This window comes from Neobacillus sp. FW104-15D2 (assembly GCF_058790155.1).
The window spans coordinates 1-57,671 of the sequence record NZ_JBYTCJ010000031.1; the positions used below are offsets into that span (position 1 = coordinate 1).

The window sequence follows — 57,671 nt, forward strand, 5'->3', positions numbered from 1 at the left end:
TGATTTCCTCGGGTTTACACACTATTGTGGGATAAGTAAACACGGGAAGTTCCGAGTAAAGAGGAAAACCAGCAGGAAGAAAGTCCAAGGCAAACTAAAAGAAACCAAAGAATGGCTGAAGAATAACAGGAATAAAGATATTCATACCATTATGGATAGATTTAAACGCTCACTGATAGGTTACTACAACTATTACTGCATCACAGATAATACCCAGACTGTCAATAACTTCAAAGAGAAAATCGAGTATTTACTATTTAAATGGCTAAACAGAAGAAGTCAAAGGAAGTCCTTTACTTGGGATAAATTCAGGCTCTTTCTTAATAAATATCCACTTCCTTCACCTAGAATCAAAGTGAATATTTATGATTTAAGAAAAGACATTAACTACATTCTGTGAATGATGACTTGGAGGAGCCGTGTGCGTTAATAGCGCAAGCACGGTTCTGTGAGGGGGGAGGAGCACAATCTACCGAAAGGTAGAAAGGCTCCCTTCTACTCGACTTGTTAAAGAAGGAATATATATGAAATTGGTAGAATAAGTAAATTGGATATAAATCTTAACGTCTAAATATTACTAAGAGGAGGTTAAAAAATATGAAACAATTGGGGACACTATACTTTTTCTGTGGAAAAATGGGAGCTGGAAAATCAACTAAATCAAAACAATTGGCGATAGATAAACAGGCGGTACTGTTGTCTGAGGATGAATGGCTTTCATCTCTTTATCCTAATCAGATCGCATCATTTGATGACTATCTCAAATTCTCAGTGCAACTCAAACCGTTGGTGAAAAAGCATGTCCAAAACATAATAAGTGTCGGTACAGATGTCGTGATGGATTTTCCAGGCAACACTCAAAAACAGCGAAAGTGGTTGTTGGGGATCGCGTCAGAGGTCAATGCAAGCCATCAACTAATTTTCCTTAATCTAAATAACGAGCAATGCTTACGTCAAATTGCACAAAGGCGTAAAGAACAACCTGAAAGAGCAGCTTTTGACACGGAAGCAGTGTTTATTCATGTTACTAGTTTTTTTGAAGCACCAGAGGCATTCGAGTGTTTAAATATTTTAGAGTTTAGCGGAAAAGAATAACAAAAGTTCAATTATTCTTCTGTATTGAGTACCTTTTGTTCTGGGAGGTGCTCTATATTATACTAAATGAAATGTGAGTAAGAAAAGTTTCAATGTATATACGTTAAAATCGAAGTAACTTTCTTTTAACCTGGGGGAAACTCATTTACAAGAATTAAGGACTATTACATCTGAAACAACAGAACCTAGCTTAATGTTCGCTCCTTCTAACACCTTTTGAATTCGATTGTGCTGCCTAGCACGTTCTTCGATAATACTTCTACGATACCTTACTAGTTCACGCAGCTCACGTTGATTACGGTCAGGAATATAACTGGCCTTGAGCAGTCCATGACGAAGTAGTTTGGCAATCCATTCTGCATCTTTTACATCGGTCTTGCGACCTGGAACAGTCTTCATGTGTTGGGCATTGACAACTAAAAACTCAATTTCCTCAGCTTCTAGTAGATTTACAATAGGCTTCCAATAAACACTGGTGCTTTCCATCGCGACGTGTGTGCAGCCATGTGATTTAATCCAAGGAAGGTCGATGAACTATGGTGCGTTAGAGCCCATCCGTTAGTCTGACTCCAACGACCACGGTGCACCACTGACTGTCGCTCCCTTACGGGAAGCACACATGGTAGATTAATCCCATTCTGGTTGCTGCACCAGCCTCTAATTATTTTAGAGCCGTTGAAAGGATGTTTTCAATGGATATAGTCATTGAAAGAGCATGCGGTATGGATGTTCATAAGGACAACATTACTGCTCTCCCAGCCGTAGAATCAGTATTGACGGATTGAATCCATTTTCATTCTCTGTGGTGAAGCGAGATTTTTTGCGATTCATGGATGGCTAACGGGGCTTATGTTAAAGATGGGGTGGCTGCGGATATCCCTTTTCTTATTGCGCTAACGGGCAGGTTACTTGAAGTAGGGGTTTTAATTCATATTGAAGGATATATAATTTAATTCCTATTTAAAAAGGGGTTTTTATTTATGATGAAATTTTTAGAATGGCTTGGCTTCTTTATTTGTTTAGCCTCTTCCATAAGCAACGGTATAATTCGGAGTTATACCTTATCTGATACTTTTTGGTCAAAAGTTACCTTTGTTGGGATGTTTATTGGCGGAATTATTGCTTTTATTCCTTTCTTATATAGAAAATTGGGAAACAAAGCAAAAAGCAAAAATTTATAAAAAAACATATAATTTGAAAGCAATATTGTGAAATAATGTACTTAAACTATCGGGTGCTTTAGTTGAATAATCCCCGCAACATCGTAAGTATGCAAAGAATGAAGGATAGCCGTTTCCGGTTTTTTTTATTTCCCGTCTAATTAAATTTGAAAAGTTGTAACAACAGCTCCGGTCAAGTCCAGTTTGAAACGGTACACTTAACTTAGATAGTAGGAATTATATAGAAGAGTATCAAACCAATGAAGGGTTTGTTTTAGCTGTACGCGGCAGAAGAATGTACAACCTGAAAAGCGATCCGGAAAACGTTGAATTTGTTGTTCTTTTAATTGTAGTTGCTTCCTTATGAACAGATTTATACATAAAGAGACCGATAAGATATCGGTCTCTTTATGTATAAATCTTTGTATAGGTACGTGAATTTTAACTCCATTCCGGTCAGGCGTAGGCTGCCTGCTCTTTTTAACGTAAATCGGCGGAATCATCATTCCGAACGCAGCTTGGATTGGAAAATTGTTTTAATAAAAAAAGCCCTGAATCATCAGGTTTTTTTACATGCATTTATCGAGTGTTACTTTTAAAATATTTGTCGAAAGATTACGAATATTTTTTATTGCGGGCTGTTTCACGAAGCGTTATGATGGAGGCGAGATAGAATATTAAAAATTTTTAGACTATATAAAAATTATTTTGCATAAAAGGAGGAGGACTCATGGAAAATGTGAAGCTGGACAGTGAATTTTTGCATTCCGTCATGCAGTGCATTGCCGAACAATTCGGCAAAAATTGCGAGGTGGTGCTTCACGATTGGACAAAAGGATATGAAAGCACCATCGTCGCCATTGAAAACGGTCATATCACCGGAAGAAGAGTAGGGGATTGTGGAAGCAACCTGGGGCTGGAAGTGATGCGGGGCACAACCGGAAATGGGAACCGCTACAATTACATCACCCAAACCAAAGACGGAAAAATTCTCCGGTCCTCTACGGTTTATCTTAGGGATGATAAAGGAAAAAACATCGGCGCTCTTTGCATGAATCTGGATATTTCCGATTTTTTAATGGCGGAGAAGACACTCCGGACCATCACCATGCATAAATTCGATCAGGAAGTAAAAGAAGTATTCGTGAACGATGTCAATGAATTGCTCGATTTTTTATTGCAGGAATGCCAGCAGGAAATTGACAAGCCTGTTTCACATATGACAAAGGAAGAAAAGACAAGAGCCATTCAGTTTCTCGATCAAAAAGGGGCGTTCCTGGTGAAAAAAGCAGGGGACCGGGTGTGCCAATTTTTCGACATCTCCAAATTTACGCTTTATCAAATCCTCGATGAAGTTCGTGCGGTGAAAAGCGAAGGAGGCATGTAATATGATTCAGACACTAGATACGCCTGCTGTGATAGTCGATTTGGATATTGTGGAACGAAATATCAACAACATGGCTGATCTCGTCAAAAAAGCCGGTTTGAAACACCGCCCTCACATTAAAACACATAAATCTGCCTTTTTAGCCAGCATGCAGAAACATGCTGGAGCAAAAGGCATTACGTGCGCCAAGCTTGGGGAAGCGGAAGTGTTTGCCGAAGAAGGGTTCGAAGACATCCTTTTGGCATTTCCTGTCATCGGGGAGAGGAACCTGACGCGATTTGAAGCTCTTATGAAGCAAATCGACATCAAAACAGTCGCAGACAGCCGCGAAGTGGCGGAAGGGTTATCTGCCGTGGGGGAGAGAATCGGCAAAAAAGTGTCGGTTTACATTGAAGTGGACGGAGGCATTCAGCGCTGCGGACGTCAGCCCGGCGAGGATACCATTTTATTCGCAAAGTCGATTGCGGATCTTCCTGGCATCGAAATCATGGGAGTCCTTTCCTACGCCGGTCAGATATATGGCTTGAATGATCAAGAAAAGATACGTGAGATGGCAGAAGAAGAGGCACAGACGCTCGCGGGTACCGCCAAAGCTCTCCGGGAAGCAGGATTTGATATCCGCGAAGTGAGCGGCGGCTCGTCAATCTCATCCAAATTTGCAGGCAGTATGCACGGCATAACAGAAGTGCGCGCCGGAAATTACATCTTTCATGACCAGGCGCAACTGGCAACAGGACTAGCCACAGTCGATGAATGCGCGCTTCGTGTGATCGTGACCGTCGTGAGTGCTTCCGCACCAGGACGTGCCGTCATTGATGCTGGTTCCAAAACTCTCACATCCGATACCGCTGCTTTTGCAAAGGGTCACGGATATGTAGTGGAACATCCGGAAATCGAAATCTACAAATTGAATGAAGAGCACGGGTATCTCCGTTTCCCGAAATCCCTGAAGCTTTCCATCGGTCAGAAATTGACGGTGATCCCGAACCATTCGTGCATGATTCCGAATCTTTGCGACGAACTAATTGCCGTACGCGGTGAAAAAGTGGTTACAACTTTCCCGGTCAGTGCCCGGGGGAAGAATAAATAAAAGGAGAGATTCGCATGAAAAAAGAAATCAAAACCCCTTTAGCACCGATGCCGGTGGCATCATATTCACAAGGAATTAAAGTAGGAAATACCGTTTACGTAGCAGGACAGGGTCCACTGAATGTTCAGACAGGTATCGTACCACAAGGTATGGCTGACCAAACGAGACAAGTGCTGACCAATATCCAAACCATTTTAGAAGCTGGCGGAGCAGGGATGAAGGATGTCGTAAAAGTAACCGCGCATCTTCAGGATTTGGCTGACTTTGAGGAATACAACAAAGTGTACGAGGAATTTTTCCCGGCTCCTCATCCGGTCCGCACCACGGTTCAAAGCGGTCTTGCCAACATTCTTGTCGAAATGGATGTCATTGCTGAAATCGAGTGATAAAGATGGGTATGGATGTCGTAACCTTTGGGGAAACAATGGTTCTGTTTGTTCTATCATCAAACGGACCCCTCCGTTTTAGGCGGCGATTGTGACGTGATCAAAGAAAGAGCGGCATGGTTTGTCAAAACCGTTCAAGAGGCGAGGAAATAAACGACTTATAATGAATCAATTCATATGAAACTATTCCAATACAAAAAGGTAGGCGAAACGAAAATGAAATTATTCCCGTTCAATGTGTTAACCAAAAAGAAAGTGTTTTCACTAATTCTGGCAGGCGGTTTGACAGCTTCCCTTGCCGCATGCGGAGGGGCGCCAACCAATTCAACTACTGGTTCATCGACCAAAACAGCAACCAAAACATCAGAACTCGACTGGAACAAAACGAGTGACCCGTCCTTGAAGGGGCAGACGGTTACGATCCTTTGGGTAAACACGCCTGGACCTGACAGCTCTAAGTCGCAGCTGCTAAAAGAATTCACGAAAGAAACGGGAATAAAGGTCGTAGAACAGGGCGTGGATTATAACTCCTTGTATTCCAAAATCACGACCGCTGCGATGTCCGGTTCGTCTGATGTCGACTTATTCGATATGGACACCATCTGGTCTGGTCAATTCTACAAAGCAAAGATTACCGAAGACTTAACCAATGTGGTCCCAAAATCATTCCAAAATCTTTACACGGATTCGGCTTTGACTTCTGTTATCTATGAAGGACACCTAATGGCATTGCCACAATATTCTTCGACGACTCACTTCTACTACAACAAAGACATGTTGGCAAAAGCGGGTATTTTGGCTCCTCCAAAAACGTGGGATGAGTTTACAAATGATGCCCAAAAATTGAAAGCAAAAGGAATCTACGCATTAGGCGGAGCATGGAAACAGGCAGAGAACCTGAGCATCAGCTTCATCACGTTTGATTCCGCTTTCGGAGGAAAGCTTCTAGACGAAAAGGGTAAACCAACATTCAATGATGAGACAGGCGTAAAGGCGCTGCAATTCATGGTTGATATGTATAAGAAAGGATACGTTGCTCCAGGAAGCGTCCAATGGTCTGGATCAGATGAAAAAACCGCATTTGCGGCTGGTCAATTTGCCATGACTGCGAGCTTCGAAGGGCTTTATCCGATGTTGAACGACCAGACGCAGTCGAAAGTGGTGAACCAGACAGATGTAACGTTAATCCCTGGCAATGGCAAGGATGTGGTTTCCACTTCTGTAACAGGAACGGAGGGTCTCGGCATTTCCACACACAGTAAACATAAGGAAGCTGCGCTCGCGCTCATCAAATGGATGGAAGGAAAGCAGTATCAGTTAAAAGAATATACAGGCAACGGAGACTTCCCAGCGACAAAAGAATTGTATGACAGCCCAGATTTCCAAGCCGCCGATACAAGCAAAATGGCAAAGAAACTATCTGAACAGTACAAATACGCGGTCAATCGACCTAGCGTACCAGGATATGTCGAATGGGCGGATACCTTAGCCGCTGAATTGCATAAAGCGCTGCTCGGTCAAGAAACGCCTAAACAAGCTTTGGATACATCTGCTCAAAAGATGAAGGATATCTTGGCAAACAATTAATTCTTGAAGCGGGCGGTTCGATTTTGAACCGCTTTGCTTTTTTTAGGGAGGAACGTCTATGCTTCAGCGGATTTCGAAAGCAAAAAAGCGTGATTGGTTATTTGCCTTTTTGCTCATTCTTCCGGCAGTTGTCATTCTTTGCAAGATTTTTATTTACCCCATCTATGAAACGGTCATCTGGGGTTTTTATCATTATAATTTGATGGATGGCAGCGACACGAAATTTACGGGGCTCGCAAATTATACAGATATTTTCCATTCATCCGACTTTTGGCTTGCCTTCAAACGGACCTGGCTGTTCACCTTGGTTTCTGTCGCGGTTGAACTGGTTTTCGGTTTCTTCTGCGCGCTTCTTCTGAATGAAAAATTTAGAGGGCAATTGTTTTTCCGATCACTCATCATTATCCCGTGGGCGCTTTTAACCCTTGTAAACGGACTCTTGTGGGATTGGATCTATCAGCCTGGATACGGGGCTTTCAGCGTGATTTTGCATAAATTGCACCTTCTTGGTCCTCACCAGAATCCCGTTTGGCTCGCGACATCCGATAACGTGATCTTGTTTGCGGTCATTGCCGACATTTGGAAAATGACGCCGTTTATGACACTCATGCTGCTGGCAGGGTTCCAGTCCATTCCTGAAAGCTTGTATGAGGCGGCGATGCTTGACGGTGCAGGATTTTGGAAAAAAATACGCTATGTGACGATCCCTCAACTCATGCCGACGATCTTGATTGCGACGATTCTTCGGATCGTGGGAGCTTTCAAAGTGTATGATGTTTTGACGGTATTTACCGGGGATGCGACCACATCCGTTTCCTATCTAACCTACAATTATGGATTCCGGTATTTTTACCTCGGGAAGGCATCGGCAATGGCATTGGTCCAAACCTTCTTCGTCCTTATATTAGCCGTTATTTATATTGTGCTCTTGAAGCGCAATACAGAAAAACAATAAAGGGGTAAAAATATGAATAAATGGTATAAAGCAAAGAACAATAATTTGATTCCCCCATTTTACTTATGGATCGGTCTTTTTCTTTTTGCCTGTTTTACCTTGATCCCATTTCTTTATCTATTTCTATCTTCCATCTCCCAAACAAGGGATTTGATCAGCGGGAATTTGCTCCCGTCTCATGTGACATGGAGCAATTTTAGTTCACTGTTCCGGAATGGTTCCGGGGATTTTATTCCGGCGCTGAAAAATAGTGTGATTGTCGGTGTCATGACGGCGATTTTTACCCTTGTGATTTCGATTTTGGCATCATACGCCTTTGCGAGGGTTAGTTTTCCGTTTCGAATGACTGCTTTATTCATTATCTTAATCATGCAGATATTGCCCGCCATGAGCATTATTGTGCCGGTTTACATGATGATGCGTAACGGAATCGATTTGGGATTTTTTACGACACCGCCGCTTCTCGATACACCATGGGCATTGATTATTATCTACACGACGATTTCCCTTCCTTTTGCGATTTGGCTTTTGACCGGATACTTTCAAGCGATTCCGAAGGAATTAGAAGAATCGTCGATGGTGGATGGATGCAATAAATTTCAGACAATGGTGAAAGTCATCCTGCCACTTGCGATGCCAGGCATTGCCGCTACCGGTATTTTTGTGCTTTTAAATGCATGGGATGAATTTACCTTTGCCAGTGCCTTGACCGAGACGACCGCCTCGAAGACGCTCCCTGTCATTATCCGCGAATTTATCGGCAAGAACAGTTTGGATTGGGGTCCGATGACGGCGGGAGGATTCATCGCATCTCTCGCGCCGGTCATCATCTCCCTCTTCTTTTACCGGCATATTGTGGGCGGACTGACCGCGGGAGGAGTGAAGGAATAATGCGCTATATCATGGGAGTTGACGGGGGCGGCACAAAAACGCTCTCCGTCATTGTCGATGAGAACGGAACATTCATCTCATCCGGAAAATCGCTCGGAAGCAACCATCAATCCGTTGGAATCGAAACAGCATCGGAGCGGATCAGCGCCTCCATAAGCGAAGCGCTAACAAGGGCAGGACTCACACACTCCGATATCTTGTTTTGCCAGTACGGTCTTGCCGGGGCGGATCGGGATATCGACTTTTCGATCCTTCGCCCGGCGCTTGCAGCGTTGCCATTTAATAGGTGGGAAGTCGTATGCGACACCCTTGAGGGGCTGCGCGCCGGAACAAACGACAATGTCGGGGTTGTGCTCATCTGCGGAACCGGAACCAATGCGGTCGGACGGAATCAATCCGGTGAGACGGTTCAGGTTGGAGGAATCGGCGGGTATCTTTACGGGGATGCAGCAGGGGGAAGCTTCCTTGCGACGGAAACCTTTCGCGCCGCCGTACGCTCCTGGGACGGAAGGATCGAGGAATCTATCCTACCTGCAGCGATCGCTGACTATTTTGGGCAGCCTTCATTTGAAGCGCTGGTGAATGATTTCCTGGACCGAGACGTCAGGAAAGTACCAAACGATTTATCGGTCGTTTTACACCAATTAGCAGAAAAACGCGATAACGTCGCTATTCACATTCTCCAAACATGCGGGCGTGAGCTTGGTCTATCGGCACGAGCAGTCGTTCGGAGGCTCAGAAATTTTCCGGAGAAAATCCCGGTTGTCGCTGTTGGTTCGGTTTTTCAAAAAGGAAAAAATAAGCATTTGCTCGCATCACTAAAAGCATGCATGAAAGAGGAGTTCCCGGGAATGTACCTTAAGGTTCCGGAAATCGAACCTGTTTTTGGTAGCGTCATGCTCGGGATGGACGCGTTAGGCATCTCGGTAACAGAAGACATGCACGATCATTTTAAAAGAATTGGAGAGGGTATATCATGAGAGGTATAAAAATGGCAGTCATCGGCGGAGGTTCTTCCTACACACCGGAATTGGTGGAAGGGATCATCAAGCGGCATCATGAATTTCCGGTAAACGAGTTGTACCTCGTAGATATCGAAGAAGGACGGACCAAGCTTGAAATCAATGGCGCCTTGGCAAAAAGAATGGTCGGAAAAGCGAATGTGCCAATTCATATCACCACAACCCTGGACCGGAGGGAAGCGATCAAGGATGCTGATTTTGTTTCGACACAGCTTCGCGTGGGGATGCTCGATGCTCGTTCAAGGGATGAGAAAATCCCCTTAAAATATGGTCTGATTGGACAGGAAACGACCGGTGCCGGGGGATTCGCGAAGGCACTACGTACTATTCCGGTAATCTTGGGGATTTGCCGCGATATGGAGGAACTTGCCCCAAATGCCTTCTTGATCAACTTCACGAATCCAGCTGGGTTAGTAACAGAAGCGGTATTAAAGCACAGCAAGATTAAGACCGTAGGGCTGTGCAATCTGCCGATCGGTAACCGTATGAAGTTTGCTAAAATGCTTGATGTGGACGTCAGCCGGATTGAAGTCGAAATGATTGGAATCAATCATTTGACCTGGACGACCAAAGTATGGCTGGACGGGAAGGATGTCACCGAAAACGTAACGGACACCCTCATTAACAGCAAAGGACAATCCGTGAAAAATATCCCGAACTTTCCTTGGGACGGTGACTTTGTCCGTTCGCTTGGGGCGCTTCCTTGCGATTATCACCGTTATTATTATCTGCGCGAAAAAATGCTTGAAGATCAGCTGAAGCAACTCGCCGAAGGCAGAACCCGTGCGGATGACGTGAAAAAAGTCGAAGCGGAGTTATTCGGACTGTACAAGGACCCGAATCTGTCCGTGAAACCGAAGCAGCTCGAGCAGAGGGGCGGCGCCTATTATTCGGAGGCGGCATTAAACCTCATGAGTTCCATCTACAATAACAAGCGGGACATCCAGACAATAAATGTACGGAACAACGGCGTGATTCCATGCCTGCCGGATGATGTGAGCGTGGAAGTGAACTGCGTGATTGGGTCGGAAGGCGGAATTCCGGTTCAACTTATGACAAAACTTTCTCCGCAGATCAGAGGGCTTCTACAAGTTGTGAAAGCCTACGAGGAACTGGCAGTCGAAGCGGCAGTAACGGGTAGCTACCATGCTGCACTGCAAGCATTAACAATTCATCCTTTGGTAGGGTCGGCTAACATTGCCAAGAAGGTATTGGATGAAATCCTGTCGGCAAATGAAGCTTATCTTCCATTATTTGCCCGTATAGGTGAAAAAGCGACATGTTAGATCTCATCATCAAAAGCGGAAAAATCGTCGATGGGACAGGGAACCCATGGTTTTATGGGGATGTCGCCGTCAAGGACGGCAGGATTGTTCAAGTCGGTAAGGTAGACCAGGAAGCGCGCAAAGTAGTGGACGCGAAGCATCAGGTTGTCGCACCTGGATTCATCGATGGTCACTGCCATTCCGATTTAATGATCCTGAAGCACCCGGAGAGCGAAATAAAGCTCCAGCAAGGCGTGACCACAGAAGTGGTGGGAAATTGCGGAATCGCACCCGCGCCGATCTTTGGGAGGACAAGCGGGCTTCTTCATGACTATGTCCAGCCGATCCTGGGGAATTTTGAATCCCGCTTCAACTGGAATACGGTTGGCGAATACCTGGATTTTGTCCAAGGGTCATCCCCGTCCGGGAATATCGCGACTTACGTGGCGCATGGTGCGCTCCGAATTGCCGTCATGGGATTTGAAAACCGTCCGGCAACCAAGGAGGAATTAGAGCGGATGAAAGAATTGCTCGAAGAAGGACTGAAAGCGGGAGCCATCGGATTATCGCTCGGTCTTATGTATGTTCCCGGAAGCTACTCATCAAAAGAAGAAATCGCGGAACTCTGCAGCGTTCTTCCGAAATATGATGGATTACTTTCAGCCCATGTCCGCGGGGAAGGGAAAAGCCTGATCCCTTCCTTAAAAGAAGTCATCTGGATTGCGGAAAAAAGCGGGGTAGCTTTTCAGTCCAGCCATCTCAAATCAGCCGGTAAACGGTACTGGGGGCAAGTCGAGCAGGCAATGGAAATGATCGAGGACTCGAGAGCGAAAGGTCATGACATTACAGCAGATGTCTATCCTTATACCGCAGGCTCCACATCCCTGACGACCGTCCTTCCTCCGTGGGTGCTTGAAGGCGGAATCGGCGCCACCCTTGAGCGGCTGAAAGACAAACAGGTTCGGAAGAGAGTCGTAGAAGAACTCGGGGAAGAACAGGATTCGTGGGATAATTTGGTTTGTTCAACGGGCTGGCAGGCGGTTGTGATTTCCGCATTGGTATCTGAAAAAAACAAACACCTCGAGTCCAAAAGCATCCTTGAAATAAGCGAAATGAGGGGAATCGATCCGAGGGAGTGCGCCCTTGATTTATTGCTCGAAGAGGACGGGAAGATTTCCATCGTTTATTTTCATATGGCAGACCGCGATGTCGAAAAAGTCATCAAGTGGGACCATTCACTGTTCGTTTCCGACAGTCTCACCTGTGAAACGGGAAAACCGCATCCACGCTTATTCGGAACGTTTCCGAGGATTTTCTCGACCTATGTGCGGGAAAAAAGACTCCTCTCCCTTGAAGATGCGGTCCGGAAAATGACCTCATTCCCTGCGAGACGGTTTAAACTCGGAAAACGCGGACTGCTTCTTCGGGATTATAATGCGGATATCGTGGTCTTTAACCCGGATTCTATATATGATACAGCTACCTATCAGGACCCGATGCAATACCCTGACGGGATCAGCCACGTATTCGTGAACGGGGAAAAAACCATCCAATCCAAAACGCATACCCATGCATGCAGGGGTGAAATGGTTAGAGCATTGAAAAACACGACTTTTTGATGTCGATTTTTTTATGTTTTGTTAATTATCTCCTATTTTCATAAACCTCTTCACTTCAACACTAACCCAAGATGTGAAGTGTTGTACTTAAAGTAACGGGTAGCATATGTTAGTAAAGGAGTTGCTGTGGCAACTCCTTTTAGGTTATTCAGTTAAAGGGACAGATAAGTTTAAGTAGATATTAAATATAAAAAAAACCACTCTGAGTGTTCTGTGATGGAGAGTGAGGGAAACGTTAGGATATAAAAAAGACACTGGGGGAGCCAGTGTTGAAGAACTTACCATTTTAAATACTAAACGTATCATTGTATTTAAAGTTTGTCTGTGAAAATTTCGTGAAACTGATTTCTTCAACGAACGTGGCAGGTTAATTCAATAAGAAAAACTATATATTTTTATCGCATAAGACCCCTACTACCTATTACCGAGGTTTATTATGAGAGGTAGAGAATATGTTTAGATTACGTAGAAAATGTTTTTATATGAATATAGGATGATGAGGAAAATATTTAAACCATTTTAGAAATAAATTTTAAATAATCCGCCAATAACCCCTACGGTTTAGGAGGAAATAATGTGAAAAATATTCCCAAAAGTGTTAAATGGCTTATTAATGTTTCCTTGAAAGCGTATGGTTTCTATTTAACTATTGTTGCATTTATCTTTTTTATAATTTTTGTTTATGCCTTGATAGATTTTTTTCGTTAATGAACAGTACGCCAATACTGCTGATTATTTCAGCACCTTTGCTTATTGTGCTAACGGGGCAGTTTAGTTGAACAAGAACCATTATTATAACAGGGTTTGCTCGGTTCACGACAAATCAATTCCGTATCACCACACTATAAAAAACCTGTATACCAAAGGGGATACAGGTTTTAGCAGATTAAAAACTAATGGTTTCAATCAGCTTTTTATTTAATTTATTTCGATTTACCTCATAGCCAATTCCAAAACCTTTAGGAACCTTTATGATTCCATCCACCATGGTTACCTCTGGATCAATGATGTCCTCGTCCCAATAGTGCTGTGATGGAGCGGTATCACCTGGAATTGTGAAATTAGGTAATGTGGTGATTTGGATATTCAGCGCTCGGCCAATACCAGTTTCAAGCATACCTCCGCACCATACTGGAATGTTGTTGCTTTGGCATAAATCATGGATTCTAATGGCTTCTTGTAAGCCGCCGACACGACCGATTTTAATATTCACAATCTTGCCGCTGCCTAGTTCAATGGCTTTCTTAGCGGTTTCAAAGCTATACACACTTTCATCTAGACATATAGGTGTTTGAAGACCTTTTTGAAGAAATGCATGGTCGATGATATCATCATGTGCCAATGGCTGTTCAATCATAATCAGGTTAAACTCATCAAGCTTTTTCAAGTGGTTCATATCGTTTAAGGTGTATGCAGAGTTGGCATCGGCCATTAAAGGCACATCAGGAAACTTTTCGCGTACGGCCATGATATATTGAACATCAGCGCCCGGTTTTATTTTAACCTTTATTTTTTTGAAGCCTTCATTTAAAAACTGCTCTACCTTATTGACTAAATGGTCAGGAGTGGGTTGGATGCCGATACTTTTTCCTACTTGGATTCGATCTTTTACTCCGCCGATCAATTTGTATAAAGGTTTTTCATTTTTCTTTGCAAAAACATCCCATATGGCTGTTTCAATTGCAGACTTTGCCATATTGTTTCGTTTTACAAACCGAAACATATCAAACACTTCATTAGGGTGTGCGATATTTTTTTTCAGAATGGTTCGAATCAAAAACTTCTTCAGCATATGCACGGCTGTATAAGTCGTTTCTTCGTTATAATCAGGCTCATTGAAGGTAACGGTTTCTCCCCAGCCAGTGAGGCCCGATTCATCCACGACTTCTACAATGCAGACTTCCTTCGACCTCATGGTCCCAAAACTGGTGGTAAACGGAGTTTTTAGTGCTACATCAATAATGTGAAGGTTTACTTTCTCAATCCGTATGGGCTGCATCCCCTAATCCTCCATGCTGTGAAGTTTGATAATTTCGGTAAAAATGTTGATTCCGTTAAATAATGAATCAATATCAAAATGCATGTTAGGGTGGTGTAAGCCTGGTGCTAGATCACATCCTAATCCAATCATGGTTGCTTTTAAGTTCGGTACATTGACTTTATAAAAATGAAAGTCATCTCCTCCCGGGGTAACGATTGGCGGAACTAATTTGTCGTGTCCTAGCACATTCACAATGGCTTTAGCCGCAAACTGTTGTGCTCCTTCACTAGATTCAGCAGCAACAATTCCATAATCATCTGTTACTACAATTTCTGTTTGATATAGTTCTCTTGCATTGTGAATAATATCAAGCACACGCTTGTGCAATACATCCATCAGTTCGTTGCTTTGAGCTCTCATATCGATAGCTAAAGAAGCTTTGCCAGGAATGATATTGGTATTTCTTCCACCTGAGATAAACCGTGTTACTTTTGCAGAGTGCGGAATATTCGGGTCAAAATACAAAGAATGGATTGCATTAATAATGAAGGTACCAATTTCAATGGCGTTTTGTGTTAAATGTGGTCTTGCTCCGTGAGCATCTTGGCTATTAATCTCAAATTGGACTGACCGTGTCGCACTGTGTACGATAGAGGGTGCCGCATATCCACTCCGTAATTCTTGTATTGGGCGAAGATGGATGCCATATAAGTACTCCACATCATCAACTGCACCTTTTTCTACTAATTTCATTGCGCCTGCTCCAACTTCTTCTGCTGGTTGGAAAATAAAGCGGACACCCACTCGTTTTTTTAGCTCTTCATTTTGTTGAATATTCCATAAAACTCCTAATACGGTTGTCATATGCGCGTCATGTCCGCAGGAATGGTTTGCCTGCATTTTTCCATTTACCTCTTGATACAAGGCATCCATATCGGCACGAATCGCAATAATCGGACGTTCACCGCTAAAGTTTCCAATATCACCAATAACTCCTGTGCAGTCATCAAATGAAACTACGCGGTGACAGCCCGCATCTATTAGCAATTGTTTAGTATATTTAGTAGTTTCCTTCTCTTCCCAGCTAAGCTCTGGATTTTGATGCAGATGATTGAAAGTTTCATAGATCTTCTCTTTAAAGACTTTTGTTAAAGTTTGAGTTTGAGTTTCCACTTCACCCATCCCTTTCTTTATTTAATGTAATACCTGCTGACAGGGTTCACTGCTTCTAACTTTTCAACTTTTTGAGCCATATGGAGCAAAATCGTATTTAAAAGGGAAAAGGTCACGGGTCCTTTTTCCAAAATAGACTTCTGTGCAACTTGAATCGATAAAACGTAATCTCCTAAGTGACTTATAGGGGAGAGTGCAGAATCCGTAATAATGATGACGGTGTTCCCGTTTGCTTTTGCTTCTTCTGCAATTCTGATCGACTCCAAGGCATATCGGTAATAAGAGAAGATAACGACGCAATACTCTTTTCCTTTATGCTTAATACCTGTGTCTGTATCAGGACGATGCAATGACACTTTATTTAATAAACCATCAAGAGTATAGGAAAACCAATGTGCATATGAAAAAGACTGATAGTATCCTACTATTTTAATTTCCGTTGCCGAAAGAAGTTTATCAACAATTTGTTCTGCAATTCCCCAATCGATATTGGAAGTTGCTTGTTGAATATTTTCAGCATCTACCTTCATAATGCTTTCGAATGAATTGTTCTTTATGCTAATATCGGAATCCCGTTTTAAGGAGAGCATGGAATGCTGAACATCCAATTGCAATTCGCGATACCCGTGATATCCAATTGCTTTGCAAAATCGAATGACCATCGTTTCACTCGTATCCAGTGTTTCTGCACTTTTTTTGGCAGAATAGGTGGCAAAGATAATAGGATTCGATATTAGTGCTTCTGCAATCTTTTTTAAACCTTTTGTCAGATTGGGATAACTCTCTTTTGTTCTTTCGTAATAATTCATATAACACCTACTTAACAAATGATCAATGTGGCCCCCAGCCAATTGCAACTCCGATAGCAAGGATGATTAAACCTATTACAAACCACATACCGATTAATGGGAGTACAAATCGTACCCATTTACCATAAGGGATGCCGCTTGCCGCTAACACACCCATTAAAACACCGGATGTTGGGTTAAAACAGTTGACTACACCTTCACCAACCATAACCGCTTGGATGGCAACCTGCCTAGTTATATGCATTAGATCGGCAAGTGGTGTAAGAATTGGTACTAATACTACCGCCTCTCCGCTTCCGGATGAAATAAAGAAGTGTAATAAGGCACTTAATAGATACATTCCAATAGCACCGAAGAATGGGTTTAGGCCGTGTAACAAATTTGCTAGGGAGTTTACGATGGTATCTAATAGATTCCCTTCTGTTAATACTACAGAAATGGATCTTGCCATTCCTACAATTAACGCGCCGTATACAAGATTTTGACAGCCACCTACAAAGGTTCTGGCAATCTCATTAATTTTTAAACCGCCGATAACACCCGCTAGAATGGCGATTAAAATAAATGCTGCTGACATTTGATTGTCAGCCCAACCTAGTTTAAAGGCTCCATATACATATATGATTAGTAATAAAGTAGTGACGCCCAAAATAAGTTTTTGTTTGCCAGTGAATGGTGTTTTTTCTGCTTTATCAGAAGCTTCAGCAATACTTTTGTCTGGGAACCAATCGTCGCCTAACAAACTTTTGTTAGTCTTTTTTAATTTTTTTGTGTAGAAATATAAATAAGCAATGGTGACGGATATAAAGGCAAGATAGTTTATAATCCGGAGTCCCATTCCCGAAAACATTGGAAGTTCTGCCATCTTCTGCGAAACTCCTAATGGAGTAGGGGATAGGAATTGTGAGTTAAATCCGGCATATGTGCCTAGGTAGATGACAGCAGCACCAACCAGCGCATCCCATTTGAGTGCTCTCGCAACAAGTATCCCAAGTGGAATAAAGCCGATAACGGAGTTCACTACAATACCTGTGGTTCCTAAGATAGAAAATAAGAATCCAACAGCAGCGATAAATATTAATTGTTTGGTTTTAAATTTGTCAACAACTGAATGAATAAGACCGTTAACGGCACCTGTTTTTTCAAGAACGGCAATGGTACCGCCAGTAAACATGACTAGAAAGATAATAGAAGCTGAGGCAGCCATTCCTTCAGGGATAGCTGATAAAAATTGAACAAAGCTGACCGGTGTTTGGGCAATATGATGATAACTGCCTGGTATAACAACCGTGATATCACCTTTTAAAACTCTCTTAAATGCTCCTGCTGGGACCACGTATGAAGCAATGGCTGCGACAAGTGCTATGGTCAACATAAGCACATATGCATCTGGACGTTGAAAACCCTTCTTCTGCTTTCCTTCAAACGCTGGTTCTGGTCGTGGATTTGTTTGCATCTTGTTCCTCCTTATTGTCTTTAAAAAAGTAGTGATGTAAAAATATTTAAACTATTCTAAAATTAAAAATAATTATATTAAATGATTTCCTTTATTTCAATATAAAATGAATGAAAAACTTTATTTTTTTGAAAATGATTAGGAGATTAGAGTATTTAATTGGGAATTTGGAAAAGGGTAATCTAGGTAGCGGATAAGACTAAAAGGTATTTGTAAGAGAAATATGAATGGCGTTGAAGGTCGTGAAGGATATGAGAAATTAGATAACTTTTCTATTAAACTTAAGAGGAGGTTAGTTGAACAAGAAGGCGGATTCAGATGCTAAGAAAAAAGACTAGGACTATGATAGCCTTTTTCTTATTCGACTAACGTGGCAGGTTAGTAGAACAAGGAAAAATGTTTACAAGACGTTAAACTCATAATTCATAAAGAAAATTATATAGGAGAGGGACAATTTTGCTTACCAACTTGTATTTTGTACGACACGCTCATTCAACATATACACCTGATGAATTTAGAAGACCCTTATCAGAAAAAGGTGTTGCTGACGCAAAAAAAATTACTCAAATTCTGGAAAAAGAAAATATGGATTGTGTGATTTCGAGCCCTTTCAAAAGGGCAGTTCAAACAGTCGAAGGAGTTGCAAATATTTTTGGTAAAGAAGTAATAATTGATAAATGTTTTAGGGAACGGAAATTGTCTGGAAGTCCTGTCGAGAATTTTGATTTAGCTGTCACAAAAGTTTGGGAAGAACCTACTTTTACTTGGAAAGGAGGAGAATCCAATATTATTGCTCAGAAACGGGGAGTGAAAGCAACTTTTGAGGTATTAAAAAGGTATGAAGGTAACAACATTGCAATAGGAATGCACGGTAATATAATGGTTTTAATAATGAATTACTTTGATAATAAATATGATTTTGGTTTTTGGAAAGAACTTGATATGCCAGATATTTATAAATTAACTTTTGATGGGACGACGCTAAAAGAAGTAAATCGAGTTTGGACTAAGTCATAATTTAATGGTAAATCCAATTTGCTAATATCAGGAATTAAGGAATTAATAACATTATTAGTAGGATATTTAATTTGATTGTGAATACATACACTTCAAGTAAAGGGGGCTCATGTGAAGTAAGAGAGGTGCTGCGACAGCTTTTTTCTTATCAGCTAAAGGAGCAGCATTCCTGCAATGAAAGAAAATGGAGTTTGAATAAAAAAATAACCTCTTGGTAGAATGAGAGAGTCCCAAGCCCGACAGCGAAAAGGACAAAACTCACATACCATAGGTTAGTGGGTGACAGCACTTTTTCCTCATAAATTCCAATTTTTATCCTTTCATGTGATAATTCCCCAACTATTACACGTTTACCGGAACGAAAACTACTATGAAAATCTAAGAAAACAGCAGAAAATGTGAGATTTTCTTTTCTTTATTGAGGGAGCTTAGTTGAATATATTTTTTCACAGAGACGCATTTTTAACAGACTTCAGTTGTATATATTGGTAGATGGTAAGGAAAAAGAGGGGGGAATATTATTAAAATTTATGTTTTTTTTGCCTTGATTGTAGCTGTTACTCTATGTTCCTATGCGGGATTTTCATATAAAAAGGCAGATACCAAAATAGTACAGCCTAAAATATCAGATAAACAGGCACACGATATTAGGGAATTGGCATGGAACTACATTCCCAAGGATGAAATGCCCCATATAGTAGGTAGTTGGAAAGATGCAACAATTATTAAACGAAAATTAGAACACTTTAATAAGAAAGAAGTTTATATTGTTAGTTTTCCTACCAATGAAAATCCCACCATTGGTGATTATGTTATCTATATGGATTTCAACACAAAGAGATATTTAGGGATAGGGATAAGGGACTAAATAACAAGGTTGTTGTTCAATTAACGGGTGGGTTGTTCCAGGAAGGATTTAATGTATATATGGAGAAAAATAATATAGAATATGCTTTAATTGGAAGGAGACAATATGAAATTTAAAGAGGTACATGAAATTTTTTGTATCTGGGTTGAACTATTGTAACATAATCGAAAAGTTCGACTCCAATAAGGAAAACAACAAAAGTATGTACCATTCTTAAAGTCAGTGGAAAGGAACAGTGTATATATTCAATTACATTTATTCGACAATATGCAATAGTGAAAGAAAAAATAATTTGTAAACTAAAATAAATAAGCTATTGACACCAAAGAAAAAAAATATTAATATTATCTCATATTCGAGATATCTTAATTCGAGATTTCTTGAGGAGGTGAAAATTAATGGAGAGGAAATGCAATAACTTGCCCTTTCTGATATTAATGCAAACATCTAAAGCCATTCATGATCGAATAAAGGAAGAAATGACAAACAATAAGCTTAGTATTACGGAATTTTCCGTTTTAGAGGTACTTTATCAAAAAGGAAAACAAACAATTCAACAAATTGGAAATTGCATATTGGTCTCAAGTGGTTCGATGACCTATGTTATAGATAAACTAGAACAAAGAGGTTTATTAAGCCGTCATGCCTGTCCAGATGATCGCCGGGTGATACATGTGACATTAACTGATGATGGTAATGAATTGATGAACGAAATTATGCCGAAATATCATGAGTTTGTTCATCAAATGTTTGACTCATTAGATTCTGATGAAGCAGAGACATTGGTGCAGCTTTTGAAAAAAGTAAGGAAAAAAGTTTAACCTTTCATTTTTTAATACATTATCTCGAATTCGAGATAAATAACATTTAGGAGGATTTTCAGATGATAAATATTGGTTTATTAATCATACGTTTGGTAATTGGTTTACTATTTGTGGGTCATGGTGCTCAAAAATTGTTTGGTTGGTTTAGTGGTTATGGGTTAAAAGGTACCGGTGGTTGGTTTGAATCCATTGGAATGAAACCAGGCGTAACCGTGGCTCTTTTTGCAGGATTGGCAGAACTTATTGGGGGGATTTTGTTTGCATTAGGACTTTTAACCCCACTTGCAGCAATTTTGATCGCAGGAACCATGATAATGGCTATCATAAAAGTACATGCTCCAAATGGATTATGGGCAACAGCAAATGGATATGAATATAACCTAACATTAATTGCGGTTGTTATTGGTATTGCCTTAATAGGTCCTGGTCAATTTGCTTTAGATGCATTTTTATTCTTATATATCTCAAATTAGAGATTCTTAACTTAAAACTAAATATAAAAATGCTTGAACTATCGAAGTTGGTACAAAATTAGTTAATAACTTTCTTTATAAATTTCACCTTAAAAAGGAGTGTTAAAAAATGAGTAAGAAAACAATGGGTATCCACCATATCACGGCAATTGTTGGTCATCCCCAAGAAAATGTTGATTTTTATGCAGGAGTATTGGGTTTACGATTAGTTAAGCAAACGGTCAATTTTGATGATCCGGGAACTTATCACCTTTATTTCGGTAATGAAGGTGGTAAGCCAGGAACAATCATAACATTCTTTCCGTGGGCAGGAGCTCAGCAAGGAATCATTGGTGATGGTCAAGTAGGAGTCACTTCTTATGTAGTTCCGAAAGGAGCCATGGAGTTTTGGCAAAAAAGACTAGAAAAATTTAATGTTCCTTACACAAAGATGGAGCGTTTTGGAGAAGAATATTTAGAATTTGATGATCCACACGGCCTACACTTAGAAATTGTTGAAAGAGGAGAAGGAGAACTCAATACTTGGACTTTCGGCGGTGTAACGCCAGATGTTGCTATTAAAGGTTTTGGCGGCGCTACTCTATTATCGACTCAACCACACAATACAGCAGATTTGTTAGAAAAAGTAATGGGACTTGAATTCATTGGAGAAGAAAAGGACTTCATCCGTTTCCGTTCTTCAGCAGACATTGGCAATGTTATCGATCTAAAGTTAATTGCAATTGGACGAGGGAAAATGGGTGTAGGAACAGTTCACCATATTGCATGGCGAGCTATTGATGACGAAGATCAATTGGATTGGCAAAAGTATATTGCGGCGAATGGATATGGGGTCACTCCTGTTCAGGATAGAAACTACTTTAATGCCATTTACTTTAGAGAACATGGAGAAATACTTTTTGAAATTGCCACTGATCCTCCAGGATTTGCTCATGATGAATCACAAGCGACCATGGGTGAAAAATTAATGCTACCAGAACAGTATGAAGCTCATAGAGCAAAATTAGAACGAGAATTGATACCGATTGAAGTAAGAGAACTAGACTGAATTTAGAAAAGGATGATTTTTTTGATTTCACTTGATCCAGCCTCGATGTCTGAAAGAGAAAATTATAAATTTCTAATAGGAAGTATCATTCCTAGACCAATTGCTTTCGTAACAACCATATCAAAAGACGGTGTTTTGAATGGTGCACCATTTAGTTATTTTAATATCGTGTCATCCAATCCCCCGATGATTTCGTTATCTATTCAGGGCTCAGTGGGGAGACAAAAAGATACAGCAAGAAACATCATCGAGTCCAAGCAATTTGTGGTCCATATCGTTGACGAACAAAATGTTGAAAAAATAAATAAAACAGCTGCGAGCCTTCCTCCTGATCAAAGTGAGATTGAGTTAGCGAACTTAACACCCGTAGAAAGTGTAAAAATTTCTGTACCAGGTGTTAAGGAGGCGAAAATTCGAATGGAATGTTCATTAGAGCATTCCTTGGAATTGGGTGGCACGGATACGCCTGGTTGTGAACTGATTATTGGAAAAGTTGTTCAATTTCACATAAATAGCGACATTTATGAAAATGGAAGAATTGACCCAAAGGGCTTAGCTGCGGTTAGTAGATTGGCGGGCAATAATTACGCTAAAATTGGTGAGATTTTCGAGATTGAAAGACCTAAATAATCCCTTAAAAATCCCATTGTTGAAATGGAGAGGAAAAAATGCAAAAAACAGCAGGTATTCATCATATAACAGCCATGGTTAACGATGCTCAACGAAACATAGACTTTTATGCAGGTGTACTTGGGTTAAGACTCGTTAAAAAAACCATTAATTTTGATCGTCCCGAAGTTTATCATCTTTATTTTGGAAATGAAACAGGCGAACCGGGAACAGTAATTACTTTTTTTCCATGGGCTAAGCAGTTAAAAGGTCGTATTGGATTAGGGCAGGTTGGTGTGACCAGTTATGCTATACCGCAGGGTTCGGTAACATTTTGGGAAAATCGATTGCAGAAATTCGGGGTTGAGTTCACTTCATCAGTTCGCTTTGGTGAGAACTATTTGAAGTTTAACGATCCTGACGGACTCCAATTAGAACTGATTGAACGAGATGAAGGTCCAATAAATAATTGGAGTTTTGGAGGAGTTCGACCAGAAAACGCCATTAAAGGATTCGGTGGAGCTACTTTAATCTCAGCGCAACCAAACAAAACTGCTGATGTGCTTGAAAATATATTAGGGCTGGAATGTTTGGGGGATGAATCCGGCTTTCTTAGGTTTAAAGCGGATGCGAAGGTTGGAAACACGATTGATATTAAATTGACTCCTTCGGTTCGTGGTCTTATGGGAGCTGGTACGGTTCACCATATAGCATGGAGGGCAAAGGATGAAGAAAGTTTTCTAAAATGGAGAACACTTCTCCAAGATAAAGGATATTATCCTACAGAAATTCGTGATCGGAACTATTTTAAAGCAGTGTATTTCCATGAAGAAGGAGGCATCCTCTTCGAAATAGCAACGAACCCACCAGGATTTTCAGTGGATGAACCAGTCGCTGAACTTGGAAAAAAACTAATGCTGCCATCATGGTTAGAGTCAAAACGTGAAGAATTAGAAAATACCTTACCTCAGGTGGAGGCGCGTGTACTGGAGGGGGATAAATAATGAAACATATATTCAATAAGGGTCAAGACCCAACAAAACCAACGCTGTTATTGCTTCACGGAACAGGTGGAAATGAATTAGACCTTTTGCCTATTGCAGGAAGAATTGATGATGAGGCGAACGTTTTAAGTGTTCGTGGTAATGTATTAGAAAATGGATTGCCTCGCTTCTTTCGAAGATTAGCAGAAGGAGTCTTTGATGAGAAAGACCTGGTCTTCCGAACAAAAGAGTTAAATGAGTTTCTTGATGAAGCAGCAGAAAAATATGGTTTCGACCGTGATAATATGATTGCGATTGGTTATTCAAATGGAGCGAATATTGCAGCCAGTTTATTATTTCATTATCAAAATGCATTAAAGGGTGCGATTCTTCATCATCCAATGGTACCAAGAAAAGGTATTGATCTACCCGATTTATCTGGTAAGTCAGTGTTTATTGCTGCGGGAACGAATGATCCAATCTGCTCGCCAATGGAATCTGCTGAATTAGAATCTTTATTAAAAAATGCTAATGCGAAAGTTGAACTCCATTGGGAGAATAGAGGTCATCAATTAACCTTTGAAGAGGTTGAAGAAGCTGCAAGTTGGTATCGCAGATTATTTAACCAATAAAAATAAGATTTAAATCGGAGAGGGAACGCTATGTTAAGAAGAATCGATAGTAATAAAATGGGTGCTAGTAATCATGGATGGTTAAGAAGTAAATTCCACTTTTCATTCGCAGATTACTATAATCCAAATAATATCCAGTTCGGTGTTTTACGAGTTATTAACGATGATTTAGTTGAGCCGAAAACAGGATTTGATACACATCCTCATAGAGATATGGAGATCATATCCTATGTAGTAAATGGTGAACTAACTCATGGTGATAGCATGGGGAATAAAAGCACAATAACACGCGGACAAATTCAATACATGAGTGCAGGAACGGGCGTTCTCCCTAGTGAGCATAATTTGGGAGAAGATATACTTAGGTTCTTGCAAATTTGGATTTTCCCTCAAAAAAATGGACTGAAGCCCAACTACGGAGATTTTGGATTCAATTGGGAAGATAGAAAAAATAATTGGTTGCATATGGTATCCGCACAAAACGGCAATGCTCCAATCAAAGTTTACCAAGATGTTAACATTTATTCTTTGGAATTAGATCAAGGAAAAGATATTAGCTTCCCTGTTAAAGAAGATAGGCAGGCTTATTTAGTCCAAATAGAAGGATCTTCTGTCATTAATGATATTAAGTTATCTGATAAGGATGGGCTGGAGATTGTTGAAGAAAATATTTCAATCAAAGCTCTACAAACATCACACTTCTTAATTTTAGAAATGAATAAACAATCTGAATAAAAAATTGAAAGTAACTAATAACAGGTTGTGTATAAATATGGGGTTTTTATCCGGTAATTTTATACTTCTAAAGGAAAAGAATTCAGACTTTGTGGGATTGTCATCTAAAGAAGCAGATGAAGCCCGAGCAATATGTTCTAATACTAATCCCGAGGCGGCTACGTTCCTATAAACACCGTTTCAAAGCGGAAAAACGTAAGGATATGTGAACAAAAGATAACACTTGTTTTTCCTGTTGGAATTATTTCCCTCCAACCAATTTACCGTCAAATCTATGAATCTTATTATGGGGTTGCTACATTTCCCATATATACATAACTTGGGGTTTATAGATAAAAGGAGGGCAAAAGGTCCATGAAAAAAAGGTTAAAACCAGTAAAGTTTGTTTTAGGTTTTGCATTAGCCGCATCTCTTTTCATCCCTGTATCTGTAGAGAGAAGGAATTTTAGTGAGACATAAGAGAAAGTTTGTTTTATCCGCTTCTATATTGTTGAGTCTTTCTATCTTTACAGCTGGATGTTCAAGCAAAAACCTAAGTGCAAGTGAGATTAAAAAGTTGCCAGTGGTTCAAATGGAAGGTTCTTTTGCTATCAATGTAGATAATCCGAAAGAAACCATTGGAGATGCAGATTATGTATTTCTTGGCCGTGTGGATCAACAATTTGATACAGAATATCGTTATCCTTACCGTAGAGACCTCTAAGGGAACAATAGAGGTCACTTCTCCATATACCAATTACAAAGTGACTGTACTAAAGAACATAAAAGGCACTTTAGAAACCGATGATTCTATTCCTGTTACCAAATCAGGAGGAGTTGATAAAGATAATGAATCTGTTGTACTTTATGAAGAGGACAGTCTACCAGAGTCCAATAAGGTATATGTATTTTTAGCTTATACACAAGAGAATGGTTCATTACTGATCTCCGGATCTAACTCTAACATCCTTGTAGGGAATTCAGATAAAACAGAAACAAGTACTAATCTTCCATCAGAATTGAAAGCTTCGAAAATAGTTGCTGGCTATGTGGATTCTGCCTCTCAACAAGTGGTGAAGGAAAGAAAACGGTTTGATTCTAAATTTGATAAAAGTAAATAAGATTCATAAATAACGAGTTTTATAAGCTGAAAACCCAAAAAGTAAATGAAATTTCTCTGAACCCGATATAGAACTATACTTTCAGAACCGCTATAAAGGTTCTGCATAATGCCAACACAAAGCAGTCAAAGATTGAGAAGAATTATTTCTCTTTCTTTGGCTGCTTTTTTTGTTGCTTAGGAAATCCAGGTAGGAAGGGGTGAGAAAGTTGAAAATTAAGTTTTCTCATCTTTTTTCTCACTCTGTTTAAAAATATTCTTTGAAGTGGAGATCCTCCATTTATAAAGGCGTTTACCGTTTGGTAAACAACTATGAAATTCTAAGAAAACATGAGTAAATCGGCGTTTTAGCCTCTTTTATTGAGGGAGGTTAGTTCAACAAGGATGCAAGGGATTAAATCACAATATGGTAAAATAAAATTAGAAGTGATGGTAAAAGGTGGAATAATCGTGTTGGAAATATTTCCTGTATTTATAACTCCATTTGAACAAGAAAGACTGATTAGAGTATATCTACCTAAAAATTACAACCGAGGAAATAAGAGGTACCCCGTGATATATATGCACGATGGACAAAATGTTTTTCGGGATAATGATGCAATTGGTGGAAAATCTTTAGAACTCGAAAATTACTTAGATGAAAATGGATTGGAAGTTATTGTTGTCGGTATAGACCAAAATAGTGAAGACCGAAAAAATGAATATTGTCCTTGGGTAAGTGGAGAATACAGCAAGAAAATATTAGGTTATTCTAGTTCAGAAGGTGGAAAAGGGACAGAGTACATAGACTTTATCGTAAATGAACTAAAGCCATTCATAGATAATAAATACCTTACAATAAAAAACCGTACTGCGATGGCGGGAATTTCACTAGGAGGACTAATTTCCACTTTTGCTGCGTGTCGATATCCTCACATTTTCACCAGAGTAGCTGCTGTTTCTTCTGCTTTTTACCGTAACCAGGAGGAGCTAGAAAAGTTATTAAAAAGTTCCGACTTATCATCGATTGAAGATTTTTACTTAGACTGTGGAACTAAAGAAGCTTCAGGTGAATCTTTAATTAGTAAGGAATTTTTAGCTTCAAATAATTCCATTTATGAAATTTTAAGAGAGAAAATTTCAAATGTAAAGTTTGAAATTATTAAGGATGCGGAACATAATTATATTTTCTTTAGAGAAAGATTCCCTAAAATATTATCTTTTTTAGTGTCAGTAAAATAACGTTTACCGGAATGAAAACTACTATGAAAATCTAAGAAAACAGGAGAAAACGTGAAATTTTCCTTTCTTTATTGAGGGAGTTTATAAGAAAGAAGTTTATATTGTTAGTTATCCTACCAATGAAAATCCCACCATTGGTTATTATGTTATCTATATGGATGTCAACACAAAGAGATATTTAGGGATAGGGATAAGGGACTAAATACAATGTTGTTGTTCAATTAATGGGTGGGTTGTTCTAGGAAGGATAACCGCCTTTTTTTTAAACCAACGGGGCAATAATGAAGTAGCGGGGTCAACAAGATACGGAAATATTTAATTTAATAACAAACGGTTAGAAATTGGATGGACTTGGTACGGTAAATCTTTTAGGGGAACAGGATTAAATAAAGCCTGTAAATTTGAGTTATTAAAATTTGCCTTTGAAGAAATGGAATTTAGAAGGGTTCAGTTTAGTGCCGATATAAGAAATACTCGTTCTCAACAAGCAATTAGAAAGTTGGGTGTAAAAAAAGAAGGAGTTTTTAGAGCTAATTATATAGATACATCTGGGGTCAGTAGAGACGATGTATATTTTAGTATAATCCATTCAGAGTGGAATAAGATTAAGAACAACGTATTTAAGGAATTTTTATAATTATTAAACGGGTAGCGTTCATTGATTAAAATTAAGGAAACCCTAATAAATAGGGTTTCCTTAATTTTTTACGTAATTATCAACATTAAAATTTAACAGAGCCTATTTAAAAAAGGGCTTAGCGTGGGAAATCAGCATTTTGTTGGCGGTAAGACAAAAAAGTAAAAGCATAGTCACGTCCGGCCAGAATGTGCTCCTTCATGGCAATTTCTGCACGTAAGGGATCTCTATTGATGATGGCTGTTCCAATGGTCATATGTGCGGATAGAGAATTCCCTACTTGTTCATAGGAATATTTATCATAAGTCTTATAGACAAGAGGAATCACCATGATTCGTTCGAGCATAACATGGAGTTGAGGATTTCCGGTGGCCATCCAAATTAGACGATGAAACTTCTCATTGATCGCGACAAATCTATCGACATGTCCTTCCAATATACCTTGGGATTTAACCATCCCATAAAAGGTTTCGAACTCTTCATTCAATGAGGCAATTTCCTCACAATGATGCTCCTTGCGATTTTGGGCTGCCTGCTCAGCAGCATATCCCTCCAGCAATAACCTGAGGTTAAAAATGTGATTTAGTTCTTCCTTTGTATACTTTTTAACGACAGCCCCTTTGTTAGGCGCGAACTGAATGAGTCCCTCGATTTCCAATCGACGGAGAGCCTCACGTACAGGGGTTCGGCTCATCCCTAGTTGTTCTGCCAATTGGGTTTCTAGTAATCGTTGACCTGGTTGCAAGTTGCCGCGGATGATCCAGGTGCGGATAGTTTCATACGAATCAGCCATTTTGATCGACTCCGTTTTCTTATTCAAAAAGGTAATAAGATAAATATAACATAATTGGGAATTAAAAAGGGGAATACCCCGATGCTAAGCAAAGGGAGGTATTCCCAAGTTCCTAGTTTACATGGAATGTGAAGCGCTTTCACTAACGAGAATCTCTTGTTTTTCAATATCTTCAAGGCTCAGCTTTTTCGTCTCACTGCCAAGCACCAAAATGGTGATCGCCATGACTATATATAAAGCAAAGGAAAACCAGAAAACCGCATGTTGACCACCATAGGTAAACAGGTAGGCAATGAGATAAGGAGAAAGAATCGTTCCACCCCGACTAAAGGCATTGGCTACAGAAGAACCAGTCATCCGTATCGAAGTAGGGAATAATTCAGGGATGTAGCTTGCCAAAACAATGGCGATCAGAATATTGCCACCCATGACAAAGATGAACCCAAGACTCATAATTGCGGCAGGGCTGCTAGCCGAGCCATAAAATAGGCCAATAATTCCAAGGAAAACAGACATAAATGCTAACGTATATTTGCGTCCCAGGCGGTCGGCAAGCACGGCGGCCAGGGCATTCCCAGGAATCGCTCCAAGCATAATGACCAATGAAAACGTAAAGGTTTTGACATCGGAGAAACCTTGTTTAATGAAAAACGTAGGAATCCATGCGGTAAAGGTATACCACGTCGTCATCATAATCGTAGAGATAATAATTGACATAATAGTGATTTTGCGGATGCCGGGACTCCATATCGATAGGGTTTGTTTGGCATTCGCCGCTTTGAGCGCAGGTTGCCGGACTGAGTCAACGGGAGCCAGATTAGGAACTAATTGCTCAAATTGAACAAGAACCTTTTCCGCTTCCTCGTATTTGCCCTTTTGCTCCAACCAACGCGGGGATTCTGGCAAATATCGGACTTGCAGAGCCCATATAATAATCGGGGGAATTCCAGCAATCCAAAACATGATCCGCCAGCCATATTCAGGGATTAAATATAAGGCCACCAACGCGGCTGCCGGCTGGGAAAGGTTGATCAAAAAAGATAGGGCACTCGTCCAGAAGCCTCTCGTTCGCCTCGGAGCGAACTCCACCCACATTCCATAACCCACGACAATGACAGATCCTAAACCTAAACCCGCAATGACACGAAAAGCAATCAACCATCCAAAGGAAGGGGAAACCGCACATAATATGGTTGCGATTCCATACACCAAGAGCGAGTATTTTAATGTAAACTTTCGTCCATAACGATCACCGACTACTGCAGCAATAAGTGTCCCAATCAATAAACCGAAGAACGTGCTTGAAATAAAGGATGCATTCGCTGCAACTGAAGAGAATTTTAAAGCCACCATTGATGCAAGTACAGACCCTGCGATATAAAGATCAAATCCGTCAAAGAATCCCCCGCCCGCTAAAAGATATAAAATGGAACGATGCCGTTTGGTCATTGGTAAGCGGTCTAACCGGGGTCCTGCAAGCACTTCTTTTCCCATTGTAACTACCTCCCTTATAATTTTTCCATCCACGGTAAAATAAGAGTTAGATCACCTCCTCAGATTGCAGTACAAGAAACTCAGACTCTTCCATGCCGAGCCAATCGCAGTATATTTCCCGGTTGTGTTCCCCAATCGTCGTAGGCCCCGCGTGGTGGATTTGACCTGGGGTGCGGCTTAACTTAGGTACTATCCCTGGCATGGGGAATGAACCCAATTCGGGATGTTCAAACGGAACGATCATTTCCCTGGCGATAAATTGAGGATCGCTCACCATGTCTTTGGCATTATAAATCCGGCCCACAGGAACACCGTTTGCCGATAAAAGCTCTAACAGTTCATGACATGGTTTGGATTGGGTCCAGGCTTCAATCAGTTCATCTAATTCTTTTTGGTTTTTCCCTCTTGCTTCATGGGTTGCATATCGTTCATGACTAGCAAGATTGGGTTGGCCCATAACGGCGGCTAGTCGCTTAAACACGGTATCCGCATTTCCGCCGATCGCAATCCAGGAATCATCACCGGTTTTATAAATATTCGAAGGAGCAACACCTGGAAGAATGTTTCCAGACCGTTCGCGGAGCTTATCCAGCAGCACATATTCAGGAATAGTCGACTCCATGACACCGAAAACAGCCTCGTATAACGCCGTATCCACCACTTGTCCCATTCCAGAGCGGCTCCGCTCATGGATCGCAGTTAAACATCCGATCATGGCATACATCGCAGCAAGTGAGTCGCCAATGCTGATGCCAACACGAACGGGCGGCCGGTCGGGTTCACCAGTAACATAACGCAGTCCTCCCATGGACTCGCCAATCGACCCAAATCCTGCACGATCTTTATAAGGTCCTGTTTGGCCAAATCCAGATGTACGAACTAAAATTAATCGAGGGTTGATCTCGGACATGACCTCATACCCTAAATTCCATTTCTCCAATGTCCCTGGGCGGAAATTCTCAATGACAACATCTACATGAGGCAGAATTTTTTTAAGCAGCTCTTGCCCTTTCTTCGTTCTAAGGTTTAGACTAATGCACTTTTTATTTCGCGCTTGAATCGCCCAGAATAGGCCGTTGTCATCAATCGTATCTCCCCACTTCCGCAAAGGATCCGGGCGGTCAGGCGGCTCCACCTTGATTACTTCAGCACCAAAATCGGCAAATAAACGTCCCGTGAATGGTCCCGCAATAAAGGAGCCAAGCTCCAAGACACGAAGATCGGATAAGGGGAAATCAGCTGGCATTTTTCAACATCTCCTTTATATTGTATACAAAAATTAAAAAACTTGGTCTTTTTACAGTTTTAATTATATAATTTAGATAAATTGTATGCAATACAAAATATTCAGAAAGTTGGTGCTATTTTGATTGAAATCTGCGAAGTCGGACCACGAGATGGCCTGCAGACAGAAGCTACCTATTTATCCGTTCAACAGCGAGTCGACATGATTACGAAGTTATCGAAATTGGGTTTTTCAAAAATTGAATGTGTTTCCTTTGTACGGGATGACCTCGTTCCCCAAATGGCCCATGCCGAAAAGGTTATTGAGGCTTTGCCTAAAGAAAACGGAGTGAGATATGCGGGTTTGGTATTAAGCGCAGGGGGAGTGCAAAGAGCGCTCCGTTTGGGAAATTTGACAGATATTCATTTTGCCATTGCCGCCTCTGATACCTTCAACAAAAGAAATGCGGGACGACCCACTTGGGATACTCTTGAACGATTGTCCACGCCTATCAAAGAAGCGGTGCAGACGGGAAAACAAGTAACAGGAATTATCGCTACTGCCTTCGGGTGTCCGTTTGAGGGAATCATCCAGCAAGACCGGGTGTTGAAAATGATAGAATCCTATATAAAGTTAGGAAATTGTCAAATTTGCCTCGCAGATACGACAGGGTTGGCCAACCCGAAACAAGTTCAGCACATGATTCAAGAGGTTGATTTCCACTTTCCGGGCGTGCCCATCTCCCTGCACTTCCATAACACCCGAGGATTGGGGCTTGCCAACGTCTTGGCCGCCATTCAATTGGGAGTTACACGGTTCGATAGCTCCATCGGAGGGCTCGGCGGCTGTCCTTATGCTCCTTTAGCCGTTGGAAATGTCTGCACGGAGGATTTAGTGAATATGGCTGAGTCCATGGGAATTGCCACAGGGATCGACCTGGATGGTATAATCGAGACCGCCGAATGGACCGAACAGCAAGTTAAGCGCAAACTCGATGGACTTGTCATGAAAGCGGGACCCATACGATTCCCATCTGTATCTTATGAAAAATCCAGCTTAAATGAAAATAGTAAGATGTAGCAGGTGAAAATAGGTAATGGCTGAGAAAACATTAAGGGAACGAATGTTAAGAATACTGAAACCACCATATCATCTGCTTTTCTATGTAACAATCTGATTAAATTGTTTAGTTTGGTTTAAATCCTTTTTAAGAGTATGTTAAATATTGATCAATCTCTCCTTGAGGCAAAGTAAATTTGTTAAGGTAAGTTTGTACATAAAAACAAATTTCTTAAGGAGTGTTGTAAATGGTTGTAAATTGGTTAAGACAAAACAGGATAGCTTCGGGTATTTTAGCAGTTATTCGTTTATATTTGGGTTACACATGGCTTATTGCAGGTATACATAAATTAATAAGTGGTGGCTTCGATTCTTCTGAATTCATAATGAATGCCATTGCTCACCCGGTAAAAGGAACCGACGGATCGGTGGTCTTTGGTCCGTATGTCAGCTTTTTAAAACATGTAGCTCTGCCTAATGTTGACATCTTTAATAAGTTGATTCCTACCGGTGAGCTTTTAGTAGGCTTAGGATTAATCTTAGGTTGTCTAACAACTGCAGCAATGTTCTTTGGCCTTTTGATGAACTTTTCTTATCTGATGGCTGGAACGATTTCTTCTAACCCAATAGATATTTTATTAGGAGTTATCATCCTTTTTGCAGGCTTTAATGCTGGAAAATATGGGCTTGATCGCTGGGTGATTCCATTTATGCGAGATTTGTTACCAGAAGATAATCAAAAATTGGAGCTTATCCAGTTAGAACACGATCAGCCAGTAAAACCAAATTTATAGAAAAAAGAAGGAACTTCCGCAAATGGAAGTTCCTTTTTTAATAGGGAGTGGGTTTAATAATTTATCATCAAATCTTTAAACAATTCTGCGGGTATTTTTCCGCCTCCGCCGGTGATATAGTGGTTTCTATCTGTCCGGTCAAATCCAATATGGATAGAGGTGACGGCTTCATCTGTATACCCAGTAAACCAGGCATCCTTGTTTCCATCAAGACCTTTAATATTTAACTGAGTTGTCCCCGTCTTGCCGGAAACAGGTCGTCCAATATTGGCAGATCGGCCGGTTCCATAAGGCTTAAAAATAACATCCTTCAGCATTTTAGTTATGTCATCTGCCGTTTCAGGAGTCATAATAACCTTGGATTGGGGGGGTACTGTATAAATGGTTTTCCCGTTCTTGTCCTTTATTCCCCTAACAGAATAAGCTTCATTCATAACCCCTTGATTCGCAAATGCTCCGTATGCCTGGGCCATTTTAAGTGTTGAAACCCCTCTGGTCAAACCGCCAAGTGCAAGTGATAGATTCCTATCATTTGGATCTAATGGTATTCCTGCATTTTGTACAAAAAGATAACCTTTATCTACACCAATTTGCTGCAAAAGGGAAACGGCTGGTATATTCAGCGACCTGGCAAGTGCCTCATCGAGGGTGACGTATCCATGATAGCGCCCGCCAGCATTGTGCGGCGAGTAATTGCCAAAGCTCATTGGTTCGTCCTTAATCATGGATTCTGGTTTCCAGAGCTTTGTTTCCAAAGCAGGCGCATATACAGCAAGTGGTTTTAATACAGACCCCGGTTGATAGGGGGCAGTACTATGATTAAAATCCCGGTAGTTGTAATTTCTTCCGCCATATAAAGCCAGGATTCCTCCGGTTTTTGGATCAATGGACGTCATTCCAACTTCCACGACTTGATCCGGTTCATCCTCTGAAAAAGAATAATTGGATACAGCCTGGTTCATTGACTTTTGCAGGGAAATATCAAAGTTCGTATAGATTTGGTAACCTCCGTGAGAAAGCTGTTCAAGAGGGATGTTGAGATCCTTAGCGGCTTCCTTAGCAGCATAATCGATATATGCCTGATAAGGACTATATCGACTGACTGTTTTTTTCGCTAAAGTGATTTCTTCGTCATTCGCTTCTTTTTCCTGTTTGGGAGTAATAAGGTTATTTTTTCTCATGATAGAAAGGACAACAGCCCTGCGTTTTTTGGCTAAATCCAAATGATTGCGAGGGGAGTAACTGCTCGGCGCCTTTGGCAAACCGGCCAAAAGAGCGGATTCAGCAATAGTAAGATCCTTTGCGTCCTTTCCAAAGTACTCATGGGCGGCAGCCTGTACACCATAAGCCCCGCTTCCCAGATAAATATAATTCAAATACATTTCCAGGATTTGATCCTTCGTATACTTTTTTTCAATCTCAGCCGCGATAATAATTTCTTTTGATTTTCTTTCATATGTTTTTTCATTGGATAAAAAAACATTCCGTGCAAGCTGCTGAGTAATGGTGCTGGCGCCTTCTTTTTTGCTGCCTGTCATTACATCATTATAAAGCGCTCTGAAAATGCCTTTTGGATCTACACTGCCATGCTGATAAAACCGCTTGTCCTCAGTCATGACAAATGCCATCTTTAGGTATTCAGGCAAGTCTTTCAAATGAAACATTTCTCTATTTTGAGAGGAAGAAAGACTTTGAATTTCTTGATTGTTTTTATCGTAAATGCTGGTGTTGTTTTCAAACATCATCTTGGAGTCATCGATTTTGACGGTGTTAACTAGACTACCCGAAGAGCAGCCCGATAAAAATATAGATAAAAATAAAACTGGAAGTAATAACTTGATGGATGTATGCTTCATATTTTTCCTCTTTGCTAAAATGTAATCTAAAATACAATAATAGTAAAAAACAGGCCTTGTGACCATCTGTCATTCAGCCTGTTTTTAATTATAATTCTAAATGTCAAAACCTTGTGGCTCTGGAAAATTAAAAACCAAACGGTCTATATGGCGGTCCAAACGCTCCACCTGGTCCAACGGGTCCACCCGGTCCAAACGCTCCACCTGGTCCAAACGCTCCACCTGGTCCAACGGGTCCGCCCGGTCCAAACGCTCCACCAGGTCCAACGGGTCCGCCCGGTCCAAACGCTCCACCTGGTCCAACAGGTCCAACAGGTCCAACCGGTCCAAATGCTCCACCTGGTCCACCTGGTCCAAACGCTACACCAGGTCCAACCGGTCCAAACCCTCCGCCTGGTCCAACAGGTCCAAACGCTCCCCCCGGTCCGACCGGTCCAAATGCTCCACCCGGTCCAACGGGTCCAAACCCTCCGCCCGGTCCAACCGGTCCTGGCATGCAACAAGGGTTATATGGCACGCCACACATTACATGTTGTTCACAGCATTCATTTACACAGGATTCTGTGTGAGGGAAAAAGTGTTGATGAGTAATCGTTTCTTTATTTACTGTCGTTGTATGAGTGGGATTTACATGTGATACTACCCTGTTAAACAAATTTGTTTTTACAAATTCCTGCGTTGGTGCAACAAGAGGTGGATCAAATTCAGCAGGAAAAGCAGTTGGCGGACAATATTCCGGGCACCCTACTGCTACTGGTTCACAGGTTGGAGCTGGGATTGGTTGAATTGGCATTGGCATTGGAGCGGCCATTGGCGGTACTGGCATTTGTGTTATTGGCATTGGGGGTACAGGCATTGGCTGTGCCGGCACAGGATATACCGGGGCGACCGGTTTTTCCTTTATAAGGGCAGTGGGCTTAACATATCCACTATCTCTAAATATCATCTAAATTACCTCCATTAATATATTTATTCACCATTAGTCTATGTAACTAATGTGTGGGAGGACTGGTCAAATACCCATTTTTAAAAGAGATATTAGGCAACTTTCTCGGTTTTCATCTCCTGCATTAATATACAAAAAGTGCCAGGACCTTTTGGCGGAAGGTTCCTGGCACTTTTATTAAAAGGGGGTTTGAAAAAGCAATTGCTTTGTCCTAGCAACAAAATTAATCTTAAATCATGCATATTAACAAACTATGAACAAATCATTACATTCGTATTAATTTTACAATCAGACTCGTCCTTGAGGCAGCTTCTAGAAGATAAAACGCAAGGTCACCATCAAAGAAGTGTCCTTGAAACAGCCTCTTTAAAAATTTCACATGGTCGAACCTTTTAGATTTCGCTGTTAATGTTTTTTATAGATATTCAATAAAATGTTGTGAAAAACCATTTTTTGGTTCCTCAATTCTCAATAAACCAGCCTATTTAATATTTAATAAAGATAGTTGTTTTTAAATGGGCAAACTCATTGTAATGGTTCTCTTTTTAAAACCCAATTTTTCATACAGTGTAATGGCTTGATTTCCTGCAAACACGCTTAAACGAACCTCTGATAATGCTTCTTGTTTAAGATGTTCAATACCAGTCTCCATCAATTTTTTTGATATTCCATTCCCTCTAAATTCTTCTAACACAAACAATTCATAAATAAATCCATATACCTTTTCAGTAAATTGGTCTTTACTTGTGCCTATAAGAATCCAACCCATTAGATTATCGTCTTCAGTTGCTATTAAATAATAGCTTCCTTTCTGCAATAAAGGTTCAATAATTTGTTTAACTTTTTCATCTGATGGTTTTGCCTCGCCTAATGTACCATCGAATAATGCTTTTGGTGAAAGTGATAAAATCAGTTTATATTCAGAATCGTTTGGTTTTCTTATTTCCATAAAATGAATTCACCTCTCCCAAGAATTTTGAAGCCGATGGCTTGTGTTAAGTACTAAACTTAGATTGACGTAAACTATCATAAGTTTCGGTCATTTCAAATACAAATGATGCTCTAATCCTTTTCTTTGCATAGGTTTTATATGCTCTCCAAGCATCGGTAACAAGCCCAATATTAGACGAGAGTTTAGAACCAAGGATTTTTTCAACTGTGGTTTTCACAATACGCCCCATTCAAGATACTTTAGAAACGGTTGCTTTTGTACGGTCTCTTGCAACAAGAACACATACTTGTTCGTGGCTGATTCCTTTATGTATAGACTTACCGCCCCTTTTACGAGGTTTACGTTCCGTAGTGTCTCGTTGCCCTTTTGGAGAGTACAAGAATAAGTAACGGCAATTTCAACGATACCTTCGAAATAGTCAAAATCCATTAGTTTTAAGGCGGATAGTAGTTTATGTCGCCAATAAAAGAGCGTAACCAAAACTATAATAGGTTACTGAACGCTTTGTCTATTCATCAACACTATAGAACGTTTGTTCTAGCTATAATTATACCAAGAACTTGATTGGGTTTCAAATATCAACAATATTCTTTAACAGAGCCTTTGAGTTAAAAAAACTGCAGGGACAAACATCCAACAAACGAGAAAATTTAATAAATATTTAAGGATTCGTTTAGAGAATTTTTAGTAATAATAGGTATCCTTTAAAATGGGGGATTATTTAATCATGAATATGTTTGTTATAAATTTGATGACTTTAGGATTTTTTAAAATAAATAGTTTGTATTTGGGCAGACTTAATTATTATTTATTGGTGGGATGCTAGTGGAGCAGCACGTGGATTTTCTTATTGGGCATTTTGGTTATTTTGGAATTATTATCGTTTTAATAGGAGGAATAATAGGCCTTCCGATACCTGATGAGGTCCTCCTCACTTATGTGGGATTTAATGTCTTTCAGGGAAAATTAACATATTCAATTTCCTTAGTAAGTGCCTTTTTTGGAGCAGCAGCAGGAATTTCTCTTAGCTACTTTATTGGCTATAAATTTGGACTGCCTTTATTAAAGAGGTTTGGACCGAAATTCCACATCACTGAACAAAAAATCAATTTAACAAGTAACTTATTCCAAAAAGTAGGTCCAGTTCTTTTGATCATTGGCTATTTTATTCCGGGAGTTCGCCATCTAGCGGCTTATATGGCAGCAATTAATAAATATTCTTTTAAAAAATTTATCATCTATGCCTATACTGGAGCATTGATATGGACTTTCACCTTTATTACCTTAGGAAGAAAATTAGGACAAGATTGGCATCAGGTAGCGGCGTATGTATCACATTACAGCGTTTATTTAATATTGTTTTTATTATTTAGTTTAGCCATCTTTTATTATTTTTGGAAGAAAAGAGGGAGGAAATGAGCTTGAGAAATGAATGGTCTTAATAAATAATATTTCATTCTTTCAATCATTAAATCCCTTAAGAGTAAAAGATGAATGCTCGAGTGTCCGGGGACACCTGAGATAAAAAATGAAAATTTTATAAGCACTAGAAGGGAAGAATCAGGGAGCTACTTCGTGGTGAGATTTTATGTATTTTAGACTCCATTATTAAACTGCCATGACAGTATAAAAACTTAATGTAATAGGTACAATATTTATGATACCTATGGAGTAAAAGATAATTTCATACTTAATAAACAAATGTTTTTGATTTCCACGATTTTCGTCTTTTCCCCCACGGTCGTAAGAGCTGATATTGTTCCTTGTAAGTACAAATTAGGGACGCTGGAGCAACGGAATCTGAGAACATTCCCGTAGGGTATTAGAAATTAAGATTCTTGAAAGAGCCTAACTTTTCCAGATTTTTTTAGAAAATTCATTAAGAATGGAGAGGATAATTTGCAAAAAAAAAAGAGGGTTTCCAATAAGTTTGAATCGCAGATGGATGACGATCGACTAATAATGATAGCTAAAAAAACATACGAACATATACAGAATATTAAACAAAAATAAAGATCCTTGAATGATTCTTTAATACCTATACTCTGGATTTGTAATGGAACAGTTTTGGTCAAGCTTCATACATTGCCTACATAATAAAAGATCGATATAGCAGAAAGGTGGAGTCCATATGAGAGAAGAAAAAAAATGCCGAGATTCTTTTGTAGTGAAAACTGGCATCGTATTACCTCCAGATACTAATAATCATGGAACCTTGTTTGGAGGCAAGCTAATGGCTTATATAGATGATATTGCCTCCATCGCAGCAATGCGTCATTCCCGAAGAAACATCGTAACGGCCTCGACTGATTCTGTTGATTTTCTCCACCCCATTTATGAGAGCTATGCTGTTTGCCTAGAGGCATTTGTAACTTACACAGGGCGTACCTCAATGGAAGTATTCGTGAAAGTCATCGCAGAGAATTTATTAACTGGAGAACGGAATGTATGTGCACTTTCTTTTTTAACCATGGTGGCTATAGATGAAAATGGGCATCCCACACCGGTACCCCAAGTAGTTCCGGAAACGGATATGGAAAAAGGATTGTTTGATTCAGCTCCAGATAGAGCTGAAAGCCGAAAAAGAAGGAGAAAAGAAAGTAGTAACCTGGCACAGGACTTTGGTACGGGTTTACCTTGGTAAGGAAGGATGCTTACACAAAAGCATCCTTCTATTTGTTTTGTTAAATGTAATTGTACATACAACCTCTCCGCGATCGTGAACACAATTAGGTGTTTTAAATCATACAACTTCTTATCATTTTCCCCAAAGGCAAAGCCACCCAGATTTCATACCTTTTACCTTTAAATTTACCCTCAATATCGCGGGCGATTTTCACTTCTCTGACTGATTCTATGATCATTATTCCCTCGTAAAAAATATTTTCGAATGTTTTGATGGCATCCGGGGGAGTTCCCAGTATTTTAATATTTTATTTAGCAGGAATGACTTATTAATTTATCGTATATTACCTTAAGTAGTTTTAAAATAATTCTTGTCATTGTTTTAATAGAATGTTTTTAAAAGGTGGTGCAGCAATGAGCCCCGACGTAAAGCTGACAGTCGAAGAAATACTCCAAAATAGAAACTTTATCGATGCGGAAGTGATCGCAGGAAAAGAAGGACTTCACCGAACGGTTAAATGGGTTCATATTATGGAAGTAACAGGAATTGAGGAACTCTTAAACGGGAGTGAACTAATCCTCTCCACAGGAGTTGGCTGGAAGGAAAACAAAGAACTGTTTCTTTCCTTTTTCCAACAGTTGATTGTGTCAGGCGCAGCTGGAATTTGCATAGAATTAGGAACCTATATCTCCTCCATACCGGAAGAAATCATAAACATGGCTAATCTACACCAATTCCCTTTAATTGTCTTTTATCGGAAAGTTCGATTTGTTGATATTACCCAGGATTTACATACGCTTTTAATTAAAAAACACTATAAAATGATATCCGATTTAGAGGAATATTCTAATCAATTAAATCAGCTCCTGCTAACTTCTAATCCACAGAATAAAATCCTAAAGTTCCTGTATGACCATTTGAAAATGTCCGTCATTTTTATACCGAAGCAAGGGGAAATCAATTTCTTATCAAAGCAAACCATGAAAGAACACAATCAAATTCTTTCCCTGCTAAAAGAAAAGAATATAAATGACCACAAAAATATTGCGCAACGACCCATTCAGGCCTTAAATCAAAAATGGGCGGATCTTTTTATTTTCTCAGGAGCTGATTCTGTCTCTGAGTATGAAAAACTATTATTAGACCGTACTGCTACTGCTTTGGCGCAAAATACTTTACGAGAATTATATTTTGAGGAACAAAGAAAAACCATTGAAGCAGAATGGATTCAAAAATGGCTGGATGGAATACATAATGAAAACCAAATACATCAGTATCTTACGGATTATGAGCCTGATATGAATGCAAATGGCTGTGCAGTTTTGCTTTTAAAAATGAATCAGCCTCATGATAACCAAAGTGATAGAACTCATCTGAAAATCCTTTTCCGTTCTGTTTTCGAGTCTCTAGGCTTCTCGCTCTTTACAAAAATAGGGAAAAACCATCTTATTTTTATATTGGTCAACAAGCGAAATGATAAGGATGTTAAAGTTAGAATCAGTTCAGGTATCACCCAAATTCAAAAAGCAACGGAAGCATTGTCACAGTTAGCGGTTGGCAGGTTCGTCCACAAGCTAAGCGAAGCGAATAACAGCTATCATACAGCAGAAGAGACATTATACATTCAAGAGAGATCTCCGAATGACAGTCCTTTTTACGAGGATTTATACATTTATCGGCTTTTTTCTATGTTTCGGGAGCAAAGGGATCTAGAAATTTTTATCCAGGATTATATAGGTTCTGTCATTGAATATGACAAAGAGAATAATGGAAAATTACTCGACACATTGAAAGTTTATTTTAAATGTAATGGGTCGAAGAAAGAAACGGCTTCAAATCTTTTTATTGTTCGTCAAACACTTTATCAGCGCCTGCACAAATTAACGGAGTTACTGGGCGAAGACTTTTTGGAATCCCATAAGCGGCAGGCAATTGAATTTGCTATCACTGCTTTTGATTATTTAGCACCTTAATAAGAGTTAGAAAAAGAGCGAGGCTGCCAAATGGTTTCGCTTTTTAGTGTTTAAGGGAAGGTGTAGTCTAAGTGTTTAGAAAATTATAAAAACAATTGACACTTTGTCTACTGAAAGCGCTTTATGGTATCGCTATAATTAATCTAATATGGACAATTTCGTAAAATGGAGGGGTATCGGCTGATGGAGAAAAAATTCTTATTGATTAATGGAGAAGTCATTACGGTCAATTCAAAGAATGAAATTGTGAATGCTGTTGTGGTTGAGGGTACGAAGATTGCTGCTGTTGGAACCACGGATGAAATTTTGAAATGGAAGGATGAAAATAGTACGGTCATTGATTTGGACGGAAGAACAATTCTTCCTGGCTTTATTGAGTCCCATTTGCATATTACCCTGTATGGAACGAACGAATTATCTGTTTCTTGTAAGGACGAATCCGTCCAAACCATTTCAGATTTGCTTGGAAAACTGAAAGAGAAAGCGAAGGAAACTCCTAAAGGTGAATGGATTCGGGCTTGGGGGTTTAATGATCAATCAATCGCCGATGGCCGCTTTCCTACAAAAGAAGAATTGGATTCGGTTTCTGTCGAACACCCCGTTATTGTGGTTCGTGCCTGCAACCACATATCAGCTGTAAATAGCTATGCCCTTCATATGGCTTCAATCGATAAAAATACTCCCGATCCCGAAGGTGGAAAAATAGTGCGAAATGCAGATGGAGAGGCAAATGGCTTGCTGCTTGAGAACGCCCATATGCAAATGTTCCAGATAGCGGGCTTTACCCGTGAAGAAATCAGGCAGGCTCATTCGATTGCTTCCGAGCATTTTGCCCAAAAAGGGATCACCTCTATCCATGATGCTACAGGATATGGAATATCGAATGTGGAAGCCCTTAAAGAGGATAGCGAGAACCGTGTGATAAAACAGAGAGTCTATGCCATGATCGGGGCACTGAATGATCCTGAGAGTGTTGTTAAACATTTTCTAGATTCTGATCTCAAAACAAATGATGGTAATGACCGTTTTAAATATGGACCGGTGAAATTATTTTTGGATGGAAGCAGCAGCGGTCCAACCGTCTGGACAAGAGAGCCATATGACAGTGACCCAACTAATTATGGCATCCATTATCATCAGCAGGAAGAAATTGAGAAGCTTTTTATTCCAGCTCATCAAAAAGGCTGGCAAATTACATCTCATGCCCAGGGTGATGCTGCTATCGATATGCTGCTGACCTGCATTGAAAAAGCGAACCGATTATATCCCCGAGAGGATGCGCGGCACCGGATCGAACATGCGGGCATTGCGCAAAAGGACCTGATTGAAAGGATGGTTAATGAAGGCGTTATTCCAACGCCGAATCCAGCTTTCTTCTTTGAGTATGGCGATGGATATATAAAAAATTACGGGGAACGTGCTAAACAAATGTATCCGTTGAATAGCTACATTCAAGCAGGGGTGCCGGCTGCCATTGCTTCTGACTGCCCGGTGACAGATTTCAATCCCTTGAGAGGAATTCATAGTGCTATCACAAGGATTTCACCATCTGGAGTCGTTGTTGGGGAAGAGGAACGAATTGGACTTTTGGATGCAATTCGCATGTTAACCCTAAACGGGGCTTATGCCTCCTTCAGTGAAAATGAAACAGGCTCCATTGAAGTCGGGAAACAGGCAGACTTAATTATATTAGACCGCTCCATCCTTAACGCAAATACGGATGCAATTCCATCCATTAAAGTGGTATGGACCATGATCGATGGGGAAGTTGTCTATGAAGAACAAAATCAAAATGAACTTGTGAAAAGCTTAAATTAATAGACTTTTAGAAAAGAAGGGAGTTATCAGAATGGAAACTCGAACAAAGGATTTTCAAGCTACAGATGAAAAATATCTTTGGCATTCAATGAAGGGGTCAGGCGCAAATCCCTCCAATTTAATTATTACCAAAGCAGAAGGTGCTTGGGTAACCGATATCAATGGAAACCGCTACCTTGACGGCATGTCCGGTCTTTGGTGCGTTAACGTGGGGTACGGAAGAAAGGAACTGGCGAAGGCAGCTTATGAGCAGCTGGAGGAAATGCCGTACTACCCGCTGTCACAAAGTCACTTGCCTGCTATTAAACTAGCAGAAAAATTAAACGAATGGCTCGGGGATGATTATGTTATTTTCTTCTCTAACAGCGGTTCGGAAGCAAATGAAGCAGCCTTTAAAATAGCCCGCCAATACCATCAGCAAAAAGGGAGTTCAGCCCGTTACAAGTTTATCTCCCGTTATCGGTCCTATCACGGAAATTCCATGGGGGCTCTGGCCGCAACCGGGCAGGCTCAGCGAAAATTTAAATATGAACCACTAGGTCAAGGGTTTCTCCATGTAGCTCCGCCTGATACGTATCGAAATCCAAGTGACGCCGATACACTTGCGAGTGCTGAAGAAATCGATCGAGTGATGACCTGGGAATTAAGCGAAACAATTGCTGGAGTTATCATGGAGCCTATTATCACGGGGGGCGGAATTTTAATGCCTCCGGATGGCTATATGGCAAGAGTAAAGGAAATCTGCGAAAAACATGGTGCACTCTTGATTTGTGATGAAGTAATCTGTGGATTTGGCCGTACTGGTAAACCGTTCGGATTTATGAACTATGGAGTTCAGCCGGATATCATCACAATGGCAAAAGGGATTACAAGTGGCTACCTTCCATTATCTGCGACAGCTGTTAAAAGAGAAATTTACGAAGCGTATGTGGGCAGCGAGGATTACGACCGCTTTCGCCATGTAAATACCTTTGGGGGAAATCCAGCGGCATGTGCTTTGGCGTTAAAAAACCTTGAAATTATGGAGAATGAAAAACTAGTAGAACGGTCTAAAGAGCTCGGTCAACGGTTATTACAGGAATTAGGGGAGCTAACGGAGCATCCAAATGTGGGAGATGTTCGGGGAAAAGGCCTTCTTCTTGGGATTGAGTTAGTAAATAACAAACAGACAAAAGAACCTGCTCCAGCAGAAATGTTAACGAAAGTAATTACTGCATGCAGGGAAAAAGGCTTACTCATTGGTAAGAACGGTGATACAGTGGCTGGATATAATAATGTTTTACAGCTTTCCCCGCCATTAAGCATCACGGAAGATGATTTTTCATTTATGGTTAAATGCGTTAAAGAAAGCATCCAAACAATATAAATAAAACAAAAAGACCGGGCAGATTTGTCCGGTCTTCTTCGTGATGAAGAGAAATGCAGAACTTCAGTTTGATATATTAAGTTTTTTAGTTTTCTTTACAACAGTGGATTGATCAATTTGCAAGGCTTCCGCTACCTTCCTGGTAGTCTTGTATTTGTTAAAAGCAGTTAATAGTAAACTTCTTTCCAATTGTTCGACTGCCTCTTTCAGGGGAATAATTTCTCTTTCAATTACCTTCATTTTATCCGCGGGTTCTATAACTTCCAGGATAGCAGTTTGATCAATAACGTCACCGATAGTCATGATGACCAATCGCTCCATTATGTTCTCCAGTTCTCTGATATTACCCGGATAGTCATAATCGTATAATAGTTTCATCGCATCTTCGGTAAGGTTTTTATTGGTTTCATATTTGATATTAAAGTTCTCCAGAAATTTTTGAGTGAGGAAAAAAATATCTTCCTTTCGCTCTCTCAAAGGGGGGATTTTAATGGGAACGATATTTAAACGGTAAAATAAGTCCTCGCGAAATTGGCCTTTACCTACCAAATCCTTTAAATTTTTATTTGTGGCTGCAATCACTCTCGCCTTTACTTCATAAGAGGAGGACCCGCCAATTCTCCGGGCTCTTTTTTCATCTAATACATGAAGAAGCTTTACCTGCAGGCTTAATGGCAGGTCGCCAATTTCATCCAGAAAAATAGTCCCGTTATCAGCAATCTCAAAAAGCCCTTTTTTTCCTTCCTTCGCTGCTCCTGTAAAAGCACCTTTCTCATAACCGAATAGTTCGGATTCTAGCAGATTTTCCGGAATGGCCCCGCAGTTGATGAGGACAAAAGGCTGGTTCTTTCTCTTGCTGTTATTATGTATGAGTTTAGCCATAAACCCTTTTCCAACCCCTGTTTCTCCCAATAACAGCACGGTTACAGGCATATCAGCAACATGATGGACCATTTCGTTTGTTTTTAATAACGCTTGACTGTTGTGGAACCTATCCAATCTTGTCCGTTTATGTAACTCATTTTTATGGCCGTTTGGTAAAAAAACGGAAGCAGTATTTAATGTATTCATCTCCGTAATGTCTTTGGTGATATTAATGATTTTCTCAATATGGTTTGTAACTTGATCAAAAATCGGGATACCGGTTACTAAGACCTTTTTCTTTCCTGCAATCTGCTGTGTAAGAGTGACTGGTGACTTTGCTTTTAGAACTTCAGAAGTGACAGATATATCAAAAACCCCGTTTTTCTCCAGGAAGGATGAACTCTTTCCGATAATCTCAGATGAATGAATTCCGGATAATTCAGTCCAGGAGAGACTTACATTCTTAAAAACTCCGTTCCCATCAGCAACAGTGATCCCGTCATAGCTTAAATTTAAAATAGATTCCAATTCTTCAAATCCCTTTTGATAAGGATCAAGCAGACTATTTTCCATTTGATTTCCCCCTTAATAGATAAATGAAAAAATGCTGATGATAAAATTCATCACTTTTGATGATGTTTTTCATCAAAAATTAGAGATGAAATAATCGAAAACTATATGTTTCCCATACTCTCAGCCTGAAAAAAGTTGGCACGATAATTGCAATAGAAGTAAATAACATATGTTTTGAGTATTTAGAATATTTTATCACTAATTGTTTGTCTTGAGGTGGACAACCGGATTAAATTTTCATGACAATTTAGGAGGTGATAGGAATGGAAATGAAGATAGAGAGATTAATAAAGGATTTGGAAACAATTGTTGCTTATACCAAAACCCCGGGAAAAGGATGTACTCGTTTTTCTTTTAGCAGCGAGGATCAGCAAGCAAGGGATTATTTGCTATCAGAAATAAAAAAGCTGAATTTAGCGCTCAAGGTTGATGGCTTTGGAAATATAAGAGCCCGATTTGGTGGTGAAGAGCTAAATGAAAAGCCTATCTTAATTGGTTCCCATATTGATACGGTTGCAAATGGCGGTAAGTATGATGGATTAATTGGGGTGTTAGCTGCGTTAGAGATTATTAGAGTATTGAAGGAAGAAAAAGCGACGCTGATCCGTCCCGTTGAACTGATTATTTTTTCCGAAGAAGAGGGTTCGAATTTTGGGATTACCATGCTGGGGAGTAAGGTGCTAACTGGAAAATATACTCTACCTGAATTAAAATCCATCAAAAATAGTGATGGGAAATCCATTTATGATGTGGTGAAGGACTTTGGGTTCGAAATGGACAATGTTGAAAAAGAAGTCCTTCGCAAAAATGAAGTAGATTCCATGATTGAGTTGCATATTGAACAAGGGGCTGTTTTGGAAACAGAAAATAAATCGATTGGGATTGTTCAAGCGATTGCTGGGATGAAAACCTATCGAGTGACCCTTGAAGGAAGTTCCAATCATGCGGGGACCACACCGATGAATTTACGCTCAGACCCATTGGTGGGAGCAGCCCTTGTCATCGCCCATCTTCAAAAGGCAGTAAAAGAGTTTCACTTGCCAACGACGGTGGCAACAGCAGGAAAAATTACATGCGAACCAAACCTGCCAAATGTCATTCCTCAGAAGGTAGAGTTTTACGTTGATGCAAGAGATGTAGAGCTCGAAGGAATCGACTTTGTTACGAAGGAGCTTTTTCATAAGGTAAATGAGGTTTGTAAGGCTCACTCGCTTAAATGCCATATTGAACTAGTTGGTAAATCCGAGATTAAACAGCTATCCCCAAGGGTGCAAAAGATCCTTGAACAGGAAGCCGTTAAAAATGGATTTGATTATAAAGTGATGAATAGCGGCGCCGTACATGATGCTGCGCTCATGACAGACGTAACCGATGTGGGAATGATTTTTATACCAAGTATAAAGGGAAAGAGTCATTGTCCTGAGGAGTTTACAAAACTAGAGGATATTAAAGCCGGCTGTCAGCTATTACTTCATGCTGTCGAGGCGTTAGCCGTAAGGAAAAATGTGTTTCACGAATTACAAAATAGATAGGAGGCCGCGGTTATGATTATTGAGTCAGTTAACAATGTTCAGAACCTAGTAAATGACGTTAAAGACGAGGTGATAAGATGGCGGAGGTATTTACACCGAAACCCAGAAGTATCCTTTCATGAAGAAAAGACCTCTGATTTTGTCTATCAAACTCTTATATCCTTTGGAAACTTGGAGGTATCCCGGCCAACGAGAACCAGTGTGATGGCCCGATTAATTGGTGATCAGCCAGGAAAGGTACTAGCGATCCGTGCAGACATGGATGCTTTACCAATCCAGGAAGAGAACACCTTTGATTTTGTGTCGGAAAATCCGGGTGTGATGCATGCTTGTGGTCATGATGGCCATACTGCTGTCCTCTTAGGAACAGCCAAGGTTCTTAGCTCGTTAAAAGAAAAGATTAAAGGTGAAGTTCGTTTTCTCTTTCAGCATGCGGAAGAAACGCTGCCAGGCGGAGCTGAAGAAATGGTTCAGGCTGGTGTCATGGATGGAGTTGACCAGGTGATTGGCCAGCATCTTTGGTCACCGCTGGAGATTGGTAAGATTGGTATTGGATATGGACCTGTGATGGCTTCAATGGATACCTTCTACCTGACCATCCAGGGAAAAGGCGGCCATGCAGCTATGCCTCATCAAACGATTGACAGTATCGTGATTGCGACCCAGGTGGTAAGCAACCTACAGCAGATTGTTTCCCGGAATATCGATCCCATCGATCCTGTTGTCCTATCCGTTACGAAATTTATCGGAGGCTCGACACATAATGTCATCCCCGATACAGTAGAAATAGTGGGAACAACCCGTACACTCAATAGCAGTGTTCGCGAAAGTCTTCCTCAGAGAATGGAAGAAATAATCGAGGGAATTACGAAGGCCCATCATGCGACATATACATTCAATTATGAATTTGGGTACCGGCCGGTCGATAATGACCAATCTGTAACCAATGTTATTGAGGAAATTGCCAATAACGTAGTAGGGAAACAAAATGTGATTCAGGTAAGGCCAACGATGGGAGGAGAAGATTTTTCTGCCTACCAGCAAAAAGCTCCGGGCACCTTCTTTTTCGTGGGAGCAGGGAACGCAGAAAAAGGGATCACTTATCCCCACCATCATCCAAAGTTCACGATTGATGAAGATTCCCTTGAAATTGCTTTAAAAATGTTCCTCGAGGCGGTCTTTGAGTTTTAGATAAGATATTTTACTTATGAAAGGGGATTGGAAAATGAAACTGCATCACTTACTTGCTGTTCTACCGTTTATCGGTGTTCTCATTTGTGCTCCATTTGTAAATACAGTTAAACCATATGTTTTCGGATTGCCTTTTGTCATCTTTTGGATGGTTATGTGGGTTGTCCTAACATCGATTATTATGTGGATTGTTTATAAAATCGATCCAGCCAATAGGGAGAGTGAATCTCAATGAATATTGCATTAGTCATCATTTTTGCTTTTCTTTTACTTGCCGTAGCGATGGGGATAAGAGCGAAAAAGGGCCATGACATGAATTTGGAGCAATGGACGGTTGGTGGCCGCGGTTTCGGTGCATTGTTTGTTTTCCTATTAATGGCCGGTGAAATCTATACGACTTTTACTTTCCTGGGAGGAAGCGCCTGGGCCTATGGAAAAGGCGGACCTGCCCTTTACATCCTAGGATATATGATGCTCGCCTATGTCATTTCCTATTTTTTATTGCCGGCAGTGTGGAGATATGCGAAAGAAAAAAATCTTTTGTCGCAATCTGATTTTTTTGCAAGCAAATATAATAGCCAGGCACTTGGAATTATTGTTGCGCTTGTAGGTGTTCTTGCCATTGTTCCTTATATTATCCTACAGTTCAAGGGCTTAGGGATCATTGTTTCTCAGGCCTCTTATGGTACGATTTCGCCAACTCTAGCAATATGGATTGGGGCCTTTGCCGTTACAATCTACGTGATGATATCCGGTATTCACGGGTCAGCATGGACGGCTGTTTTAAAGGATATCATGATCCTCGTACTTGTCCTGATCATTGGAATCTATTTGCCTTACCATTACTATGGCGGCATTCAGCCGATGTTTGAAGCCATCGATAAGGCCAATCCGAATTTTGTTACTATACCTAAACAAGGCTTAAGCATGTCATGGTTTATTTCCACGGTCTTATTAACGTCACTTGGATTTTATATGTGGCCGCATACCTTTGGTTCTGCCTTTTCTGCAAAAAGCGATAAGGTATTCCGTAAAAATGCCGCAATAAGTCCTATATATGCCATGCTTTTATTGTTTGTCTTTTTCGTTGGGTTCGCTGCTATTTTACAAGTCCCAGGTTTACAGGGAGCTGATCAGGATCTTTCGCTATTAAAGCTTTCGATTAAAACCTTTAACCCATGGGTTGTCGGCTTTATCGGGGCTGCCGGTCTATTAACAGCCCTAGTTCCGGGATCGATGCTGCTAATGTCAGCAGCAACCCTTCTAGCCAGAAACGTGTATAAACCTTTTGCCAAAAGTGCTACTGACAATCAAATTATGAAGCTGGCGAAAATCCTGGTGCCAGTTATCTCTTTATTATCAGTCTATCTCACACTGAATGGCGGAGATACCATTGTTGTGCTTCTGTTAATGGGCTATAGTTTTGTAACTCAATTATTCCCAGCATTAATCACTAGTTTGATGAAGAATAATTTCGTCACCAAGCAAGGGGCGATGGTCGGGATTATTGTCGGGGAGCTGACTGTTTTATATATCACAGTCACAAGCTCCACAGTCGGAACATTGTTCCCATTTTTGCCTCAGATGGTAAAAGAGCTGAATGTGGGAATTATCGCGCTCATCTTAAACATTGTGGCAACAGTTATTGTCAGCCTTATCACTCAGAAAGCTTATGTTTCAGTAACAAAAAAGGAAGCAACGGAATTGAAATAATAAAGTTTGAGAAAAACTGTAAAGGGCGACTTGTCGCTCTTTTTTTTTGGCCAATTTTTGCCTTGTTCATCGAATGGACACATTAACTCCTTCTATTTTCTCTTTTAATCGGAAAAGTTAATTTCACCCTGACCTTTTGGCTTCTTTTTTCTTATATAAAGGGTGAAAGGAATGAGACGTTCGATGGACAGCTCCTCCTTATCGAAAATAATAGGAGAGATTCAGATGGGAAATTTTCTTTTTCATGAAAGTCCGGTAATAATACTGCCTTCACTTGCAAAAAAAATTGGAATCAACGAGGCGGTTATTTTGCAGCAGGTTCACTATTGGCTTGGTAAAAGCAATCATCATATCGATGGCCGCACATGGATTTACAATACATACAAGGAATGGCAGCTTCAATTGCCGTTCTTGTCCGACAGCACAATCAAACGGACAATCCGGTCACTTGAAAAACAGGGATATCTCATTTCAGCCAATTACAATCGGTTCAAAATGGACAAAACGAAATGGTACACCATTGACTATAGCCTGATGGAAGAGCTGGAGAAGGAGTCCATCCCCACTTCATCTAATGAACCTTCCATTGATCAACTTGACCTTTTTGAAGAGGCAGTTCAACCACAGCTGGACACAGACCTGAATAAAGCAATACCAGAGATTACTACAGAAACTACAAAAAAGATAGATAGTATCCCTTTCAGTGAAATCATTGACTACCTGAACCTAAAAACCGATTCCAAGTTCAAGCCCGGTACGAAAAAGAACCAGCAGCTGATTAGCGAAAGATGGAATGAAGGCTTTACACTCGAAGATTTTAAAAAGGTCATCGACATTAAGTCTGCAGAGTGGACCGATCCGGAGTGGAGCAAATACCTGAGGCCAGCAACCCTGTTTGGAACAAAATTTGAATCCTACCTGAATCAAAAGACGGTGAGCAGGAAATTACGAAAGGAGGATTTCAATCTCGATGACTAAGAAAGAATCCTTTGAACTCATGAACCTTATCGCCGAATATTACGAACAGTTTTCTTATGATCAAACGAAACTCGATGCCTGGCATCAGGCCTTAAAGCCGGTTCCTTTTGAGGAAGCCAGACAGAATCTGGTCCAGTTCACATTGGAATCGCCGTATCCTCCCAAGCTTTCCGATCTGGTCCGTAAAAAGCCGGCTGCTTCAAGGGATATCCCTAATGTAGCGGAAACCCTGAAAATCCTTTATAACAATTTGGTTCCAGCGAAAGAGGAAACGGTTCAGCGTGAGCTTGCGAAAATGAGAGAAATACTCGGAATTAAAAGGGGATAAGAGGATGCTTGAGCCTGTCTTATACAATATCGAGGCGGAAGAAGCACTTGTTGGGGCATTATTTTTAGAGGAAGAGCTGATTAAGGAGTGCTCGATCCTGCCCCAGCAGCTTTACTCAAGGAAACTGCAGGTGCTTCTCACTGCGATAAAGGACCTTGATGTAAAGGGAAAACCTGTTGACGTTATTTCCGTAGTGGAACATTTGAATCCCGATCACCTCGCCGCCATTGGCGGGGTGGCATACATAACGGCCCTCGCGGGAAGTGTTCCGACAACGGCCAATTTTCACTATTACCAGGACGTGGTTAGAGAATATGCGCAAAAAAGAAAAGCGGTGGAAACCGCCAACCGAATTATCGCAACGGCCAAAACAAATGAAATTGGACAAACCTTACGCGACGGAATTCAGGGGTTAATGGAGATCGAGGAACACAGCACCGAAGACCAAATGGGGGATATCAAGCCAACTCTCCTCCAGCTATACCAGGACTTTGAAAAAGACAGCGAAGAGCTGATTGGGATTACAACGGGATTTGGTGAATTGGATAAGCTGACTGGTGGCTTCCAAAATTCTGATTTCGTTGTAGTCGGAGCACGCCCGAGCATGGGAAAAACCGCCTTTGCACTCAACATAGCCCTTCATGCTGCAGAAGAAGATATCTGCCTCTTTTTCTCGCTGGAAATGCCGGTAAAGCAGCTTTTAAAAAGAGCAGCAAGCACGATTGGTGAAATCGACACCATCAAAATGAGAACACCAAGACAGACGTTTGAAAAAGAAGACTGGTCCAAGCTGACGACCGCCATGGCGAGGATCTCCAATATGAAGCTGCATATCTTCGATAGGGCCAGCATGGACATCAACTATATCTGGTCAAAGGTCAGAAAGGCCAGACGAGAGTACGGTGACAGCAAGAGGATCATCGTCATGATTGATTATCTCCAGCTCATTTCGGCGGAGGCAAAATACCAAAACAACCGCCAGGCGGAAATCAGTCAGATCAGCCGAGGACTCAAGCATTTGGCAAGGGAAATGAATGTGGTGGTTCTGGCCCTTTCCCAGCTGAGCAGGGGAGTCGAGAGCCGCCAGGACAAACGACCGCTTTTATCCGATTTACGCGAAAGCGGACAAATCGAACAGGACGCCGATGTCATTGCTTTCCTTTACAGAGAGGATTATTACCAAAAGGATTCTGAGCAGAAGGACATCATTGAAATCATTATTGCGAAACAAAGGAACGGCCCGATTGGAACCGTAAAGCTTGGATTTAAAAAAGAGTTCGGGGAGTTTGTGAATCTGGGATGAAAAAAGAGAACCTTAATTGGTTCTCTTACATCATCTTCTCCTCTAGAAGAGAAGTAATTCCAATTTTGATGGTTCCATCATTAACCTTATCAAGTTGCCACTATCACTCTTTATATGATCGGTTAATAAAAATGAAATCAATAACTTTCACCATCGTTTGAAGGCTTGGATGGACCGGTTTCAAGGGGTTGCTGGCCAAAAATCTTTAAAACTATCTTTATTGGTTCATTGGCTTGAAATAGGGAAGGATTTATCATTGGATAAACGAGTGGAATAAATGCTTATTTCAGGGTGTCAAAAATCAAATTATAACACTTTTAAATATTTAAAATGGCGGTTTGTTCAGGTCTATTTAGGATGATTCTTTTTGTCTTTTCTTATTTTAATAGCTGCCATTATACAAACAAACGCACCCATAAAACTTGTAAAAATAGCAATAAAAGCTCCATTACTCACTTAGCAATCACACTCCTAATTATTTAAATGGTACATCACTAATATCAGCTGCAGTTATTGAACGCCAACTACCTAATGAGCTATTTTGCCAAAACCCATATATAACCATTATATACCATCGCTTAATTAAATGGTTTAAAAGCGCCATTAAATAAAAATATTCTGACCACTTGGACTAAACATAAATTTTCCCAAATATAATATCTACACGAAAAAGAATAATATGGTGGTTCTTTAATGAAAGATGGGGGTGGAAAAAGCATGTTCTTTTGCAGTCATACAAGCCAATGTTCCCATCTGTTCTTCGGTAAAAAACATATTCTCTCAGATAACCAGATAACGAAGGAGCATGTAAAATGCTGAACCAATTGTTAACGAAGGAGACCATTCAAATCAGGCAAGAGGTACAAGACTGGAAGGAAGCGATTCAAACAGCTGCCATGCCTTTAGTAAAGAAGGGCAGTATTCAGCCCGAGTATGTAACAGCCATGATTGAAAATGTTCAAGATTATGGGCCCTACATCGTCCTGGCTCCCAGGATTGCCCTCGCTCATGCGAGACCGGAGCAAGGGGTGAAGGAACTCGGAATGAGCCTGCTTTGCTTGAAGGAAAGTGTGGCTTTTTCACAGGAATCCAGGCATGATGTGAATCTCATTTTTGTCCTGGCTGCGGCAGATTCAGAGACACACTTGGAAGCGCTATCACAGCTAGCCGGGCTGCTGTCAAATGAAAAGGCGATCCTGTCGATAATGGAGGCAGCTTCTCCTCTGCAGGTATTGCAGGTGATCAATCAGTACTCAAATTAACAAAGGAGTAGGGAACTATGAAAATATTAGTCGTTTGCGGAGTGGGATTAGGCAGCAGCTTCATGATTGAACTGAATGTCAAGAAAGTGCTGAAGGAATTGGGGATTGAGGCAGAGGTTTCCCACACGGATTTAACTACAGGCAAGGCGGAAAAAGCAGATTACTATATTGGCTCTCCCGAGATCATGGAGCAGCTCGACGACGGAGTCAGAAAAATCATTTCCTTGAAAAATCTGTTCAGTCTGCCGGAGATTAAGGAAGCGATACAAAAGAATATCGTAAACAACTAATCTTCAAGTAAAGCGGAGGGATATCATGTTAAATGTCATCATGAAAGATATTTTAGGTACACCCGCCATTCTGATTGGAATCTTTGCTTTATTAGGATTAATTTTGCAGAAAAAAAATGTGGCCGATACCATTTCTGGGACATTAAAAACCGTGATGGGATTTATCATCCTCGGTGCAGGTGCCGGAGTTTTGGTCGGTTCACTTGATATCTTTGGAAAAATGTTCGAGCACGGCTTCCATATCAAAGGAGTCATTCCGAACAACGAGGCGATTGTGGCTCTCGCTCAGAAGACATTTGCAAAAGAAACTGCCCTTATTATGTTATTCGGTATGGTTGTGAACATCCTATTAGCCCGTTTCACCAAGTTTAAATACATCTTCCTGACAGGACATCATACTTTATATATGGCCTGTATGATCGGCGTAATCCTTTCAACCGGCGGAATCAAAGGGGTTTCATTGGTAGTAACCGGTTCCCTGACTCTTGGAATTTTAATGGTTCTTATGCCAGCTCTGCTTCAGCCTTATACAAGAAAAATTACTGGTTCCAATGATTTCGCATTAGGCCACTTTGGGACCATCGGTTATTTTGTATCCGGAACGATTGGAAAATGGGTTGGCAATAAATCCAAATCCACTGAAGATATCAAGGTTCCTAAATCACTAGGCTTCCTGAGAGATACTTCTGTTTCCATATCACTAACGATGGCCATTATGTTCTTCATTGCCGCCTTTGCTTCAGGCCAGGATTTCATTGAGTCAAAATTAAGCGGTGGCTCCAACTTTATCATCTTCTCCATCACACAGGCGATTACGTTTGCTGCCGGGGTTTACATCGTATTAGCCGGTGTGCGGATGCTGATTGCAGAAATCGTTCCAGCGTTTAAAGGGGTTGCGGACCGCATAGTACCGAACGCTCTTCCAGCTCTTGATTGTCCAGCTGTATTTCCTTTTGCACCAAATGCCGTCATTATTGGATTTATCTTTAGCTTTATCGCAGGACTTATCAGTATGTTCCTCCTGCCTCTTTTCGGCCTGAGTGTGATTGTCCCTGGTCTCGTACCACATTTCTTCACTGGTGCAGCGGCCGGTGTTTATGGAAATGCTACGGGCGGAAGAAAGGGTGCTATCTGGGGATCAGTCGCTAACGGTTTATTGATCAGCTTCCTGCCAGCACTTCTGCTTCCAGTCCTCGGTTCCATCGGATTTGAAGGAACAACATTTGGTGACGCAGACTTCGGTGTAGCCGGAATTATCCTCGGTAACGTGGTCCAGTGGAGTACGGTCATTGCCTACCTGCTTCCAGTCGTCATCATTATCATCATGCTATTAGCCAGCCTTAAAAAGAAGAACGCATAAATAGGGAGTTTTATATATAGAAGAAACAAGGTTTATGGAGTTTCATAAACCTTGTTTTTATATTGAAAAATAAAGGGAGAGGTACATATGTCAGTAAAACCTTTGGAACAATTAGCGATCAATGCACTTCGGGCACTCTCAATTGATATTGTTGAACAGGCGAACTCCGGCCATCCCGGCATGCCGATGGGAGCTGCACCGATGGCCTATGAATTATATATGAAGCATATAAAACACAATCCCTCCAATCCAAAATGGTTTAACCGGGATCGTTTTGTGTTGTCTGCAGGGCATGGTTCACCGCTCTTATACAGTATTCTGCATCTCACCGGCTATGATATTTCAATGGACGACCTGAAAAATTACCGTCAATTAGGCAGCAAGGCACATGGCCACCCGGAGGTCGGGACACCAGGAATTGAAGCAACAACCGGACCTCTTGGTCAAGGATTCGCGATGGCAGTAGGAATGGCAATGGCGGAAGCACATATGGCAGCCGTCTATAACCTCGAAGGTTATCCAGTCATCGATCACAATACGTATGTCATTTGCGGAGACGGAGATTTAATGGAAGGAATCACATATGAAGCTACATCTTTGGCCGGACATTTGGCTCTTGGCAAACTAATCGTCTTATATGATTCAAACGATATCTGCCTCGATGGAGAACTGAGACATTCGTTCACAGAAGATATCGGCAAACGTTTTGAAGCACAGAGATGGCATTATCTCCGTGTGGACGATGGTAACGATATTACAAGTATCGGAGAAGCCATCCATCTGGCAAAACAGGAATCTCTTCGTCCTTCTTTAATTGAAATCAAAACCGTAATCGGATACGGCAGTCCGAATAAAGGCGGAACCAATGCTGCACATGGCGCACCACTTGGAAAAGAAGAAGCTCAATTAGCGAAAAAGAGTTACGGTTGGAACTGTGAGCCTTTTGAGGTACCAGAGGAAGTGGTCAATCACTTTCAAACTTCTCGTGAAATAGGAGAGCAAAGGGAAGCGGAATGGATCGATTTATTCTCTTCTTATAAAGAAGTATATCCGGAACTGGCGAAACAACTGGAAGCCTCGATTCAGGGAGAACTCCCAGAAGGATGGGACGCAGACCTTCCAGTATATAAACCAGGCGACCCTGACATCGCAACAAGGGAAGCATCCGGAGCAGCCTTAAACGCCATTGCGAAAAATCTGCCAACACTCTTTGGCGGATCGGCAGATCTCGCTTCCTCCAATAAGACAAACCTAAAAGGAATGGAAAGATTCAGTAAGGAGAACTATGCCGGAAGAAATGTCTGGTTTGGAATAAGGGAACATGCAATGGGAGCCATCTTAAATGGTCTTTCC

54 protein-coding genes and 3 pseudogenes (1 of these 57 running past the window's edge) are annotated in these 57,671 nt (G+C 40.7%); 44 read left to right on the forward strand and 13 right to left on the reverse strand.

Features of this window, described 5'->3' with window-relative positions; all coding sequences use genetic code 11:
- Both AC3WR0_RS20430 and AC3WR0_RS20435 read left to right on the forward strand, forming a co-directional pair.
- Positions 1 to 400, forward strand: a 400-nt coding sequence (locus AC3WR0_RS20430) for a group II intron maturase-specific domain-containing protein (RefSeq protein WP_492554010.1), incomplete at its 5' end; no start/stop codon positions are given.
- Positions 401 to 597: 197 nt separating this feature from the next.
- Positions 598 to 1,095 carry a P-loop nucleotide/nucleoside kinase family protein gene (locus AC3WR0_RS20435; RefSeq protein WP_492554011.1) on the forward strand — a complete coding sequence of 166 codons (498 nt, stop codon included), beginning with the start codon at positions 598 to 600 and terminating at the stop codon, positions 1,093 to 1,095.
- 162 nt (positions 1,096 to 1,257) lie between these two features.
- On the opposite strand, the pseudogene AC3WR0_RS20440 reads toward AC3WR0_RS20435, so the two are convergent.
- Positions 1,258 to 1,614 (reverse strand): annotated as a pseudogene (locus AC3WR0_RS20440) (IS110 family transposase); the annotation flags it as partial.
- 461 nt (positions 1,615 to 2,075) lie between these two features.
- On the opposite strand from AC3WR0_RS20440, the gene AC3WR0_RS20445 reads away from it, so the two are divergent.
- The 10 genes from AC3WR0_RS20445 (at position 2,076) to AC3WR0_RS20490 (ending at position 12,457) form a co-directional block, all read left to right on the forward strand.
- Positions 2,076 to 2,276 carry a hypothetical protein gene (locus AC3WR0_RS20445; protein ID WP_492554012.1) on the forward strand — a complete coding sequence of 67 codons (201 nt, stop codon included), beginning with the start codon at positions 2,076 to 2,078 and terminating at the stop codon, positions 2,274 to 2,276.
- A 709-nt stretch (positions 2,277 to 2,985) separates the two neighbouring features.
- Positions 2,986 to 3,642 carry a helix-turn-helix transcriptional regulator gene (locus AC3WR0_RS20450; protein ID WP_492554013.1) on the forward strand — a complete coding sequence of 219 codons (657 nt, stop codon included), beginning with the start codon at positions 2,986 to 2,988 and terminating at the stop codon, positions 3,640 to 3,642.
- 1 nt (position 3,643) lies between these two features.
- Complete coding sequence (locus AC3WR0_RS20455) at positions 3,644 to 4,732, forward strand: alanine racemase (RefSeq protein WP_492554014.1); 1,089 nt, start codon at positions 3,644 to 3,646, stop codon at positions 4,730 to 4,732.
- A 14-nt stretch (positions 4,733 to 4,746) separates the two neighbouring features.
- Positions 4,747 to 5,118 carry a RidA family protein gene (locus tag AC3WR0_RS20460; protein ID WP_492554015.1) on the forward strand — a complete coding sequence of 124 codons (372 nt, stop codon included), beginning with the start codon at positions 4,747 to 4,749 and terminating at the stop codon, positions 5,116 to 5,118.
- A 216-nt stretch (positions 5,119 to 5,334) separates the two neighbouring features.
- A complete protein-coding gene (locus AC3WR0_RS20465; RefSeq protein WP_492554016.1) occupies positions 5,335 to 6,705 on the forward strand; it encodes an ABC transporter substrate-binding protein in 1,371 nt (456 codons plus the stop codon).
- A 58-nt stretch (positions 6,706 to 6,763) separates the two neighbouring features.
- Entirely contained in the window at positions 6,764 to 7,660 is an 897-nt protein-coding gene (locus AC3WR0_RS20470; RefSeq protein WP_492554017.1) for a carbohydrate ABC transporter permease, read from the forward strand.
- A gap of 12 nt (positions 7,661 to 7,672) precedes the next feature.
- A complete protein-coding gene (locus tag AC3WR0_RS20475; protein WP_492554018.1) occupies positions 7,673 to 8,551 on the forward strand; it encodes a carbohydrate ABC transporter permease in 879 nt (292 codons plus the stop codon).
- Complete coding sequence (locus tag AC3WR0_RS20480; RefSeq protein ID WP_492554019.1) at positions 8,551 to 9,531, forward strand: N-acetylglucosamine kinase; 981 nt, start codon at positions 8,551 to 8,553, stop codon at positions 9,529 to 9,531. Before AC3WR0_RS20475 ends, AC3WR0_RS20480 begins: the two co-directional genes overlap by 1 nt.
- Positions 9,528 to 10,859 carry a 6-phospho-beta-glucosidase gene (locus AC3WR0_RS20485; protein ID WP_492554020.1) on the forward strand — a complete coding sequence of 444 codons (1,332 nt, stop codon included), beginning with the start codon at positions 9,528 to 9,530 and terminating at the stop codon, positions 10,857 to 10,859. Before AC3WR0_RS20480 ends, AC3WR0_RS20485 begins: the two co-directional genes overlap by 4 nt.
- Complete coding sequence (locus AC3WR0_RS20490) at positions 10,853 to 12,457, forward strand: N-acyl-D-amino-acid deacylase family protein (RefSeq protein WP_492554021.1); 1,605 nt, start codon at positions 10,853 to 10,855, stop codon at positions 12,455 to 12,457. Before AC3WR0_RS20485 ends, AC3WR0_RS20490 begins: the two co-directional genes overlap by 7 nt.
- 886 nt (positions 12,458 to 13,343) lie before the next feature.
- Here the strand turns inward: AC3WR0_RS20490 and menC are convergent.
- The 4 genes from menC to AC3WR0_RS20510 are packed head-to-tail and all read right to left on the reverse strand — an operon-like array spanning position 13,344 to position 17,876.
- On the reverse strand, positions 13,344 to 14,456 hold the full coding sequence (menC, locus tag AC3WR0_RS20495; protein ID WP_492554022.1) for an o-succinylbenzoate synthase: 1,113 nt from the start codon (positions 14,454 to 14,456) through the stop codon (positions 13,344 to 13,346).
- A 3-nt stretch (positions 14,457 to 14,459) separates the two neighbouring features.
- Positions 14,460 to 15,611, reverse strand: coding sequence for a M20 peptidase aminoacylase family protein (locus tag AC3WR0_RS20500; RefSeq protein WP_492554023.1), 1,152 nt, complete (start codon positions 15,609 to 15,611; stop codon positions 14,460 to 14,462).
- A gap of 17 nt (positions 15,612 to 15,628) precedes the next feature.
- A complete protein-coding gene (locus tag AC3WR0_RS20505) occupies positions 15,629 to 16,420 on the reverse strand; it encodes a MurR/RpiR family transcriptional regulator (protein WP_492554024.1) in 792 nt (263 codons plus the stop codon).
- 22 nt (positions 16,421 to 16,442) lie between these two features.
- Entirely contained in the window at positions 16,443 to 17,876 is a 1,434-nt protein-coding gene (locus AC3WR0_RS20510; protein ID WP_492554025.1) for a YfcC family protein, read from the reverse strand.
- 456 nt (positions 17,877 to 18,332) lie between these two features.
- Between AC3WR0_RS20510 and AC3WR0_RS20515 the strand changes: the two genes are divergently transcribed.
- From AC3WR0_RS20515 to AC3WR0_RS20575, 13 genes are all read left to right on the forward strand, one after another.
- Positions 18,333 to 18,893, forward strand: coding sequence for a histidine phosphatase family protein (locus AC3WR0_RS20515; protein WP_492554026.1), 561 nt, complete (start codon positions 18,333 to 18,335; stop codon positions 18,891 to 18,893).
- A 544-nt stretch (positions 18,894 to 19,437) separates the two neighbouring features.
- Positions 19,438 to 19,761, forward strand: a complete 324-nt coding sequence (locus AC3WR0_RS20520; RefSeq protein WP_492554027.1) for a hypothetical protein — start codon at positions 19,438 to 19,440, stop codon at positions 19,759 to 19,761.
- A 398-nt stretch (positions 19,762 to 20,159) separates the two neighbouring features.
- A complete protein-coding gene (locus AC3WR0_RS20525) occupies positions 20,160 to 20,582 on the forward strand; it encodes a MarR family winged helix-turn-helix transcriptional regulator (protein ID WP_492554028.1) in 423 nt (140 codons plus the stop codon).
- Positions 20,583 to 20,644: 62 nt separating this feature from the next.
- The gene (locus tag AC3WR0_RS20530; protein WP_492554029.1) at positions 20,645 to 21,058 is read left to right on the forward strand and encodes a DoxX family protein; all 414 of its coding nucleotides are present in this window, start codon (positions 20,645 to 20,647) and stop codon (positions 21,056 to 21,058) included.
- Between the two features lie 109 nt (positions 21,059 to 21,167).
- Positions 21,168 to 22,106, forward strand: a complete 939-nt coding sequence (locus tag AC3WR0_RS20535) for a ring-cleaving dioxygenase (protein ID WP_492554030.1) — start codon at positions 21,168 to 21,170, stop codon at positions 22,104 to 22,106.
- Between the two features lie 12 nt (positions 22,107 to 22,118).
- Positions 22,119 to 22,736 carry a flavin reductase family protein gene (locus AC3WR0_RS20540; protein ID WP_492554031.1) on the forward strand — a complete coding sequence of 206 codons (618 nt, stop codon included), beginning with the start codon at positions 22,119 to 22,121 and terminating at the stop codon, positions 22,734 to 22,736.
- 38 nt (positions 22,737 to 22,774) lie between these two features.
- The gene (locus AC3WR0_RS20545; RefSeq protein WP_492554032.1) at positions 22,775 to 23,719 is read left to right on the forward strand and encodes a ring-cleaving dioxygenase; all 945 of its coding nucleotides are present in this window, start codon (positions 22,775 to 22,777) and stop codon (positions 23,717 to 23,719) included.
- Entirely contained in the window at positions 23,719 to 24,330 is a 612-nt protein-coding gene (locus tag AC3WR0_RS20550; RefSeq protein ID WP_492554033.1) for an alpha/beta hydrolase, read from the forward strand. The genes AC3WR0_RS20545 and AC3WR0_RS20550 overlap by 1 nt, the downstream gene beginning before the upstream one ends.
- A gap of 30 nt (positions 24,331 to 24,360) precedes the next feature.
- Complete coding sequence (locus tag AC3WR0_RS20555) at positions 24,361 to 25,065, forward strand: pirin family protein (protein ID WP_492554034.1); 705 nt, start codon at positions 24,361 to 24,363, stop codon at positions 25,063 to 25,065.
- A gap of 448 nt (positions 25,066 to 25,513) precedes the next feature.
- Positions 25,514 to 25,768 (forward strand): hypothetical protein, encoded by a 255-nt coding sequence (locus AC3WR0_RS20560; RefSeq protein WP_492554035.1) that lies wholly within the window; start codon positions 25,514 to 25,516, stop codon positions 25,766 to 25,768.
- Positions 25,728 to 26,165: a hypothetical protein gene (locus AC3WR0_RS20565; RefSeq protein ID WP_492554036.1), complete on the forward strand. Its 438-nt coding sequence runs from the start codon at positions 25,728 to 25,730 to the stop codon at positions 26,163 to 26,165. Before AC3WR0_RS20560 ends, AC3WR0_RS20565 begins: the two co-directional genes overlap by 41 nt.
- Before the next feature lie 383 nt (positions 26,166 to 26,548).
- Positions 26,549 to 27,385 carry an alpha/beta hydrolase gene (locus AC3WR0_RS20570; RefSeq protein WP_492554037.1) on the forward strand — a complete coding sequence of 279 codons (837 nt, stop codon included), beginning with the start codon at positions 26,549 to 26,551 and terminating at the stop codon, positions 27,383 to 27,385.
- A gap of 340 nt (positions 27,386 to 27,725) precedes the next feature.
- On the forward strand, positions 27,726 to 28,022 hold the full coding sequence (locus AC3WR0_RS20575; RefSeq protein WP_492554068.1) for a GNAT family N-acetyltransferase: 297 nt from the start codon (positions 27,726 to 27,728) through the stop codon (positions 28,020 to 28,022).
- Between the two features lie 118 nt (positions 28,023 to 28,140).
- Here the strand turns inward: AC3WR0_RS20575 and AC3WR0_RS20580 are convergent, their stop codons facing one another.
- From AC3WR0_RS20580 to AC3WR0_RS20590, 3 genes are all read right to left on the reverse strand, one after another.
- Positions 28,141 to 28,815: a GntR family transcriptional regulator gene (locus tag AC3WR0_RS20580; protein WP_492554038.1), complete on the reverse strand. Its 675-nt coding sequence runs from the start codon at positions 28,813 to 28,815 to the stop codon at positions 28,141 to 28,143.
- A gap of 117 nt (positions 28,816 to 28,932) precedes the next feature.
- Positions 28,933 to 30,309, reverse strand: a complete 1,377-nt coding sequence (locus tag AC3WR0_RS20585; RefSeq protein WP_492554039.1) for an MFS transporter — start codon at positions 30,307 to 30,309, stop codon at positions 28,933 to 28,935.
- Between the two features lie 46 nt (positions 30,310 to 30,355).
- Positions 30,356 to 31,555, reverse strand: coding sequence for a CaiB/BaiF CoA transferase family protein (locus tag AC3WR0_RS20590; protein WP_492554040.1), 1,200 nt, complete (start codon positions 31,553 to 31,555; stop codon positions 30,356 to 30,358).
- A gap of 120 nt (positions 31,556 to 31,675) precedes the next feature.
- On the opposite strand from AC3WR0_RS20590, the gene AC3WR0_RS20595 reads away from it, so the two are divergent.
- Both AC3WR0_RS20595 and AC3WR0_RS20600 read left to right on the forward strand, forming a co-directional pair.
- A complete protein-coding gene (locus tag AC3WR0_RS20595) occupies positions 31,676 to 32,614 on the forward strand; it encodes a hydroxymethylglutaryl-CoA lyase (RefSeq protein WP_492554041.1) in 939 nt (312 codons plus the stop codon).
- A gap of 227 nt (positions 32,615 to 32,841) precedes the next feature.
- Complete coding sequence (locus AC3WR0_RS20600; RefSeq protein WP_492554042.1) at positions 32,842 to 33,387, forward strand: DoxX family membrane protein; 546 nt, start codon at positions 32,842 to 32,844, stop codon at positions 33,385 to 33,387.
- A gap of 53 nt (positions 33,388 to 33,440) precedes the next feature.
- Here the strand turns inward: AC3WR0_RS20600 and AC3WR0_RS20605 are convergent, their stop codons facing one another.
- The 4 genes and pseudogenes from AC3WR0_RS20605 to AC3WR0_RS20620 all read right to left on the reverse strand — a co-directional run.
- Positions 33,441 to 35,243 carry a transglycosylase domain-containing protein gene (locus AC3WR0_RS20605; RefSeq protein WP_492554043.1) on the reverse strand — a complete coding sequence of 601 codons (1,803 nt, stop codon included), beginning with the start codon at positions 35,241 to 35,243 and terminating at the stop codon, positions 33,441 to 33,443.
- 127 nt (positions 35,244 to 35,370) lie between these two features.
- On the reverse strand, positions 35,371 to 36,189 hold the full coding sequence (locus AC3WR0_RS20610; protein WP_492554044.1) for a CotD family spore coat protein: 819 nt from the start codon (positions 36,187 to 36,189) through the stop codon (positions 35,371 to 35,373).
- A 511-nt stretch (positions 36,190 to 36,700) separates the two neighbouring features.
- On the reverse strand, positions 36,701 to 37,138 hold the full coding sequence (locus AC3WR0_RS20615) for a GNAT family N-acetyltransferase (RefSeq protein ID WP_492554045.1): 438 nt from the start codon (positions 37,136 to 37,138) through the stop codon (positions 36,701 to 36,703).
- Positions 37,139 to 37,243: 105 nt separating this feature from the next.
- A pseudogene (locus AC3WR0_RS20620) lies at positions 37,244 to 37,627 on the reverse strand (IS1595 family transposase); the annotation flags it as partial.
- A gap of 339 nt (positions 37,628 to 37,966) precedes the next feature.
- Here AC3WR0_RS20620 and AC3WR0_RS20625 point away from each other — a divergent pair.
- The 5 genes from AC3WR0_RS20625 to AC3WR0_RS20645 all read left to right on the forward strand — a co-directional run bounded on the left by AC3WR0_RS20625 (position 37,967) and on the right by AC3WR0_RS20645 (position 44,924).
- Entirely contained in the window at positions 37,967 to 38,560 is a 594-nt protein-coding gene (locus AC3WR0_RS20625) for a DedA family protein (protein ID WP_492554046.1), read from the forward strand.
- A 712-nt stretch (positions 38,561 to 39,272) separates the two neighbouring features.
- Positions 39,273 to 39,785 carry an acyl-CoA thioesterase gene (locus tag AC3WR0_RS20630; RefSeq protein WP_492554047.1) on the forward strand — a complete coding sequence of 171 codons (513 nt, stop codon included), beginning with the start codon at positions 39,273 to 39,275 and terminating at the stop codon, positions 39,783 to 39,785.
- A gap of 395 nt (positions 39,786 to 40,180) precedes the next feature.
- Complete coding sequence (locus AC3WR0_RS20635; protein ID WP_492554048.1) at positions 40,181 to 41,740, forward strand: PucR family transcriptional regulator; 1,560 nt, start codon at positions 40,181 to 40,183, stop codon at positions 41,738 to 41,740.
- Between the two features lie 183 nt (positions 41,741 to 41,923).
- Positions 41,924 to 43,558 (forward strand): amidohydrolase, encoded by a 1,635-nt coding sequence (locus tag AC3WR0_RS20640; RefSeq protein ID WP_492554049.1) that lies wholly within the window; start codon positions 41,924 to 41,926, stop codon positions 43,556 to 43,558.
- A 31-nt stretch (positions 43,559 to 43,589) separates the two neighbouring features.
- Positions 43,590 to 44,924, forward strand: a complete 1,335-nt coding sequence (locus AC3WR0_RS20645; RefSeq protein ID WP_492554050.1) for an aspartate aminotransferase family protein — start codon at positions 43,590 to 43,592, stop codon at positions 44,922 to 44,924.
- A gap of 63 nt (positions 44,925 to 44,987) precedes the next feature.
- Here the strand turns inward: AC3WR0_RS20645 and AC3WR0_RS20650 are convergent, their stop codons facing one another.
- The gene (locus tag AC3WR0_RS20650) at positions 44,988 to 46,361 is read right to left on the reverse strand and encodes a sigma-54 interaction domain-containing protein (RefSeq protein WP_492554051.1); all 1,374 of its coding nucleotides are present in this window, start codon (positions 46,359 to 46,361) and stop codon (positions 44,988 to 44,990) included.
- 263 nt (positions 46,362 to 46,624) lie between these two features.
- Here AC3WR0_RS20650 and AC3WR0_RS20655 point away from each other — a divergent pair, with 263 nt between their 5' ends.
- From AC3WR0_RS20655 to tkt, 12 genes and pseudogenes are all read left to right on the forward strand, one after another.
- Complete coding sequence (locus AC3WR0_RS20655) at positions 46,625 to 47,893, forward strand: M20 family metallo-hydrolase (RefSeq protein WP_492554052.1); 1,269 nt, start codon at positions 46,625 to 46,627, stop codon at positions 47,891 to 47,893.
- A 12-nt stretch (positions 47,894 to 47,905) separates the two neighbouring features.
- Positions 47,906 to 49,084 carry a M20 family metallopeptidase gene (locus AC3WR0_RS20660; RefSeq protein ID WP_492554053.1) on the forward strand — a complete coding sequence of 393 codons (1,179 nt, stop codon included), beginning with the start codon at positions 47,906 to 47,908 and terminating at the stop codon, positions 49,082 to 49,084.
- A gap of 34 nt (positions 49,085 to 49,118) precedes the next feature.
- Positions 49,119 to 49,319 (forward strand): DUF3311 domain-containing protein, encoded by a 201-nt coding sequence (locus AC3WR0_RS20665; RefSeq protein WP_027321275.1) that lies wholly within the window; start codon positions 49,119 to 49,121, stop codon positions 49,317 to 49,319.
- Positions 49,316 to 50,797 (forward strand): sodium:solute symporter family protein, encoded by a 1,482-nt coding sequence (locus tag AC3WR0_RS20670; protein ID WP_492554054.1) that lies wholly within the window; start codon positions 49,316 to 49,318, stop codon positions 50,795 to 50,797. The genes AC3WR0_RS20665 and AC3WR0_RS20670 overlap by 4 nt, the downstream gene beginning before the upstream one ends.
- A gap of 225 nt (positions 50,798 to 51,022) precedes the next feature.
- Positions 51,023 to 51,775 (forward strand): conserved phage C-terminal domain-containing protein, encoded by a 753-nt coding sequence (locus tag AC3WR0_RS20675; RefSeq protein WP_492554055.1) that lies wholly within the window; start codon positions 51,023 to 51,025, stop codon positions 51,773 to 51,775.
- The gene (locus tag AC3WR0_RS20680; protein ID WP_492554056.1) at positions 51,768 to 52,103 is read left to right on the forward strand and encodes a replicative helicase loader/inhibitor; all 336 of its coding nucleotides are present in this window, start codon (positions 51,768 to 51,770) and stop codon (positions 52,101 to 52,103) included. The genes AC3WR0_RS20675 and AC3WR0_RS20680 overlap by 8 nt, the downstream gene beginning before the upstream one ends.
- Before the next feature lie 4 nt (positions 52,104 to 52,107).
- Positions 52,108 to 53,406, forward strand: coding sequence for a replicative DNA helicase (gene dnaB / locus AC3WR0_RS20685; protein ID WP_492554057.1), 1,299 nt, complete (start codon positions 52,108 to 52,110; stop codon positions 53,404 to 53,406).
- Positions 53,407 to 53,542: 136 nt separating this feature from the next.
- Positions 53,543 to 53,680: pseudogene (locus AC3WR0_RS20690) on the forward strand (IS1595 family transposase); the annotation flags it as partial.
- Positions 53,681 to 54,218: 538 nt separating this feature from the next.
- Positions 54,219 to 54,668 carry a PTS sugar transporter subunit IIA gene (locus AC3WR0_RS20695; protein WP_492554058.1) on the forward strand — a complete coding sequence of 150 codons (450 nt, stop codon included), beginning with the start codon at positions 54,219 to 54,221 and terminating at the stop codon, positions 54,666 to 54,668.
- Positions 54,669 to 54,685: 17 nt separating this feature from the next.
- Positions 54,686 to 54,958 (forward strand): PTS sugar transporter subunit IIB, encoded by a 273-nt coding sequence (locus AC3WR0_RS20700; protein WP_027321268.1) that lies wholly within the window; start codon positions 54,686 to 54,688, stop codon positions 54,956 to 54,958.
- A 25-nt stretch (positions 54,959 to 54,983) separates the two neighbouring features.
- On the forward strand, positions 54,984 to 56,318 hold the full coding sequence (gene ulaA, locus AC3WR0_RS20705; protein ID WP_492554059.1) for a PTS ascorbate transporter subunit IIC: 1,335 nt from the start codon (positions 54,984 to 54,986) through the stop codon (positions 56,316 to 56,318).
- 87 nt (positions 56,319 to 56,405) lie between these two features.
- Positions 56,406 to 57,671 carry the 5' portion of a transketolase gene (tkt, locus tag AC3WR0_RS20710; RefSeq protein WP_492554060.1) on the forward strand. It continues 738 nt past the right edge of the window, so only the first 1,266 of its 2,004 coding nucleotides appear in the window; its start codon is at positions 56,406 to 56,408; its stop codon lies beyond the right edge, outside the window.

Coding starts and splice junctions, on each gene's coding strand:
- AC3WR0_RS20640 (WP_492554049.1), top strand. CDS start 41,924: ATGGAGAAAAAATTCTTATTGATTAATGGAGAAGTCATTACGGTCAAT.
- AC3WR0_RS20650 (WP_492554051.1), bottom strand. CDS start 46,361: ATGGAAAATAGTCTGCTTGATCCTTATCAAAAGGGATTTGAAGAATTG.
- AC3WR0_RS20645 (WP_492554050.1), top strand. CDS start 43,590: ATGGAAACTCGAACAAAGGATTTTCAAGCTACAGATGAAAAATATCTT.
- AC3WR0_RS20585 (WP_492554039.1), bottom strand. CDS start 30,309: ATGGGAAAAGAAGTGCTTGCAGGACCCCGGTTAGACCGCTTACCAATG.
- AC3WR0_RS20600 (WP_492554042.1), top strand. CDS start 32,842: ATGGTTGTAAATTGGTTAAGACAAAACAGGATAGCTTCGGGTATTTTA.
- AC3WR0_RS20630 (WP_492554047.1), top strand. CDS start 39,273: ATGAGAGAAGAAAAAAAATGCCGAGATTCTTTTGTAGTGAAAACTGGC.
- AC3WR0_RS20450 (WP_492554013.1), top strand. CDS start 2,986: ATGGAAAATGTGAAGCTGGACAGTGAATTTTTGCATTCCGTCATGCAG.
- AC3WR0_RS20675 (WP_492554055.1), top strand. CDS start 51,023: ATGGGAAATTTTCTTTTTCATGAAAGTCCGGTAATAATACTGCCTTCA.
- AC3WR0_RS20590 (WP_492554040.1), bottom strand. CDS start 31,555: ATGCCAGCTGATTTCCCCTTATCCGATCTTCGTGTCTTGGAGCTTGGC.
- AC3WR0_RS20570 (WP_492554037.1), top strand. CDS start 26,549: ATGCAAGGGATTAAATCACAATATGGTAAAATAAAATTAGAAGTGATG.
- AC3WR0_RS20510 (WP_492554025.1), bottom strand. CDS start 17,876: ATGCAAACAAATCCACGACCAGAACCAGCGTTTGAAGGAAAGCAGAAG.
- AC3WR0_RS20525 (WP_492554028.1), top strand. CDS start 20,160: ATGGAGAGGAAATGCAATAACTTGCCCTTTCTGATATTAATGCAAACA.
- AC3WR0_RS20635 (WP_492554048.1), top strand. CDS start 40,181: ATGAGCCCCGACGTAAAGCTGACAGTCGAAGAAATACTCCAAAATAGA.
- AC3WR0_RS20695 (WP_492554058.1), top strand. CDS start 54,219: ATGCTGAACCAATTGTTAACGAAGGAGACCATTCAAATCAGGCAAGAG.
- AC3WR0_RS20665 (WP_027321275.1), top strand. CDS start 49,119: ATGAAACTGCATCACTTACTTGCTGTTCTACCGTTTATCGGTGTTCTC.
- ulaA (WP_492554059.1), top strand. CDS start 54,984: ATGTTAAATGTCATCATGAAAGATATTTTAGGTACACCCGCCATTCTG.
- AC3WR0_RS20465 (WP_492554016.1), top strand. CDS start 5,335: ATGAAATTATTCCCGTTCAATGTGTTAACCAAAAAGAAAGTGTTTTCA.
- AC3WR0_RS20480 (WP_492554019.1), top strand. CDS start 8,551: ATGCGCTATATCATGGGAGTTGACGGGGGCGGCACAAAAACGCTCTCC.
- dnaB (WP_492554057.1), top strand. CDS start 52,108: ATGCTTGAGCCTGTCTTATACAATATCGAGGCGGAAGAAGCACTTGTT.
- AC3WR0_RS20555 (WP_492554034.1), top strand. CDS start 24,361: ATGTTAAGAAGAATCGATAGTAATAAAATGGGTGCTAGTAATCATGGA.
- AC3WR0_RS20550 (WP_492554033.1), top strand. CDS start 23,719: ATGAAACATATATTCAATAAGGGTCAAGACCCAACAAAACCAACGCTG.
- AC3WR0_RS20485 (WP_492554020.1), top strand. CDS start 9,528: ATGAGAGGTATAAAAATGGCAGTCATCGGCGGAGGTTCTTCCTACACA.
- AC3WR0_RS20680 (WP_492554056.1), top strand. CDS start 51,768: ATGACTAAGAAAGAATCCTTTGAACTCATGAACCTTATCGCCGAATAT.
- AC3WR0_RS20460 (WP_492554015.1), top strand. CDS start 4,747: ATGAAAAAAGAAATCAAAACCCCTTTAGCACCGATGCCGGTGGCATCA.
- AC3WR0_RS20475 (WP_492554018.1), top strand. CDS start 7,673: ATGAATAAATGGTATAAAGCAAAGAACAATAATTTGATTCCCCCATTT.
- AC3WR0_RS20700 (WP_027321268.1), top strand. CDS start 54,686: ATGAAAATATTAGTCGTTTGCGGAGTGGGATTAGGCAGCAGCTTCATG.
- AC3WR0_RS20610 (WP_492554044.1), bottom strand. CDS start 36,189: ATGATATTTAGAGATAGTGGATATGTTAAGCCCACTGCCCTTATAAAG.
- menC (WP_492554022.1), bottom strand. CDS start 14,456: ATGCAGCCCATACGGATTGAGAAAGTAAACCTTCACATTATTGATGTA.
- AC3WR0_RS20540 (WP_492554031.1), top strand. CDS start 22,119: ATGATTTTTTTGATTTCACTTGATCCAGCCTCGATGTCTGAAAGAGAA.
- AC3WR0_RS20615 (WP_492554045.1), bottom strand. CDS start 37,138: ATGGAAATAAGAAAACCAAACGATTCTGAATATAAACTGATTTTATCA.
- AC3WR0_RS20455 (WP_492554014.1), top strand. CDS start 3,644: ATGATTCAGACACTAGATACGCCTGCTGTGATAGTCGATTTGGATATT.
- AC3WR0_RS20530 (WP_492554029.1), top strand. CDS start 20,645: ATGATAAATATTGGTTTATTAATCATACGTTTGGTAATTGGTTTACTA.
- AC3WR0_RS20470 (WP_492554017.1), top strand. CDS start 6,764: ATGCTTCAGCGGATTTCGAAAGCAAAAAAGCGTGATTGGTTATTTGCC.
- AC3WR0_RS20580 (WP_492554038.1), bottom strand. CDS start 28,815: ATGGCTGATTCGTATGAAACTATCCGCACCTGGATCATCCGCGGCAAC.
- AC3WR0_RS20655 (WP_492554052.1), top strand. CDS start 46,625: ATGGAAATGAAGATAGAGAGATTAATAAAGGATTTGGAAACAATTGTT.
- AC3WR0_RS20545 (WP_492554032.1), top strand. CDS start 22,775: ATGCAAAAAACAGCAGGTATTCATCATATAACAGCCATGGTTAACGAT.
- AC3WR0_RS20660 (WP_492554053.1), top strand. CDS start 47,906: ATGATTATTGAGTCAGTTAACAATGTTCAGAACCTAGTAAATGACGTT.
- AC3WR0_RS20605 (WP_492554043.1), bottom strand. CDS start 35,243: ATGAAGCATACATCCATCAAGTTATTACTTCCAGTTTTATTTTTATCT.
- AC3WR0_RS20435 (WP_492554011.1), top strand. CDS start 598: ATGAAACAATTGGGGACACTATACTTTTTCTGTGGAAAAATGGGAGCT.
- AC3WR0_RS20505 (WP_492554024.1), bottom strand. CDS start 16,420: ATGAATTATTACGAAAGAACAAAAGAGAGTTATCCCAATCTGACAAAA.
- AC3WR0_RS20445 (WP_492554012.1), top strand. CDS start 2,076: ATGATGAAATTTTTAGAATGGCTTGGCTTCTTTATTTGTTTAGCCTCT.
- AC3WR0_RS20670 (WP_492554054.1), top strand. CDS start 49,316: ATGAATATTGCATTAGTCATCATTTTTGCTTTTCTTTTACTTGCCGTA.
- AC3WR0_RS20535 (WP_492554030.1), top strand. CDS start 21,168: ATGAGTAAGAAAACAATGGGTATCCACCATATCACGGCAATTGTTGGT.
- AC3WR0_RS20490 (WP_492554021.1), top strand. CDS start 10,853: ATGTTAGATCTCATCATCAAAAGCGGAAAAATCGTCGATGGGACAGGG.